General features: G+C 55.3%; 60 protein-coding genes (2 of these 60 cut by a window edge). 44 read left to right on the top strand and 16 right to left on the bottom strand.

Annotation, left to right across the window (positions count from 1 at the left end; translation table 11 throughout):
* From serA to C7459_RS07295, 4 genes are all read right to left on the bottom strand, one after another.
* On the bottom strand, positions 1-232 hold the beginning of the coding sequence (gene serA / locus C7459_RS07310) for a phosphoglycerate dehydrogenase (RefSeq protein ID WP_109687898.1). Its footprint begins 1,355 nt before the window's first position; the window shows 232 of its 1,587 coding nt (coding positions 1-232); it begins with the start codon at positions 230-232; its stop codon lies off the left edge, out of view.
* Positions 225-1,391, bottom strand: coding sequence for a pyridoxal-phosphate-dependent aminotransferase family protein (locus C7459_RS07305; RefSeq protein WP_109687895.1), 1,167 nt, complete (start codon positions 1,389-1,391; stop codon positions 225-227). The genes serA and C7459_RS07305 overlap by 8 nt, the downstream gene beginning before the upstream one ends.
* 455 nt (positions 1,392-1,846) lie before the next feature.
* Positions 1,847-2,041, bottom strand: coding sequence for a capping complex subunit for YIEGIA (locus tag C7459_RS07300; protein ID WP_109687893.1), 195 nt, complete (start codon positions 2,039-2,041; stop codon positions 1,847-1,849).
* Positions 2,042-2,048: 7 nt separating this feature from the next.
* Positions 2,049-2,966, bottom strand: a complete 918-nt coding sequence (locus tag C7459_RS07295) for a YIEGIA domain-containing protein (RefSeq protein WP_109687890.1) — start codon at positions 2,964-2,966, stop codon at positions 2,049-2,051.
* Positions 2,967-3,055: 89 nt separating this feature from the next.
* Between C7459_RS07295 and C7459_RS07290 the strand changes: the two genes are divergently transcribed.
* A complete protein-coding gene (locus tag C7459_RS07290) occupies positions 3,056-3,694 on the top strand; it encodes an SIR2 family NAD-dependent protein deacylase (protein ID WP_170119334.1) in 639 nt (212 codons plus the stop codon).
* 55 nt (positions 3,695-3,749) lie between these two features.
* On the opposite strand, the gene C7459_RS23965 is transcribed toward C7459_RS07290, so the two are convergent.
* Positions 3,750-3,884, bottom strand: a complete 135-nt coding sequence (locus C7459_RS23965) for a hypothetical protein (RefSeq protein WP_281272753.1) — start codon at positions 3,882-3,884, stop codon at positions 3,750-3,752.
* Between the two features lie 231 nt (positions 3,885-4,115).
* Here C7459_RS23965 and C7459_RS07285 point away from each other — a divergent pair, with 231 nt between their 5' ends.
* The 12 genes from C7459_RS07285 to C7459_RS07225 all read left to right on the top strand — a co-directional run bounded on the left by C7459_RS07285 (position 4,116) and on the right by C7459_RS07225 (position 17,600).
* Positions 4,116-4,601, top strand: coding sequence for a methyl-accepting chemotaxis protein (locus tag C7459_RS07285; RefSeq protein WP_109687886.1), 486 nt, complete (start codon positions 4,116-4,118; stop codon positions 4,599-4,601).
* 81 nt (positions 4,602-4,682) lie between these two features.
* Positions 4,683-6,203, top strand: a complete 1,521-nt coding sequence (gene glpK, locus C7459_RS07280) for a glycerol kinase GlpK (protein ID WP_109687884.1) — start codon at positions 4,683-4,685, stop codon at positions 6,201-6,203.
* A 95-nt stretch (positions 6,204-6,298) separates the two neighbouring features.
* Positions 6,299-7,711 (top strand): leucyl aminopeptidase family protein, encoded by a 1,413-nt coding sequence (locus C7459_RS07275; protein ID WP_109687882.1) that lies wholly within the window; start codon positions 6,299-6,301, stop codon positions 7,709-7,711.
* Between the two features lie 17 nt (positions 7,712-7,728).
* On the top strand, positions 7,729-8,016 hold the full coding sequence (locus C7459_RS07270; RefSeq protein ID WP_109687880.1) for a hypothetical protein: 288 nt from the start codon (positions 7,729-7,731) through the stop codon (positions 8,014-8,016).
* Between the two features lie 31 nt (positions 8,017-8,047).
* Positions 8,048-8,407, top strand: coding sequence for a hypothetical protein (locus C7459_RS07265; RefSeq protein ID WP_109687878.1), 360 nt, complete (start codon positions 8,048-8,050; stop codon positions 8,405-8,407).
* Positions 8,408-8,505: 98 nt separating this feature from the next.
* A complete protein-coding gene (locus tag C7459_RS07260) occupies positions 8,506-10,188 on the top strand; it encodes a glycerol-3-phosphate dehydrogenase/oxidase (RefSeq protein WP_109687876.1) in 1,683 nt (560 codons plus the stop codon).
* Positions 10,189-10,343: 155 nt separating this feature from the next.
* Entirely contained in the window at positions 10,344-12,068 is a 1,725-nt protein-coding gene (locus C7459_RS07255; protein WP_109687874.1) for a hypothetical protein, read from the top strand.
* Positions 12,069-12,122: 54 nt separating this feature from the next.
* A complete protein-coding gene (locus C7459_RS07250; RefSeq protein WP_109687872.1) occupies positions 12,123-12,458 on the top strand; it encodes a hypothetical protein in 336 nt (111 codons plus the stop codon).
* 15 nt (positions 12,459-12,473) lie between these two features.
* The gene (locus C7459_RS07245) at positions 12,474-14,018 is read left to right on the top strand and encodes a DUF2357 domain-containing protein (protein ID WP_109687870.1); all 1,545 of its coding nucleotides are present in this window, start codon (positions 12,474-12,476) and stop codon (positions 14,016-14,018) included.
* Entirely contained in the window at positions 13,999-14,475 is a 477-nt protein-coding gene (locus tag C7459_RS07240) for a hypothetical protein (RefSeq protein WP_146200964.1), read from the top strand. The genes C7459_RS07245 and C7459_RS07240 overlap by 20 nt, the downstream gene beginning before the upstream one ends.
* 138 nt (positions 14,476-14,613) lie before the next feature.
* Positions 14,614-15,948: a helix-turn-helix transcriptional regulator gene (locus C7459_RS07235; protein ID WP_170119333.1), complete on the top strand. Its 1,335-nt coding sequence runs from the start codon at positions 14,614-14,616 to the stop codon at positions 15,946-15,948.
* 353 nt (positions 15,949-16,301) lie between these two features.
* Complete coding sequence (locus C7459_RS07225) at positions 16,302-17,600, top strand: helix-turn-helix domain-containing protein (RefSeq protein ID WP_170119332.1); 1,299 nt, start codon at positions 16,302-16,304, stop codon at positions 17,598-17,600.
* An 83-nt stretch (positions 17,601-17,683) separates the two neighbouring features.
* On the opposite strand, the gene C7459_RS07220 is transcribed toward C7459_RS07225, so the two are convergent.
* Together C7459_RS07220 and C7459_RS07215 are read right to left on the bottom strand one after the other, a co-directional pair.
* On the bottom strand, positions 17,684-18,937 hold the full coding sequence (locus C7459_RS07220) for an S-layer homology domain-containing protein (RefSeq protein ID WP_170119331.1): 1,254 nt from the start codon (positions 18,935-18,937) through the stop codon (positions 17,684-17,686).
* Between the two features lie 85 nt (positions 18,938-19,022).
* Entirely contained in the window at positions 19,023-19,967 is a 945-nt protein-coding gene (locus tag C7459_RS07215) for a DNA-3-methyladenine glycosylase family protein (protein WP_109687858.1), read from the bottom strand.
* Positions 19,968-20,042: 75 nt separating this feature from the next.
* On the opposite strand from C7459_RS07215, the gene C7459_RS07210 reads away from it, so the two are divergent.
* A complete protein-coding gene (locus C7459_RS07210; protein ID WP_109687857.1) occupies positions 20,043-20,984 on the top strand; it encodes a GNAT family N-acetyltransferase in 942 nt (313 codons plus the stop codon).
* A gap of 96 nt (positions 20,985-21,080) precedes the next feature.
* Positions 21,081-21,902 carry a DUF2797 domain-containing protein gene (locus C7459_RS07205; protein ID WP_109687855.1) on the top strand — a complete coding sequence of 274 codons (822 nt, stop codon included), beginning with the start codon at positions 21,081-21,083 and terminating at the stop codon, positions 21,900-21,902.
* Positions 21,903-21,942: 40 nt separating this feature from the next.
* On the opposite strand, the gene C7459_RS07200 is transcribed toward C7459_RS07205, so the two are convergent.
* On the bottom strand, positions 21,943-22,194 hold the full coding sequence (locus C7459_RS07200) for a YuzB family protein (RefSeq protein WP_109687852.1): 252 nt from the start codon (positions 22,192-22,194) through the stop codon (positions 21,943-21,945).
* A gap of 83 nt (positions 22,195-22,277) precedes the next feature.
* Between C7459_RS07200 and C7459_RS23240 the strand changes: the two genes are divergently transcribed.
* Positions 22,278-22,595, top strand: a complete 318-nt coding sequence (locus tag C7459_RS23240) for a hypothetical protein (protein WP_170119330.1) — start codon at positions 22,278-22,280, stop codon at positions 22,593-22,595.
* Positions 22,596-22,597: 2 nt separating this feature from the next.
* Positions 22,598-23,911, top strand: a complete 1,314-nt coding sequence (locus C7459_RS07195) for a helix-turn-helix domain-containing protein (protein WP_170119329.1) — start codon at positions 22,598-22,600, stop codon at positions 23,909-23,911.
* A 7-nt stretch (positions 23,912-23,918) separates the two neighbouring features.
* Here C7459_RS07195 and lepB read toward each other — a convergent pair whose 3' ends face one another.
* On the bottom strand, positions 23,919-24,452 hold the full coding sequence (gene lepB, locus C7459_RS07190) for a signal peptidase I (RefSeq protein ID WP_109687848.1): 534 nt from the start codon (positions 24,450-24,452) through the stop codon (positions 23,919-23,921).
* An 89-nt stretch (positions 24,453-24,541) separates the two neighbouring features.
* A complete protein-coding gene (locus tag C7459_RS23235; RefSeq protein WP_170119328.1) occupies positions 24,542-24,709 on the bottom strand; it encodes a hypothetical protein in 168 nt (55 codons plus the stop codon).
* A 105-nt stretch (positions 24,710-24,814) separates the two neighbouring features.
* On the opposite strand from C7459_RS23235, the gene C7459_RS07185 reads away from it, so the two are divergent.
* The 7 genes from C7459_RS07185 (at position 24,815) to C7459_RS07155 (ending at position 28,695) form a co-directional block, all read left to right on the top strand.
* The gene (locus C7459_RS07185; RefSeq protein WP_109687846.1) at positions 24,815-25,345 is read left to right on the top strand and encodes an NADPH-dependent FMN reductase; all 531 of its coding nucleotides are present in this window, start codon (positions 24,815-24,817) and stop codon (positions 25,343-25,345) included.
* A gap of 2 nt (positions 25,346-25,347) precedes the next feature.
* Positions 25,348-25,719, top strand: a complete 372-nt coding sequence (locus C7459_RS07180) for a sirohydrochlorin chelatase (protein WP_109687843.1) — start codon at positions 25,348-25,350, stop codon at positions 25,717-25,719.
* 56 nt (positions 25,720-25,775) lie between these two features.
* The gene (locus C7459_RS07175; protein WP_109687841.1) at positions 25,776-26,018 is read left to right on the top strand and encodes a hypothetical protein; all 243 of its coding nucleotides are present in this window, start codon (positions 25,776-25,778) and stop codon (positions 26,016-26,018) included.
* A gap of 16 nt (positions 26,019-26,034) precedes the next feature.
* Positions 26,035-26,229 carry a Fe-S cluster assembly protein IscX gene (iscX, locus tag C7459_RS07170; RefSeq protein WP_109687839.1) on the top strand — a complete coding sequence of 65 codons (195 nt, stop codon included), beginning with the start codon at positions 26,035-26,037 and terminating at the stop codon, positions 26,227-26,229.
* A gap of 97 nt (positions 26,230-26,326) precedes the next feature.
* Positions 26,327-26,560: a hypothetical protein gene (locus C7459_RS07165; RefSeq protein ID WP_109687836.1), complete on the top strand. Its 234-nt coding sequence runs from the start codon at positions 26,327-26,329 to the stop codon at positions 26,558-26,560.
* A 91-nt stretch (positions 26,561-26,651) separates the two neighbouring features.
* The gene (locus C7459_RS23620; protein WP_211320357.1) at positions 26,652-27,083 is read left to right on the top strand and encodes a YuzB family protein; all 432 of its coding nucleotides are present in this window, start codon (positions 26,652-26,654) and stop codon (positions 27,081-27,083) included.
* Between the two features lie 109 nt (positions 27,084-27,192).
* Complete coding sequence (locus C7459_RS07155; RefSeq protein WP_109687834.1) at positions 27,193-28,695, top strand: leucyl aminopeptidase; 1,503 nt, start codon at positions 27,193-27,195, stop codon at positions 28,693-28,695.
* A gap of 51 nt (positions 28,696-28,746) precedes the next feature.
* Here the strand turns inward: C7459_RS07155 and C7459_RS07150 are convergent, their stop codons facing one another.
* Positions 28,747-29,565: a HoxN/HupN/NixA family nickel/cobalt transporter gene (locus C7459_RS07150; RefSeq protein WP_109687832.1), complete on the bottom strand. Its 819-nt coding sequence runs from the start codon at positions 29,563-29,565 to the stop codon at positions 28,747-28,749.
* A 139-nt stretch (positions 29,566-29,704) separates the two neighbouring features.
* Here C7459_RS07150 and C7459_RS07145 point away from each other — a divergent pair, with 139 nt between their 5' ends.
* On the top strand, positions 29,705-30,472 hold the full coding sequence (locus tag C7459_RS07145) for a S1C family serine protease (protein ID WP_245884436.1): 768 nt from the start codon (positions 29,705-29,707) through the stop codon (positions 30,470-30,472).
* A 95-nt stretch (positions 30,473-30,567) separates the two neighbouring features.
* Here C7459_RS07145 and C7459_RS07140 read toward each other — a convergent pair whose 3' ends face one another.
* Entirely contained in the window at positions 30,568-31,290 is a 723-nt protein-coding gene (locus C7459_RS07140; protein ID WP_109687830.1) for an aspartate/glutamate racemase family protein, read from the bottom strand.
* A 212-nt stretch (positions 31,291-31,502) separates the two neighbouring features.
* Here C7459_RS07140 and C7459_RS07135 point away from each other — a divergent pair, with 212 nt between their 5' ends.
* The 4 genes from C7459_RS07135 (at position 31,503) to C7459_RS07120 (ending at position 36,347) form a co-directional block, all read left to right on the top strand.
* Entirely contained in the window at positions 31,503-32,909 is a 1,407-nt protein-coding gene (locus C7459_RS07135) for an aminotransferase-like domain-containing protein (protein WP_109687828.1), read from the top strand.
* A gap of 65 nt (positions 32,910-32,974) precedes the next feature.
* Positions 32,975-33,481 carry a 2'-5' RNA ligase family protein gene (locus C7459_RS07130; protein WP_170119327.1) on the top strand — a complete coding sequence of 169 codons (507 nt, stop codon included), beginning with the start codon at positions 32,975-32,977 and terminating at the stop codon, positions 33,479-33,481.
* Between the two features lie 118 nt (positions 33,482-33,599).
* A complete protein-coding gene (locus tag C7459_RS07125; protein ID WP_109687824.1) occupies positions 33,600-34,979 on the top strand; it encodes a TldD/PmbA family protein in 1,380 nt (459 codons plus the stop codon).
* A 12-nt stretch (positions 34,980-34,991) separates the two neighbouring features.
* On the top strand, positions 34,992-36,347 hold the full coding sequence (locus C7459_RS07120; RefSeq protein WP_109687822.1) for a TldD/PmbA family protein: 1,356 nt from the start codon (positions 34,992-34,994) through the stop codon (positions 36,345-36,347).
* Between the two features lie 44 nt (positions 36,348-36,391).
* Here C7459_RS07120 and C7459_RS07115 read toward each other — a convergent pair whose 3' ends face one another.
* Positions 36,392-37,612, bottom strand: a complete 1,221-nt coding sequence (locus tag C7459_RS07115; RefSeq protein ID WP_170119326.1) for an MFS transporter — start codon at positions 37,610-37,612, stop codon at positions 36,392-36,394.
* Positions 37,613-37,718: 106 nt separating this feature from the next.
* Between C7459_RS07115 and C7459_RS07110 the strand changes: the two genes are divergently transcribed.
* The 5 genes from C7459_RS07110 (at position 37,719) to nth (ending at position 45,646) form a co-directional block, all read left to right on the top strand.
* Positions 37,719-38,168 carry a DUF441 domain-containing protein gene (locus C7459_RS07110; RefSeq protein ID WP_109687818.1) on the top strand — a complete coding sequence of 150 codons (450 nt, stop codon included), beginning with the start codon at positions 37,719-37,721 and terminating at the stop codon, positions 38,166-38,168.
* A gap of 13 nt (positions 38,169-38,181) precedes the next feature.
* Entirely contained in the window at positions 38,182-38,988 is an 807-nt protein-coding gene (locus tag C7459_RS07105; protein ID WP_170119325.1) for an MmgE/PrpD family protein, read from the top strand.
* 293 nt (positions 38,989-39,281) lie between these two features.
* On the top strand, positions 39,282-43,862 hold the full coding sequence (locus C7459_RS07095) for a glutamate synthase-related protein (protein ID WP_109687812.1): 4,581 nt from the start codon (positions 39,282-39,284) through the stop codon (positions 43,860-43,862).
* A 216-nt stretch (positions 43,863-44,078) separates the two neighbouring features.
* Complete coding sequence (locus C7459_RS07090) at positions 44,079-44,981, top strand: DMT family transporter (RefSeq protein ID WP_109687810.1); 903 nt, start codon at positions 44,079-44,081, stop codon at positions 44,979-44,981.
* Positions 44,978-45,646 carry an endonuclease III gene (gene nth / locus C7459_RS07085; protein WP_109687808.1) on the top strand — a complete coding sequence of 223 codons (669 nt, stop codon included), beginning with the start codon at positions 44,978-44,980 and terminating at the stop codon, positions 45,644-45,646. The genes C7459_RS07090 and nth overlap by 4 nt, the downstream gene beginning before the upstream one ends.
* Here the strand turns inward: nth and C7459_RS07080 are convergent.
* Positions 45,643-46,401: a TRM11 family SAM-dependent methyltransferase gene (locus C7459_RS07080; protein ID WP_170119324.1), complete on the bottom strand. Its 759-nt coding sequence runs from the start codon at positions 46,399-46,401 to the stop codon at positions 45,643-45,645. The genes nth and C7459_RS07080 overlap by 4 nt on opposite strands.
* Positions 46,402-46,546: 145 nt before the next feature.
* On the opposite strand from C7459_RS07080, the gene C7459_RS07075 reads away from it, so the two are divergent.
* From C7459_RS07075 to C7459_RS07055, 5 genes are all read left to right on the top strand, one after another.
* Complete coding sequence (locus tag C7459_RS07075) at positions 46,547-46,903, top strand: Lin0512 family protein (protein ID WP_109687804.1); 357 nt, start codon at positions 46,547-46,549, stop codon at positions 46,901-46,903.
* Between the two features lie 143 nt (positions 46,904-47,046).
* On the top strand, positions 47,047-47,658 hold the full coding sequence (locus C7459_RS07070) for a C40 family peptidase (RefSeq protein WP_211320356.1): 612 nt from the start codon (positions 47,047-47,049) through the stop codon (positions 47,656-47,658).
* 64 nt (positions 47,659-47,722) lie between these two features.
* Positions 47,723-48,670 carry a cysteine synthase A gene (cysK, locus tag C7459_RS07065; RefSeq protein WP_281272752.1) on the top strand — a complete coding sequence of 316 codons (948 nt, stop codon included), beginning with the start codon at positions 47,723-47,725 and terminating at the stop codon, positions 48,668-48,670.
* A 4-nt stretch (positions 48,671-48,674) separates the two neighbouring features.
* Positions 48,675-49,013, top strand: coding sequence for a rhodanese-like domain-containing protein (locus tag C7459_RS07060; protein WP_109687799.1), 339 nt, complete (start codon positions 48,675-48,677; stop codon positions 49,011-49,013).
* Positions 49,013-49,789 carry an SDR family NAD(P)-dependent oxidoreductase gene (locus C7459_RS07055; protein WP_109687797.1) on the top strand — a complete coding sequence of 259 codons (777 nt, stop codon included), beginning with the start codon at positions 49,013-49,015 and terminating at the stop codon, positions 49,787-49,789. The genes C7459_RS07060 and C7459_RS07055 overlap by 1 nt, the downstream gene beginning before the upstream one ends.
* Before the next feature lie 132 nt (positions 49,790-49,921).
* Here C7459_RS07055 and C7459_RS07050 read toward each other — a convergent pair whose 3' ends face one another.
* On the bottom strand, positions 49,922-50,302 hold the full coding sequence (locus C7459_RS07050) for a hypothetical protein (protein WP_109687795.1): 381 nt from the start codon (positions 50,300-50,302) through the stop codon (positions 49,922-49,924).
* Between the two features lie 133 nt (positions 50,303-50,435).
* Here C7459_RS07050 and C7459_RS07045 point away from each other — a divergent pair, with 133 nt between their 5' ends.
* The 5 genes from C7459_RS07045 to C7459_RS07025 all read left to right on the top strand — a co-directional run bounded on the left by C7459_RS07045 (position 50,436) and on the right by C7459_RS07025 (position 55,868).
* A complete protein-coding gene (locus C7459_RS07045; RefSeq protein WP_109687794.1) occupies positions 50,436-50,633 on the top strand; it encodes a cold shock domain-containing protein in 198 nt (65 codons plus the stop codon).
* 137 nt (positions 50,634-50,770) lie between these two features.
* A complete protein-coding gene (locus C7459_RS07040; RefSeq protein WP_109687792.1) occupies positions 50,771-51,334 on the top strand; it encodes a YkoP family protein in 564 nt (187 codons plus the stop codon).
* Positions 51,335-51,542: 208 nt separating this feature from the next.
* Positions 51,543-54,050: a transglycosylase domain-containing protein gene (locus tag C7459_RS07035; protein WP_109687790.1), complete on the top strand. Its 2,508-nt coding sequence runs from the start codon at positions 51,543-51,545 to the stop codon at positions 54,048-54,050.
* 206 nt (positions 54,051-54,256) lie between these two features.
* The gene (gene folE / locus C7459_RS07030) at positions 54,257-54,823 is read left to right on the top strand and encodes a GTP cyclohydrolase I FolE (RefSeq protein WP_109688113.1); all 567 of its coding nucleotides are present in this window, start codon (positions 54,257-54,259) and stop codon (positions 54,821-54,823) included.
* 91 nt (positions 54,824-54,914) lie between these two features.
* Positions 54,915-55,868 (top strand): NAD(P)H-dependent flavin oxidoreductase, encoded by a 954-nt coding sequence (locus C7459_RS07025; RefSeq protein ID WP_109687788.1) that lies wholly within the window; start codon positions 54,915-54,917, stop codon positions 55,866-55,868.
* Between the two features lie 26 nt (positions 55,869-55,894).
* Here C7459_RS07025 and C7459_RS07020 read toward each other — a convergent pair whose 3' ends face one another.
* On the bottom strand, positions 55,895-56,029 hold the final stretch of the coding sequence (locus tag C7459_RS07020) for a metallophosphoesterase (RefSeq protein ID WP_109688111.1). The gene runs 558 nt beyond the window's last position; only the last 135 of its 693 coding nucleotides appear in the window; its start codon lies beyond the right edge, outside the window; its stop codon occupies positions 55,895-55,897.

The following is a 56,029-nucleotide window of genomic DNA, read 5'->3' as shown; positions in this document are numbered from 1 at the left end:
CGCCAACTCCAGCGCGGCCGATGGCGCGGAGTTTTTTCGCAGCTTGCAGAATTTCGGCGGTCACTTTGGTCTGGCTGCGCACGAGCAGGGCATCATAGTCGCCGATGATCGCGATCAGTTCTTGTGGCGAGAGGTCGGTCTTGATGTCAACCTCTACGTCCGGCGAATCGAGAAGCGCTTGCAAGCCTTGTTCCGAGATCGGGTCGCTGACGAGTACGCGGTATTTAGGCATGAGTGGTCACCTCTTGGGTTTGCAGGTATGCGATCTGGGCGGCGCGGACGCCGTTGCCGAGTTGTACGTTCGCACCCGATTTGATCAGCGCGATCTCCAGCGCGCTCAACACTTGCAGCATGTCGATCGGGGTTGCAAAGCCCATGTGGCCGATGCGGAAGATCTCGCCCTTCAGGTGACCTTGACCACCGGCGACGGCGATGTTGAAGTCTTTTTTCAAGAATTTGCGCACCGCTTCGACATCAAATCCATTGCTGCCGATCGACGTGACGGTCGGTGAGGAGATGCTATCCTCCGTGAACAGCGGCAGTCCCAGCGCTTTGATCGCGGCACGGGTCATCGCTTGCATCTGCAAGTGGCGGGCAAAAATGCTCGGCAAGCCTTCGCTCTCGATCAAGTTGAGCACTTCCGCGAGTCCGAAGACCAGCGACACGCTCGCGGTGTATGGCGTGGTGTTGGCGGCGAGTTGCTTGCGGTAGGAGCGGAGGTCGAAGTAGAAGCGCGGAGCTTCGTTTTTCTCAATGATGTTCCAAGCCTTTGGGGAGACGCCCACGAAGCAGAGGCCCGGCGGGAGCATCAGCGCTTTTTGCGAACCGGTCACGACGATGTCAAGACCCCATGCGTCCATCGGCAGTTCGGCGGCCCCTAGCGAGGAGACGGCGTCGACGACGAGCAGTGCATCGGTTTTGTTGACTTGCGCGGCGATTCCTTGGATGTCGTGCAGGACGCCGGTCGACGTCTCACAGTGTGTGGCAAACACAACTTTGATCTCTGGGTGGTCTGCCAGAGCGATCGCCACTTGCAGCGGATCGATCGCTTCGCCCCACGGAGCGTCGACGGTCAGGACATTGGCCCCGTAGCTTTTGCAGATCTTGGTGAAGCGGTCGCCAAAGTTGCCAGCGGTACAGACGAGCACGGTATCGCCCGTTTGGACGGTGTTGGCGACGGCTGCTTCCAGCCCGCCTGTGCCCGAACCTGCGAGGATGTAGACATCATGCTCGGTTTGGAACACATACTTCAAGCGCTGTGCCGCTTGTGCAAACAACGCGGAGAATTCACCACCTCGGTGGCCGATCATCGGACGCGCCATCGCGCGCTCTACTTGCGGGGGAACCGGGGTCGGGCCGGGAATACGGAGGATCGTCTGCTCTTGGAACATTTCTCAACACTCCTTTTTGGGTAAATAAAAAATCCTCTCGTCCCTTTCCGCACAGACAGGTTCTGTGACGGAAAGGGACGAGAGGATCTGCTCCTTCGTGGTACCACCCTTGTTCACATCCATGTACGTACTCGAGGGAGATCGTTCATGGATGTCTCAATGTAACCGATAACGAGGTCAGCCGACTTCCTCTACTGCCCGCCGTTCAGCGGGGTTCGAACAAGACGCTCGGGATGGCTATGTCCAACAAGAGGCGTACCGGTTTGCAGCGACCACCGGCTCTCTGGAACGCCTGAACGGAGGACAGGTTCCTTCATCGCGTTTTACTAGTTTGGAAATGTCATTTGCCGCTTGAATTATCTGTATCTTAGCATGCCCTTTCAACGGGAGTCAAGGAGGCGTTAGTTATAATTTCATCAGTATTTATGATGAAAAGGCTTTCATTTTACCTTGTGTTAAAGATCGAGAATCAAGTACACACCGTTGGAAAGTGAGGCCACCTCGCCTTGGAGGGCGCGTGCAAGTTCCAGCGTCAATTTGTGACAATCCTCAGGCGTTTCTGCGAGAAATGCTTGTGCCTTACCGCCCGCGAGGTGTTTTTTGTCGGTGGTCACGACGGCGATGATGTCACGGGAGCGCTTGGTGGACATCGGGAATTTAGTCTCCTTTCGATGGCGGTAGGCCTTCGGAGTTGCGCAAGCGTTCGCTTTTGCGCGTGGATTCCAGCAGCGGAACTTCGGCGACCAGTTCCAGCAGTGCGCCTTCATCGCGGCGGATCGGCACGATCGCGAAGCAGAAGCGCCCCTGGCGGAAGTCGCGGCGCATGTAGAGGTAGCGCTTCAAGCCAAACGTCCGGGCCGCCTCATGGATCACCGTCTGGCGCTGGCCGTAGTTGGCGAGTGCGACTTGTCCACCGACCGTGCGCGGGGAGATCATCACGCCGATGCCTTCCTGTAGCAAAAGTTCCTGGGCTTCAGGCAGTCCGACGTTGGTGACGGGAATGTCGTCCACATAGAGCATCGAGCCTTCGAACCTGATCACGGCGAGCTTCACGTCCGTAAAGTCGCCGATCTTTTTGCCCTTGGTACAGCGGCGGAGCAGGTAGAGGGCGATGAACGGGATGACCACGCCGAGCGGAACTTCGAGCAACCAGTGATCGCCGGGGACCAGCAACATCACGGTGACGCTGAGCAGGGAGCAGATCAGGGCGAGATAGTTGCGGGACTCGAACGTTTTGGCGATGCCGTCGATGTAGGCAGACCCGCGCGGGGTGAATTCGGTTTTCTCTAAGTCGTTGAGCGATTCGCGCTCTGTCTTGCGCACGTCGCGGAACTGTTGCACGGCGAGCATCAGGAACGAGACGCCGACGAAGTTTTTAGTGAGCAAGGTGATCGGGAATACAGCGCCGATCGTCGCAGCGATCAACCCGGTGACGACGTTGATGAACACCCCGTTCGGATAGGACGGGTATTGGCGCGTATCTTCCTTGATCGTCGAGATGCGTGCGCCGGTTCCGACGATGATGCCCGTGGCGATCATCGTCATGTATTCCGCAGAGAGCAGATCTTGCGCCATTGGACACCTCCCCTGTTTTCCGGCTGGATAGGTGTAGTATGTGATGCTTGGGGGTTTTGCCATACTGTGAAAAGAGAGGAGGGATGTGCGTGGATGCACAATGGAGGCGCTGGGCCGAGTCCGCACAGCAACCCGTGGCGATCACAGGAGCGGGGATCAGCGTGCCAAGCGGCTTGCCGACGATCAACCGAAGTTGGCGCGGGGTGCCGTTGCGGGAGATTTTTGCAGCGCAGATGTTCGCGGGCGACCCGGCGCGTTTTTTTGCATGCTATCGGGAGTTGATGCTCGAATGGCGCGAGGCGGTGCCCAATCCTGCACATCGCGCACTCGTTCGAGCTGGCGTGCGGATCATCACGCAGAACCTCGACGGCTTGCACCAAGTAGCAGGTTCAGGTGACGTGTTGGAAGTTCACGGCAACCTGCGCGAGTTGGTCTGCCAGCATTGCCAAGGCGTGTATCCCGCCCATGTCGCAGAGACCAACCCCTTGCCACACTGTCCGACCTGTGCGCACTTGCTCAAACCCAACATCGTGCTCGTCGGCGAAGAGGTGCGCCACATCGCCACAGCGGCTGATTGGGTCGGGCAGTGCGATCTCTTGCTGGTGATCGGCACCAAGCTCGAGATGGCTCCTGTGCGCGATCTGCCGCAGATCGCACGCGAGCGCGGGGTTCCGATCCTCGCTTGCAACCGGCGGGCCGAGGAGATGCTGCCCGCGCTTTTCGCATGAAAAAATCCCTGTGCCGACAAGCGGTCACAGGGATTTTTCAACTACTATGTGTGGACTACCAGCGGGATTCCGGGCCCGAAGTGATGAACGCGATGGCCATGAATGCACCTGCAAAACCAAAGATGATGGTCGCATAAGCTGCCGCATGCTCAGACAGCAGGACGCCAAACGCAGCGAACACTACGCACATGATTGCAATTCCCATATAATAACGATACACGGGTATCCCCCCTCACGATCTGAAGTACATACTCTGTCATCAGTCATGATACCACTATATTTCGAAGCTATGCAACAGATTTCACATACTCGCCATATTTTTAAAAGCGATATTTTTTTTAAGAAGTAGTAGGAGAAACACGGGGGTCTTGTCGAAGTAAGAAAGCAACCACCTATATTCCGAGGGAAACGAGGCTGAATCATGAACATTGCAGCAAACCAAAAAGATCTGGTGATCGATTTGAAACGCGGAATCCAAGCGATTGACTCTGCGGTCACTGAAATTCAACGTACCGAGGAAACCTCGCTGCGCACCAAGGAATTGGCGGAATATCTCAGCGAGAAGATCAAGGAGATCGATGCGATTACTGTCTCGATCAACCGGATCGCGTCGATGACGAAGATGCTGGCGCTCAACGCCGGGATCGAAGCGGCGCGCGCGGGCGAACATGGCCGTGGGTTCTCTGTCGTCGCCAACGAAGTCCGCAAACTGTCGGAACAATCTGCAGAAGCGACCACTTCTATTAAAAACGTCATCCAAGCCGTGCAAGGCATTACCGATGATCTGTTCCATTCGGTCGATGAGGAAACCAAATCCGTACAATCCTCCGTCAGTGCGATGCATGAAGCGAAGTCTTCGTTCCACAGCATCGTGGACAATCTCATCGTTGACGATTCCAACAAGTAAGCACCACGAACGTACTAGTGACGACTGTCGCAGCCGGATGCGGTTTGCGACAGTTTTTTTCGATTCCGAGTTGAGAGGGGAATGGGAGTGACCACTTTGGAGAAACGCTACATCTTGGCACTCGACCAAGGGACTACCAGTTCGCGGGCGATCCTGTTCGACGAGTCGGCACAAGCGGTCGGCCTCGCCCAACTGCCGTTCCACCAGCACTACCCGCAACCAGGCCACGTCGAGCATGATGCGCTGGAGATCTGGCAGACACAACGACAAGCGATGCAGGACTGTCTGAAAAACGCCGGCATCCGACCTGAACAGGTCGCTGCCATCGGGATCACCAACCAACGCGAGACGACGGTGATCTGGGATCGGGCCACCGGAGAACCGATCGGCCCGGCCATCGTCTGGCAATGTCGCCGGACGGCAGAGCGCTGTGACGAACTCGTGCGCCAAGGCCATGCCGAGCAGATTCAGCGCAAGACCGGACTCGTCGTCGACGCCTATTTCTCCGCGACCAAGGCGGAGTGGATGCTGAACCAGAGCCCAGAATTGCGCGAGCGTGCGAGCCGCGGTGAACTGCTGCTCGGCACCATCGATTCGTGGCTGTTGTTCCAATTGAGCGGTAAGCGCTTACACCTGACAGACGTGACCAACGCCTCGCGCACGATGTTATTTAACATCCACACGCTGGATTGGGACGATGAACTGTTGGAGCTGTTCGGCATCCCGCGTGCGATGCTGCCAGAGGTACAACCGTCGAGCCATCTCTATGGTGTGACCGATTCGGATGTATTTGGCGCCGAAGTCCCGCTGGCAGGGATCGCAGGTGACCAGCAGGCGGCGCTGTTCGGGCAAGGTTGTTTCCAACCGGGCATGGCCAAAAACACATATGGAACGGGCTGTTTCCTGTTGATGAACACGGGGGAACTCCCGATCGCATCGACGCATGGGCTGTTGACCACCATCGGTTGGCAGATCGGGTCTGACGTCACCTATGCGCTGGAAGGTTCTGTTTTCATCGGAGGAGCCGGGGTGCAGTGGTTGCGCGACGAACTCGGGCTGATTCAGGATGCGGCAGAGACCGAAGCGCTGGCGTACTCCGTTCCCGATGCGAACGGAGTGTATCTGGTGCCAGCCTTCACCGGGCTGGGGGCACCCTATTGGGACCCGTATGCGCGTGGCACGATCTGGGGGCTGACGCGCGGGGCGAACCGGGCGCACCTCGCACGGGCGTGCTTGGAGGCGATCGCCTACCAGACCCGCGATGTGTTGGAGGCGATGGAGATCGACTCGGGTATGCAGGTTCGGCGCTTGCTCGTCGACGGCGGCGCTGTGCAGAATCGTTTCCTCATGGAGTTCCAAGCGGACTTGCTAGGGCTGACGGTCGTGCGCCCCGAGCATTATGAGAGCACGGCGCGGGGCGCGGCGTTTTTGGCAGGTCTGGCGGTTGGGTACTGGTCGGGGCTGGAAGCGTTGACCGAACTGATCGGGACAAAGGCCACGCTGTTCCCCCACGAGATGGACGAGGAGCGTCGAGAGGCGCTCTATGGCGGCTGGAAGCACGCGGCAAATCTATCGCGGGGCTGGCTGATCAAGAAAAACTGATTGGTTTTTCCCGCAGTAAAGCGATATAATGTGATAGTAGGTAAAAATATACGTTGAGTATGTTTAGATACTCAGATACATAAGGAGGAGACATCATGAAATTCCAACTCGGGTCTTTCACCGCTGGGCGAACCACGATCGTGCCGGTGTTTGCTGGACAAACTGTAGATCAACTGGGTTTGAACCTGACCGGTTACCACGGCAAGAAAAAGGACCACGTGGTGTGGTTTGATCAGAACGGCACCCGTTTTGTCGTCGTAGGTATGGGGGAGGAGAAAAAATTCCACCTCAATAAACTTCGTGACGCGATGGCATTTGGCGCGCGTGCAGCGGTGAAGGAAGGTCTGACCGAAGTGACTGCTCTGGTTCCGACCGTCGCAGGCTTCAGCACCGAAGAACTGGTGCACACCGCAGTAGAAGGCTACAAACTCGGTGAATACCGTTTTGATAAATACAAGAAAAGCAAAGAAGATCTGACTGTAGAAACCGTCACCCTCGCAGGTTTCGATGGCGCCCTGAGCGGCCTCGAAGGCGCGATCAAGAGCGGCGAAGTCTACGCAGAAGGCACGATCATCGCGCGCAACCTGAAAAACGAACCGTCGAACAAGATGCGTCCGTATGACCTCGTCGAGTATGTGACAGACCTGTTCAAGGATTCCGCGAACACGACGATCGAGATCTCCAAAGGCGACGACCTCGTCAACAAAAAATATGACGGGCTGCTCGCGGTCGGCAAAGGCTCCACCAACCCGCCGGCGATGATCAAAGTAACCTACCAAGCGGACGCTTCCAAGCCGCTGACCGCATTGGTCGGCAAAGGTCTGACCTTTGACACCGGTGGCATCTCGCTGAAAGTCGGCGTGCGCGACCTCTCGAACATGCGGATGGACATGGGCGGTGCAGCAGCGGTGATCGGTGCGCTGTACATCTTGACCCGTCTCGAAGCTCCGGTTAACGTCGTCATGCTGGTGGCGACTGCTGAAAACATGCCGGATGGCAACGCGCTGTTGCCGGGCGATGTGATCGAGTACCGCAATGGTGTCTCCGTCCACGTCGGCAATACCGATGCAGAAGGTCGCCTCGTGCTGGCTGATGCGCTGATCCTCTCCGATGAACTCGGCGCTGAGCGCGTCGTGGACATCGCAACCTTGACGGGCGCATGTGCAGCCGCACTGGGCTCCAAGCTGGCAGGTCTGTTCGGTGAAGAGTCGGTCGTAGAAGGCATCAAGAACGCGGCAAAAGTGACGGGCGAAAACGTCTGGGAACTGCCGCTGTTCGACGACTACGAAGAACTGCTGTACTCGCCGATTGCGGACATCCGCAACATCACCGAAGGTCCGGGCGCGATCACGGCCGCTCTGTTCCTGCGTCGTTTTGTCGGTGAATCGCAAAAGTGGGCACACCTCGACATCGCAGGCCCGATGGACATTGCACGCACCCACACCTACAGCAACGAAGGCGCGACCGGTTTCGGCGCTCGCCTGTTGGCTGACTGGGTTCGTCGCTAAGTCGGAGTCGCATTCACATGTCCAACAATCGCCTATCCTCGTATTATCGCTTTTGGTGGCGGACTTGTGTCGTGTTCTGCCCGTTAACGTTCCTCATCCTCTATGGAAGTGGCGTTCTCTGGTGGAAAGCGTTGCTCTCCGCTCTCGGGGTGGGGATCGGCGGGCTCCTGCTCGTCCTGCCTTTCATTCTCTCATTTGGCACCGTGGATCGCAGTTTGTGGTCACCTGAGGAGCAGATCAAGCGTCAGATCCGCTACCAGGAGAAATTGCGCAAGTGGGAGAACCAAGAGGAAGATGACGAATAGAGGAACAAAACCCTTGACGGGAGAGTAGAGTATGAATTACGCGTACATTTTGGAGTCGAGTCGCAAGGCAAAAGCGGCCCGCAGCCTCTATGAGTACCTCAAGACCCACACCAAGCAACCGTTTTTGGAGGCTGCTGTGGTGGCCGATTTCCCGATCGCCGATGGCATTCAGGTCCAGAATCAGGACAAGCACCGCGTGATCAACCTCCGCCTGCACGACGAACACCTCAGCCCGTATATGCGCTCCGACATGAGTTTGTTCCACTTGCTCATGATGGATGAGAAGGCGGACATGCGCATGTATCGAGCAGAGGCTGGCTGGATGCTGGTCTTTGAGGGCATACAAGTCGTCCCGAAACCATTCGGGCAAAGCGGGTACGATATGCGTTGACATCTGAGAACCTCTTCAAGTACTCTGCAAATGTACTGAAGAGGTTCTTTTTTCATATCCTACTGTCGAAAAATTGTGAAGAAAGGGGTCGCTTGCTCATGAAAGTTGGCTTTTCCAAACAGACGAGAGCGCAAGACCTGCAGGAGATGGCAAGCCACGGCGTCGATCTGCTCGTGATCGGCGGTGGAATCACCGGCGCTGGCATCGCTTGGGATGCGGCGCAACGCGGGTTGCGCGTCGGGGTCTTGGAGCAGCGGGACTGGGCGTGCGGCACCTCCAGCCGCTCGACCAAACTCATCCACGGGGGGCTGCGCTATCTGGCACAGGGGGAGATCGCCCTCGTGCGCGAGGTCGGTCGCGAGCGTGCCATCCTGCACCGTCTCGCCCCGCATACCGTGTATCCTATGAAACTTCTCCTGCCGATTTATCGCGGTGGCGAATATAGCAAGATCGGGGCATCGGTCGGTCTCTGGTTGTACGACCGTCTCGCGGGGGTCAAGCGAGCTGAGCGCCGTCGGATGCTCTCCAAAACGCGCACGCGCCAACTAGAACCGGGGTTGAACGAGGCTGGGCTGCGCGGGGGCGGGCTCTATGTGGAGTACCGTACCGACGACAGCCGCTTGACGATGGAAGTGTTGAAAACGGCCAGCCAATCGGGAGCAAGACTCGCCAACTATGCCAAAGTGACAGAATTGCGTTACGACGAGAGCGGACGCGTCAATGGGGTACACGTACAGGATCTGGTGGGCAAGCGCACGCTGGAGATCTCCGCGAAGGTGGTCGTCAATGCGGCGGGTCCGTGGGTGGATGAAGTGCGCCGCTTTGATGGTGCCTTGACGGGCAAGCGGCTCCACTTGACCAAGGGCGTGCATCTCACCGTCGACCAAGCCGATTTGCCGCTGCAACACGCTGTGTATACCGGCACGGATGATGGGCGGATGATTTTCTTGGTGCCGCGTGGAAAGCGGGTGTACATCGGCACAACCGACACCAATTACACGGGAGACATTGCCAAACCGATTTGCACGCGCGAGGACGCCGAATATATCCTGCGCGCGGTCAATCAGAACTTCCCGCATGTCAATCTGCGCATGGAACATGTAAAAAGTTCATGGGCGGGCCTGCGTCCGCTGCTGCACGAGGACGGCAAGTCGCCGTCCGAACTGTCGCGCAAGGAAGAGATCTTCAAAAACGAGTCAGGGCTCTACTCGATGGCGGGCGGCAAGTTGACCGGATTCCGCAAGATGGCGGAAAAGATCGTGGACCGTGTTACGCAAGACCTCATTCAAGCGGAAGGACGTACATTTAAATCATGCTCGACCGACCTGACACCGTTGTCTGGCGGGTCCACCGGCGGGCAAGGGTTTGAGCCCTTCTACGAAGCGATGCAGATTATCGGGCAGGAGGAGTACTGCTTGCAGGTGGATGTGATCGATGCGCTGCTGTTGCGTTATGGTTCCAATATCCGCACGATCCTGCGTTACATCGAGGAGCAAGGGCGGATGGCGGAACGTGTCGGCGGACGCTTGCCGATTCTCCGAGCAGAGGTGCGGTATTCGGTGGAGCATGAGATGACGCTCTCACTGGTCGATTTCTTGGTGCGCCGCACGGGTGATCTGCTGTTCGCTGCCGAGGAAGCCTTGGAAGCGGCACCGGCGTTGCTGGATGCGTTGGTTGAGTTCCACGGCTGGGATGAGTCGGAGCGCAAGCGCCAATGGCAAGCGTGGGAAGAAGCGATCGAGGAAGCACGAGGATTTTTGCATACAGAGGTACGGGTGTGAAAAAGCTCTCGTCTGCGTTGGCAGACGGGAGCTTTTTTTGTTTGAAATAAGAAATAAATGATTTGAAAATGTTTTTGGAAAAAAGTTATACGAGAAGGAATAAAATCGCTTATACTAAATAATAGTTTTTGAGAAGAACGAAGGGGAGTTTAGTGATGAGAGTTTGGAAAATTGCACCAGGTAAATATGCTTCGAACTGGGAGGAAGCTCTCGAAAAAGGGCAAATTTTCATCGGGTGGCCTCAGATGGGAGACCTTTCACAATATAAGAGCCAAGAAGATTTGGTGGACTATTATCAGGAAGAATATGAAGTGTTACATAACCCGATCAACAACAGCTTCACCCTCTGGGGTTTTACTCATCTCATCCAGCCTGGGGATGTTGTCATCGCGAACAAAGGTGGCAAATCGATTGTTGGAATCGGGAAGGTAACAGGGGAATACGAGTACATGCCGGAGGGAAATCCCGAATTCCCGAATGTCCGCAAGGTCGATTGGGTGATTACGCAAGAAATTCCGTTGACGAAAAAACAGTTTCCAAATAAAACTTTGGCTGAGGTTTCGGTAGATCGATTGGAGTCAATACGGACAAACGCATTTAAAAAAGTACCGAACATCGGCCCCATATGGAAAGAGTTGTTTGAAACTACGACCGGTCCGAATGATGGTCATCCAGAATCTAAAACCTCCACAGACTTTTTTAGCGAGTTTTGGGAATTTACAAAAAGCCGCGGATTCTCGTTTGATCGAGAATTGATCGTTCGATTTGCGACATCGCTGATGAGCAAGCCATTCCTGATCCTGTCCGGGATCTCCGGTACAGGAAAAACCAAGATTGCACAGTTGTTTGCGGAGTTCATGACTCAGCAAACACCCAAAAGACCAAACGAAGTTAGTAGTGGTATCTTGAATTTTGAGTATGAACTTAAACCTTATAACTTTTCGTATACACGCCTTATGATTCCAACAGCAATTGTCAAGCAACTGGAGCAATTGGAACTCGATTTTTCTGAAGGAGAGACCGTGACGATCCGCTATGGGAACGCAACGGAGGAAGCGCTTATTAAGAGACAAGGTGGAACTGTGAGGCTAGGGTTCCGTAAAGGTTTAGCAAGTTGGGTGTCCAACCATTTCAAAATAGATGATGTTGTCTATATTCAGATTCAAAATGATGGCACTGATTGGGAGTTTAGCGTACAACCATACACGGGCCAAGCATCCGTCCCACAGCAGTATGCTTTTCTCTCCGTTCGTCCTGATTGGTTAGATCATCGTGGTTTATTAGGCGGATATAACCCGTTGACAGAGACGTATCAAGTGTCCGAGATGCTCAAGATTCTCTTGCGTGCTCAGCGAGCTCTAGAGCACCCGTTCTTTGTCATCTTGGATGAGATGAACTTGGCAAAGGTAGAGTACTATTTCTCCGATTTCCTCTCCTGCCTCGAGAGCCGTCTTTTCAAAGACGGTACTTTACAGCAAGAAGCAATTCAACTTCATCAAGCTGACGCGGAAGTAGAACAAGGGCTGTCTTTTGTTGATGAAGATGGAAGTGTTTACCAAATTCCAAAGTCGATCAAAATTCCGCATAACCTCTACTTCATCGGTACTGTCAATGTGGATGAAACCACCTATATGTTTAGTCCAAAGGTGTTAGACCGCGCACACGTTATCGAGTGCAATACCATTGACTTTGCCTCGTATCGCCAAGAGGTGGCTAGTTCGATCCAGCGTCGTTATGAACCGCGACTCTCTTATACGGAGAAGGTCGAATTTTTCACAATGCTTGGGGAGTTCCATAAAGCTCTCTATGCCAAAACGTTTTTACGTGGGAATACTGTAGATCGGTTGCAATCGGCCTTTGTTTCTGCAGATTCGCTTTAGGATCTGTTGACTGCTGAGGGGTATTCGTTCGGATACCGGGTATTTGATGAAGGCATGACGTTCATTGGAAACCTGTTGGAGCATGAAAACTATGCCAATCGCCAAGAGTTAGCTTTCGACCTGATGATCTTGCAAAAAGTTCTTCCGAAACTGCATGGAAACCGCTCGCAAATGGAGGAGGTATTGAACAAGTTGTTCCAATTCTGCGTGATTGAAGTTGAGTCAGAGCAAGAGGATGAGGGCGATGAAAAACGCCGTGGCTTGGTCGGGGCGATCCACGAAGATTTTAAGGGCGATTATACTGGTTTCCGCTATCCGAAGTCAGCGGAGAAAATACATGCTATGAACAGGCAATTGGAACGAACCGGCTACTGTAGCTTTATCCAATAGAGCGAGTTGACGGACATGGAAATTCCTTTTGCGCTCAAAATAAATGGTAAGTTGCTGGCTTGCGATGAACTACGTGAACACGTTGATTATGAAGTGGTGTTTCTACGAGAGCTAAATCGTCACGAAAAGGAAGAATTGATACACAACTATGGTTCCGTACTTTCATTGGTGTACAAGACGTATGTTTTAAATTTTCGGAACTATGTAGGCAAGGTTCAGTTTCTTGGACGAACCTTGACTGTTATCTCGCGCAAGTGGTCCTCAGAACAGGTAAAGCGCATGTGGTTGGAGGTGAGTGAGCAAGCGGTTGCTTTGTTGTACTCGCATTTTTCTGTGGTGAAACAGGCTGCGCAGCGTTCGCACAAGGAGCGCGAGGTGATGAAGTTTCAGCAATGGGTTTTCTTGCGGGACCAACTCTTGTATCGGGATGAACTAATTTCTACATGGGAGTTGATTTCAAGAGAGCCCCACACGTGGGTGAGGCAAGATCGTGTGCGGAGCGAATCGTGGACCGCTCGTGATGTTGAAGTTCCTGCTTGGAATCGTGCGTTTGAAACGGAGAATGTCGAAATGCTTCGGGTAGGTCATCCGCTTGCCAAGACAGCAGCCGCACAATTTGGACGACCAGCACTTCCAACCCACGTGGAAGAGGTTCGGAAACGGAAAACCTTTGATACCAAGGAAAATCGGTTTCTTAAATACATGCTTGAAGAAATGATGCAACTTGTAGAGTGGAAAGAAAAGTTTGTTTTGCGTGAGAAGAAGAAAAAAGTCTTTGGCATCGCCCTGTTGCTACAGGAGAACCGGGAGATGAAGCGCAAATTGCAAGAGTTGTTGTCTGTACCATGGTTTGCGGAGGTAGGCAGGTTTGTCGGGGACTATGGGAATAGCACGGTGTTGCAACGACGAGAAGGGTATCGCCAATGGTTTTCGATATACCAGGAGTGGTTGCAAGGAATTCGATTCCCTTTTGATCAAGAAGACTTGCACGTGTTGGTTGAGACGCGGGACATTGCGAGAATTTACGAATATTGGTGTTTCTTCAAGATTTTGCAGGCTGTAGAAAAGGTCACGGGTTGTTCACGACAGCAGGTGGAATTACGACGTAATGGTGAGTATGGAACACACTTGGGTAATAAAACGGAAGTGATCTATCCAATTGGTGTTCAGCGGCTCTCAGTGTTTTATAACAAGACTTTCTCGCGAAAGAATGGGGGGTCGTCCTCACTTACAGTCCGACCTGATATCAGTTTGCACTGGGGCGGGGAGTGGTACCACTTCGACGCGAAATTCAAGGATGGATACGTGCGTCGAGATTTTACCTTGCGGGAGGATGTGGAACGTATGCATTTGTACAAGGACGCAATCCACAACTCTCGTGCGTCTATCGCTCTCTACCCAGCAAGGAAACGTGCACGGGACCGCTTTTACCAATCTGGTGAAAACCGCGGTGGTGTTGGAGTGATTGGGCTGCAACTTGAGAAGGACAACAAACGATTAGAACGCTTTATAGAGCAAATCTTGAAGGGAGACGATTTTTGTGCCGATACGTCTACGTGAGATGGAAGTTCCTGACCCGTTCAAAATGAACAAGAATCAAGTGAGCGAGTACATCGCCAAATTCCTTGAAACATGTAGATTTGATAATGTGGTGACATCCACATCTCGTGGAGATTGGGATGTGACAGCAAAGGTTAATGATTGGCGGATATATGTAGATGCAAAAGGCTCTAGGGCTGTAAAGCATAAAGAGGATGTAGTGTTTGCCGATACGCAACTAGTAAAGCATTTAGCTGATCAAGTAAGCGAATTAATGCGTTATTATCAAACAATGGACGAATCAGGCTTGCTTTTTATGGGAAATCCAGACCTCCCACGAATTCGTGAAATTGCTGAAGAGATTGACAGGTCACTTGATCATTTGGGAATTATCCGATTGTGGGTACAGCAGGACGGAACCGTTCAGGTCGAGGCCCCGAGCGGAATGGCAGAAATAATGAAACAAATCGGACTCTAAAAACTGCCGCCACCCTTCAAGGTGGCTTTTTCATTGGATGGAATTATCCAAAAGGAGAAAATATGATGTACAATTGAAAAACTTCCTGTTATGATAGATCTAGAGTTCCAAATCTCATTTAAGGAGGTGGATGATAAATTGACGAATCAATCGTTTACCATTGGGCAGCGCTTGAAGCGGTATCGAACACAGCGGGGGATGTCGCAGGTGGAGTTGGCTGACGGGATCTGTTCGCACCAGACCGTGAGTTTGGTGGAAAAGGACAAACACACCCCATCGGCGGAGATCTTGCGCAAACTGGCGGAGAAATTGGAGATTCCGTTCTATGAGATCATGCAGGATCGGGAGAGTGAGCTGGAGGCGAAGTTGCAGCTGGAGATTCTGAAGATCTACACCGAACAAAAGGAGTACTCCCGTGCTCTTGATCTCGTCGAAGAACTAGAGGCTCGTCCAGACCTGACGGAGAATCATCGAACGCAGTTGTCGTTGCTACGCGCCGAGTGCTGGATGCGAACAGATCGACCGAATGAGGCAGTCAGATTGCTTACACAGTTGAAGAACAAGCTGGAAGCTGACCGGAGCATGGACGATGCTTTCATGGCCGAATTCTACAATAAACTGGGTAATTCTCACAACTTATCATCGAACATGATTTATGCGCACATGCATTATTTGCGAGCGCTGGAGTTATGTGAAAAGATACCGGAATCGAGACTTTTGATTGCAGAGATAAGTTTTAATCTAGGAGTTGTGTGTGGTGTATTAGGTTTTTACACAGATGCCAAATCGTATCTGGATGACGCCCTGAAAGTGTTTAACGAGTTATCGGATATGAAACGTCTCGCGTCCACGTATTTCTCGTTGGGAGTCTTGCAGAAAAAACTCAATCAGTTTGACGAAGCCGAATCCTATATGCAACAGGCGTTGGCCTTGTATCGCTGTCATAACGTAGTTGAGTTGGCATTTGTTGTACGACAACAATTTGCGGCCTCCATCATGGCAGAAAAAGACCCAGCCGGCGCAATAACTGAACTGTTGGATTGTGTAGTCGAATTTGATAAAAACGGTGATGACAAGCTAGTGATCCATACCTACGCACGAATCGCCTCCATATATATAGCTGAAAAGCAGATGGACAAAGCAGATCGCTTCATTAAATTAGGTCATGAGCGAATTGCTTGTACAAAGTTCCAGCATGATCCAAGGTATGTCTATCTGTATCAAGTGCACGCGAAGTATTGTTTACATACTCAAGATTTTGAGCGCGCTGTAGAGTACTCTCTGCTAGCTGCTGAGTACTTTGAAGGCTTAGGGTTGCAGAGAGATTCGGCAGACTGCTTGCAAATTTGTGTGGAGGCGTATCGGAAAAAAGGTCGTAACGAGGAAGCCTTTTTCACATTGGAAAAAGTAGCCGAAACTCTTCGTCGTGCTCAAGAAACAACATATATCGTGAATGGGGGAGTTTTTCAATGAAAAAAGTAGTTCTGTCTCTCGTAGGTGCAGCGTTGCTAGCAATCGGTTTTGTAAGTGTCAAGGGAGCTCATAGTTCCACGGTTGCGGTTGATGACTATCCAAACCCGCTCGGCGTCTCTAAGGTTGCGTTCGACATTTGGCCTGATCCACTTATTGTTACGAAAAGCACAAACGTATAAACAAGAAACCCCTCACTTACTGTGAGGGGTTTCTTGTTTAAAATGATACCTAACACTTCTAAGAGGTATTGCTATCTACCTTGGAAAACCTTTATCCCATATAATCTCACTTGTAAACAGATAACCTGTACAAGTGAGATTTTTGTTATGTATATAAAGGGAGGGCGTGTAGACATGACGGAGATGCCAGTGTTGGGAGAACGGATAAAATTGATGCGGCAACGTCGCAATATGACGCAGGGAGATCTCGCGAGTGGGCTATGCACCGCGAGCATGATCTCCCAGATTGAGACGGGCAAGGCGCGCCCGTCCTATCACATCTTGCTACAGATCGCTCAACGGTTGGAGGTTCCCGTGGAATTCCTCATCGAAAGCAGCGAGGCAAACCTCGAGTACGTCTGCACATATCGCGCTGCTCAGATGCTGATTGCTGGCCGGGACTATACGGAGGGCATGTTGTTGCTCAAACAACTGCTCAACACCCCACGCGGTCAACAAGACGGTGTTCAGTTGATGTGCGAACTGATTCCGTGCTACCTACAGGTCGGGCAAGTCGCCAATGCCATACGCTTGGTCGAACAATTGGCACGGGAGGCCGAGTCCAGCGAAGAGCATGGGCTGATGGCGTTGGTCTGCCAACACAGAGGCACGATCCAGTTCATGGCGCTGCGCTATGACAACGCCATCTACCAGTGGGAGCGGGGGTTGGAATTTCTGCGCCGCGTCGAGGGTGTTGATCGCTACTTCTACGCGGGGTTGCTGTTTCGCATCGCACAGGCACACGCGAAACTGGGACAGATGCAAAAGTCGCTCGCGTATTGCGCACGGACAGCTCCGTACTTCGAACACGCCCGCACGCTAACCGATCAAGCGCGGATGTGCCTAAGCCTCAGCAAGTCGTTTCGCCAGTCCTCCGACCACCGCCAATCGATCACGTTCGGGCAACGTGCAGGCCATCTGCATAACGTGTTGCAACACCGTGCTCGACACGAGCGCAATCGGGTGCAACAGGCGTTGCTGATCGAATCGACCGGCCGCGGGCAGGAGACTCGTCAGACGCTGGCAACGGCGGTCCAGCAGTTGCAGGGGATGGGGTTTCTAGAAGCCGCAGGGTTGGCTGCGCTGGAACTTGCCAAACTGCACCTGCAGGCCTCCGACGTCGAGGCTGCTGAGCACGCCTGTGTGCAGGCGCAACGCTGGATTCCAACACCTCACACCGTTCGCGCCAAGTTGCAGACGCTGCTCGGGCGAGTCGAGGTCAAGCGCCATCGACACAGTGAAGGAAAGCGGCGCATCCAGCAGGTCGTGGACACGCACTACGCACAACAGCGCGTGTTCGAGTGGGAGGAGGCGCTCTCCGAACTAGCGTGGGTCTACGCGGACGAGGAAGACTTCCGCCACGCCTGCCAACTGCTGCTCTCCGCACGGACGTACAGCCGCAATCTGATCTCCGAGCGCGGGATGTGCCTCTAACCACCTCAGGCTCATGCAAAAAGCCCCCAGACCACGCGAGCGTGGTTGAGGGCTCTTTTTCCAAAGTGCGTCCAAAGTACGTCCTACTTCACCGGGGTTTCCGGGGACAGTTTGTCGTCGTACTTCGATCCCGACTTCATAACGTTGATCTGGATGACGGTGTTGTCGATCACGATCAGACGCACGTTGTCGTCAGCCTTGAATGTGGTGGTCTTGCCGAGTTCACCGTTGAGCAGGATTTTAACATCCTTCGCCACCGGCAGGGTCAGGACGCGGTTGGACTTTTTCTCACGGTCTTTGTCCTTCACGATCGCGATGGAACCTGCAGCATTGGGAGTCGGTGCGGTGTACGCGATGACTTTGCCGCTCGCGTAGGACTCGATTTCCACTGGGTCCGGGGTGACAGCCTTCGCTTGGGCGAATACAATCTCCCCGGTTTGGTTCAGCAGTACACGAACCCACATGTTCGGTTTCAGGTCGCTCCATTGCGAGATCTGGTTGCCAAGGAACACGTAGGATTGGCTGGCGATCTTGTAGGTGACTTCCTGCTTGGTCGAGGTCGTGAAGGTCAGTTCTGTCGCGGACACGGTCTTCAGCGAGCCTTGCAGTTGGCCTTGGGTCTGGTGCTGGCGGTCGGTGTCGTACTCAAACAGATGCTCCGCGTTGCAGAGGATGACCGCCAACTCGTTGCGTTTGACCGGCTTGTGCGGTTGGAAGGTGTGGTCGGTGTAGCCAGAGATGATTTTTTTGTCGGCGGCCACCGCTATGTACCCCACTGCATCCGCATCGATTTCCTTCGCATCGTTGAAGTTCAGGGTATCCTGCATGTGGGCTTTTGCTTCTTCATTGAGTCCCATCGCACGGACGACCAACTCGGTGGTCCATTCACGGTCTGCAGACGCTTGCGGGCTCAGTGCAGTCTTGGCATCGAGGAATCCTTTTTCAATCGCAATGGAGATGTACGGTTTCGCCCAATCGGAGACGGTGGCTGCGTCGGTCAGGTCGAGCGTGATGTCCTTGGCGAGCGCGTTGGCTTCGTCGGCCAGCCCCATCGCACGAACGGTCATGACGATCGCTTCTTCATGCGAAACGTTGTTGCTCGGTTGGAATTTGCCATCGCCGTAGCCGTTGATGACGCCTTTGGAATTCATCTCGGTGATGAAACGGAGCGCCCAGTCGTCTTTGGAAACGTCGTTGAATTTCACTGCGAATTTATAGTTGCCCTTGACTTGGAAGTCTGGGCGGTCGTTTTTGTCGGGCATCGTGGCGAATGCCGAAGTAGCTCCCAAGGAAGAGACCAACGTAAGTGCAAGCAGTGCTGTCATTTTGTTTTTCATAAATCTACCAGCTCCTTTTTGTGGTTGTCTGCCATAAGGTACGGCTGGTCGATTCTTCCTGTGGGGGTAGCCATCAACAAATTTTTTAATTGCCTGTCGATTTCTGCTTTTTCGCCTGCGCTTTTGCCAGCCCCAGCGCTGTCCAGAGGTAGTAGGTGACATAGGATTCATAGCCTGCCCACGCCGTTGCCCGCTCCCGTACTTCCGGCTCTGTCGGCTGGTGATCGAGGCCATAAAAATGTTGGATCGCGTTGCGCAACCCGATGTCGGCCGCCGGAAGCAGGTCAGGGCGACCGAGGCCGAACAGCAGGACACACTCGGCTGTCCAGCGCCCGATGCCACGCAGTTTGACCAGCGTGGCGATCGCTTCGTCATTGTCCATCTGCTCCAGTGCGGCGAGGTCGATCTCCCCGTTCACCACGCCGCGTGCAAAGTCGATGATGTACTCGGCCTTGCGTTGCGAATACTTGAGCGGGCGCAGGTCTTCATACTGGAGGCGGGCGATCTGCTCTGGTGTCGGAAACGCGTAGACCGAACGTCCGTTCAGCTCAATGCGAGTGCCGCACAACTCGACCAGCGCTCGCTTCAAGTTCTCGGCGAACGTCAGGTTGACTTGTTGGCCGATGATCGACAGGATCATCGATTCAAACGGATCGGCTTCCAACAGGAGATTCAGTCCCGACAGTTGGTCGATGATCCCGCAGAGCACAGGGTCGCCGGACATTTTTGCATAGAATGGGTAGAGCGGGCGGTCGAGGGAGAGCATATGTCGCCAGAGGCGCATCGCTTTTTCGGCAACCGCTTCATCAGGAGCCCCCTCGACGTGCAGGTGGAACTCCGGGGCATCCGAGCCTTGGTTAGGGCAAGAGACGCGTACAAATACGTGGTGCCCGTCGATCAGATGGGCGCGGCCGAGATGCTGATCCCCAATGTCATACAGATAGCTGTTGCTGGAGGTGACGATGCGCTCTCGAAAAAAATCGAAGCGATAGGGAGCTTGTGGAGTTATCGTATAGGTAGAAATGTTCATGTGAGGTAGGCTCCTTTCATTTCGGCGACACTAAGGTATAGTAAAGGCAGTAGGAAGTCAAATGGAGGGTGCAACATGGAGATCTACATACGGCCAGTGCGGCCTGGTGATGTATTCGCCATCACGCGTACTGTATTGGCAGCACGCGGGTTTCGCGGTGCAGAATTGGAGCGACAACTGGAGCGTGACCTGCAACGGTTTCGCGAGCAGAACATCATCGAACTGATCGAGTCGGACACATGGGTCGCCGTCGACGGCAGCCGCATGGTTGGCGTGATGCGCTACGGCGAGTTCGAGGGCGACGTTCATCTGACGAAGCCGGACATCGACCCGGCGTTTGACGAAGCGACCGTGACGGGCGCTTTTTTGCAGAGATTCTGGCAGCTGGTCTCCCCTGAGACTCGCAAGGCGGTGTACCTCGACTATGCCGACGCAGCGGGGCACACGCTGGGTGACGTTTTCATGCAGAATGGCTTCCACAAGCTGATCGACCGCTTCGACATGCGATTGAAGCTGACGAAGGAGATCAAACCTGTAACGCAACTGCTGACTTACTCCGCGTATTCCCCCAAAACGCACGATCGCTTCTACGAAGCGTTTCGAGCGTCTTTTGCCGGATCGCTCGACCCGATGATGGAATGGGATGCCGCGCACCCGGAACAGAGTTTCGAGATGTTCCGCGATCGTTTCGGGGAGTTCGACCCCAACTTGTGGGTGCTGGCGACCGATGCTGCGGGTCGCGACGTCGGGTTTGCCCTGTTCCAGACCTTCCGAGGTGGGCGTTATGACGGGACGACGATGCTGTTGTACATGGCGGTGCTCCAAGGTGCTCGCGGGCAGGGCTACGGTGAGGAGATCACGCGAGAAGGGTTGCGTCGGGTGCGCAAACGCGACGGTTCCAACGCGGTGGTCGCCCTCACGGTGACGCGTGGCAACAAACCGGCCGAACGCATCTATGAACGCCTCGGATTCCAGCCGATTGAGCAATTCACCGTCTACAACATGTTACGAGCGTAGAGCGATTCTAAACAAATCTGGATCAGGTGCAGAGTACACTTACTTTTTGGTACAATCAGTCTAGCATACTGAGGCGTACTAGAAAGGGTGTTCAGCATGACCACATACCAAGGATTTTTGAGCGAATTGCGCCACCAACCGGAATCTCCGGTCGCGTACTTTCTGAAAGTCGGCGAGCAGACGGTTGCGCTCAACGAACTGATCGGCACGAAATTGACCTTGACGTTTCTTGAGGAAAAAGCCTGCTGCTCGTGCGGGCGCAAGGTGAAGGGCAAACTGTATGGCGGGGGCTATTGCTACCCGTGCGTGACGACGCTGGCGGAGTGCGACTTGTGCATCATGAAGCCGCATGAGTGCCACTTCGACAAAGGCACGTGTCGCGACGAAGCGTTTGCCCAGACGCATTGCATGATCCCACACTACGTCTACCTCGCGCTCTCTTCGAACGTGAAGGTCGGACTGACCCGCAAGCATCGCGAATTGACGCGTTGGGTTGACCAAGGCGCGATCCGCGCGATTCCGATTGCCGAGTTGCCAACCCGCAAGATGGCGGGCGAGTTGGAGATGATCATCGCCGAGCATATCGCCGACAAAACGGACTGGCGTAAAATGCTCAAAGGCGTTTTCGAGGAAGCAGATCTGTTCGATGTGCGCGCCCAGATGAAAGCGATCGTGCCGGAAGAGTTCCAGCAGTATCTGTTCGATGTCGACCAATTGTTCGAGTTTACGTATCCGATTCTGGAGACGCTGGAGAAGGTCAAGTCGATCGGCTTTGACAAGGAACCGACGATTGAAGGCAAGTTGATCGGGATCAAGGGGCAATACCTGATCTTCGACATCGGCGTGCTGAACATCAAAAAGCACAGCGGCTACAAAGTCGAAGTCACCACCAACGCAGCTGTCGAACAAACCGCATAGGCAAAAAAAGCCCGGGCCGCTCTCACGGCCGGGCTTTGTCTTAGAATTCCGACTCCCACGCGCTCAGTTCCTGTTGAATCAGCTCGCGGATCTGGGTGAGCAGGACTTCGCGGTCTGCGTTGGCGAGCAGTTCGCCGTTGACGTAGACATAGGGTGTCGAGGCGCACATCGTGCAGTTGCTCAAGCATGGCGTGCGGATGGCGCTGACGCCGGGGAAGTCCTCCTCGAGCTGTTCGAGGTCGAGCGCGGAGGCCGGGTTGATGTCACAGACTTCGACGATCACGATCCCCATCGGGGAGCCCCCTTACATGTTTGGGATGAGTTGTCCCTTAGTGTACCAAGAATAAGAACAACGAAGCAAGGGAGTTGTCGCAGATGAACGTTGATAAAAAATCTCTCGGCTATGTAGAACTGACTCATTTTTCCTTCCAAGATGAACAAGGTACGGTGGAGTTCGCGGTGTTGCCGCTTCCGCCGCAATACCTGCTCGGCATGGCGATGGGTTCTAAGCTCGTCGTGCTTTCCACTCCATACGAGGGCACCGCGTTGTTCCAGCAAGGCGTGACGGCAGAAGAGGTGCAGGAGAAGTTCGGCCTGCAAAACCGCGAGGAAGCGGTTCGCCTGTCGGTGATGCTGATGACCGCGTTCATGGAGATGCCGGGTGCCGGTCACACGCCGCACATCATCCTCTAATCGTGACGCTGGGAGCCAGACTGCGTGCGCTGCGGCAACAGGCCGGCCTCTCGCAACGCGAATTGGCGGACGGCCTGGTGAACAAGAGCATGATCAGCCAAATTGAGTCCGACCGCGTCCAGCCGTCCAGAGAGCTGTTGCTACAGCTTGCCAGACGATTGGGCGCGGACTCGGACCTATTGCTCCCTGCAAAGCTGGACGACCAAGAACGTCTGGCCCGTTACAAGCGGGCACAGGCGTTTTTCACACTTCACCACTACGCACAAGCGCTCCCCATCCTAGAAGACTGCCTGCCGATCTCACACCCCGCGTGGACTCCATACGATCTACATTTCCAAATTGCCGTCTGTTATCAACGTTTGGAACAACCTGTATTGGCGTTGCCTCATTACGAGGCGGCGCTGGAGATTGCGATCCGACAAGATCGCGCGGACGACGTCTACGACTTGTACAAGCGTCTAGGTGAAGCGGCCGTCCTGTGCGAACGATGGGCGTTGGCCTTGCATTGGTTGATGCATGCCTACCAAATCTCCGAACCAGACCTGCAACGGCTCACGTTGTGTGTTGGGTTGGCGCGCGCGCACCAGGCGCTAGGACAGGAGGAACAGGCGGAACGCTTCTGGGTGGAGGCTGCGAGATGGAATGACGAACGACCGCATCGTCTGGGCAGCACCCGTACCCGAGCGGAGATCGCTGCAGGGCTGGGCGGTCGTTTTTTAGCACAGGGCAAGTTGCAGGAGGCCGAGGAGCAGTTGCAGGTGGCACAAGCGCTCTACGAGCAATGCGGCTTGCCAGAAATGGCGTTGCAGGTCCGGGTGCAACGCGGTGTCCTCCTGTGCCAGCAAGGGCAGCACCACGCGGGATTCCTCTGGCTGGAAGCGTGTCGAGCACACGCTGCCCAGTCAGGAGATCCATCGCTACAAGCCGAGATCTTGCGCGAGATGGCGGTGATCCGACGTGGAGAAGGGCAGCTGCTCGAGGTGATATCCTTGCTGGAGGAAGCCTTGCAAACGGTTGCTGGAATTTCTGGGGAGCTCTCCACGCGCTTGCTCGCCCGCCTCAACTACGAGTACGCTGATGCACTCGCCGCCGCAGAACTGTGGATGAAGGCTCGCGAACAGGCAGAGCAGGCGGTAGGGCTGTTGCAGGAGCACCGCCTGCAGCGCGAATTGCTGGCGGCGTACCGACTGCTCTCCACGATTGCCAAGCAACTTGGCGATTACAAGCAAGCCAGCGAATACCTGACCCAGTCGCAAGCGTTGTTCACACAGCAGATTGGCTGGTGGACATCAAAAAGCCTACGGACGATCCCGTAGGCTTTGTTTAGCGTGTGACGGAATGAGGGGCAGGGTAGAGGATGTAATCGACGCGGCCTTTGAGTGTCGCGATCTCGATCAGACCCACTCGCTGGTCGCGGCTGTCCATCGAGGCCAGCGGATGTCGATTGTCCCCCATCACGAAAACACAGCCAGGGGCGACAGTTACCGGAGGAAAGTCTTCGGTGACCGTGTCGATATACGTTTCGTCCTGGGGGGTGCGGTTGACGAAGAGATGACCGTCGCGCATCTCCACCACATCACCGGGCAGGCCGATGATTCGCTTGATAAAATCACGGGTGTCATGCGGGGCAGGAAACACCACCACATCTCCGTGCTTGGGGTTCTCAAAGGTGTAGGCGAGCCGGTTGAGGTACACGCGGGTATCGTCGTGGAGCGTAGGCATCATCGAGGTTCCTTCGATCCGGGTCAACGCGAAGACATGGTCGCGGATGACCAAGTTCAGCAGGAACGCGATGAGCACCACAGATGTCCAATTGAACAGTTCACGCAACCATCTCTGTCTGATTTTTGTGAACATCTAGGAAGGGAACCCCCTTTGCGATCAAGTACGAATTTATAGTTGTTTTATTCGCGCTGGTGCAAGAGGATTCCTTTTCCAAAAGGGGATCATTTTCCGCCGCCAGATCCGCTGGTGGTGCCTCCGCCACCTGTGGCTCCACCGCCAGACCCGGTGTTTTGCGGATTGCGTTGCGGGTCTTGGTTGCTGGAACAGGCCGTGAGCAGCACACCGACTGTCAGCAGGAGGCAGAGGACTCGCGTTGCTGGTTTTTGCATTGAACTCACCTCCCTCGTCGGTAGTATGTCCATTTTGTGGTTGACGACTATCTATACATTATCGTATTGTAAGTGGTAGAAATTTCATTAGGAGGTTTTATTTACATGAAACTTGTTGCTCTCGTTGGTTCTCTGCAAAAGGAATCGAAGTCTACCAAAGGTCTGCGCGTCGCAGCCGAAGCTGCACGTCAAGCCGGCGCAGAAGTGATTGAATGGTCTCTGCGTGAGCAGCCGCTCCCGATCTATGATCCGGAATCGGAGAAGTCGGGCGAGAACGTTGAAGCGTTCATCAAGGCGATGAGCGAAGCGGACGGCTTTTTGATCGCTTCCCCGGAATACCACAACGGTCCGTCTGGCGTGCTGAAAAACGCGCTCGACTTCGTCGGCTACAATCAATTCGCAGGCAAGCCGGTCGGTCTCGTGGCAGCTGCTGGCGGTCCGATTGCAACCAATACACTGGGGCAATTGGCGACGATTCTGCGCTCCTTGCACGGCTATGTGATCCCGCAGCAAGGATCGATCGGCTATGGGGATGCGTTCAACGAAGACGGTAGCTTCCAGAACCCGAAGATGCAAGAGCGCTTCGAGAAGATCGGCACCGACGTGGTCGCGCTGGTCAAAGGTCTGCGCGGCTAAGAATGCGCGACGCCGTCCTTCTGATCGCGCATGGGAGCCCAGTACCTGCCGCCAACGCGGATGTGCATGCGATGGTGGAGCAGGTGCGGGCCCGGCGCGGCGACGTGGTCGTCGAGCCGGCTTTTTTGGAAGGGACGAGCCCGAGCATTCCAGAGGGGATCGCGACCTGTGTGCGCCAAGGCGTACAGCGGGTCGTGGTGATCCCCTTTTTTCTGTTGCCGGGCAGTCACGTGTCGGAGGACTTGCCAGCGTTCGTGGAAGCGGCGCGGGTGGAGCATCCGGGCGTGGAGTTTGTGCTCGGGCAGCCGCTTGGGGCAGATCGCTTGCTCCGCGAGGTGGTCTGGGCGCGAATCTGTGAGCTGGATCATGAATGAGCTCAGGAGTTTCTGGTAGAATGAGGGGTAGATGAAGTCGAGAGGAGTCCTGCGTCATGGAGGAAGCGTTGCTGACGTTTGATTGTCCATCCTGCGGCCACGTGATCACTCCTTCCCCCTTGGAGGGACTGCGTGGGAACCAGATCGCCGTGTGCCCTTCCTGTCAGGCATCGTTCACTCGGACGTTTGCGTTTTATGCGGACGAGTGGGTGTTCGGGATGTGGAGAAGCAGTGAGACGGGGAAAGTAGCCTGTACCTATTACAAGACTGCGTTTGGCGCGTCCGACGTGGATTGCTAGATCGGAGGTTGACGAGATGAACTGGGAAGATGCACAAGACATCGCTGAAGCGCTGAACGAAGCGCATCCGGGCACGGATGTGCTGTCGATGAAGTTTGCCACCCTGCGCAAGTGGGTGTTGGCTCTGGAAGGCTTTGAAGGCGCTGCTGAGGATACCAACGAGAAGGTTCTGGAGGAGATCCAGATGGCGTGGTACGACTTGGTGTCCTAACTCCGAATGAACGTCTGCCGTTTTTATCGGCAGGCGTTTTTTCCTACTCTGGCAGGGCATTCTAGTGGGTAGAATGTCATGTCGAGGAGGAGTGCGCATGGAGTTGGTGTGTCCGCTGTGCAACGGATTGAAGGATGTGCGGGCCATGTGCCGGGCGTGTGGGGTGCGATTGGAGGACGGCGGGATGATCACGGACTATGTGGGGCCTTACTCGCCGTATGAATTGACGCCGCAGATGAAGCAGGAGCATGGCGGGTTGTGTACGCATCTGCTGTATTGTTCGACCTGTGGAGAGCAGACCTATCTGATTGCGCAGAGCGAGTATATTTGACGATCTGGAATTTTTGTACTAGAAGATGTAGAATAGGTGGTGTGCGTAAATTCGATGTAGCGATTGACTATTATAAAGGAGTTGTCCGTGCGTGCCTTCGTCCATAAAGTGGGTATTCTGCAAGAAAAACCTGGAGTTACATACGCAAAAAGTATACGACGCGATGGTGTCGAAATATCCGGATGAGAAGTTTGATATCAAAGACTGCCCGTCCAAAGATCTGTGCTCGCTTTGCAATGATGTACCGTTCGTGTTGCGCAACGGGGCGATCGTCAATGCGAAGGATGCGAAAGACCTGTATTTCAAGCTGGACAATGGCATGCAATTCCTCACCGACAAGCAGTTGGTAGACATCCCGCCAGCGCCGCCTGCACCGCCGAAGGAACCGGCAGCCGCGAAACCGGCAGCACCGAAAGCTGAAGCTGCTCCGAAGGCTGAAGCGGCACCGAAGGCTGAAGCTGCTCCGAAGGCTGAAGCTGCTGAACCAGCGACGAAAGCGGATGAAACGCCGAAATTGGACTAATTCAGTATGTCATGATCTCACCGACCCTTCCGGGGGTCGGTCTTTTCGTAAGATGGCTCGATATAACATGGTAAAGTTCCCCTAAACACATGAGGAGGTCCACCAACGCATGAACTTGAACCTGACCATCCAACTCAAACCGATTGTCGACGTCGCGACTGATGTGCTGATCGTGAACTTGTTCGAAGGTATGACCACCCTGTCTGGTGACACGGGCGCTGTCAACGAAGCCCTTGGCGGTCAGATCGCCGCCCTGCTAGAAACTGGCGACTTCAAAGGACGTCACAAGGAACTAAAAGTCCTCTACCCGTTCGGCAAAATCCAAGCCAAGCGCATCTTCCTCGTCGGACTCGGTGAAGCAGAGGAATTTACCGCCACCCGTGCCCGCCAAGTCGCAGCTGTCGCGGCCAAATCCGCGCGCGACCACAAGGCCAACACTGTGACGAGCGTCGTTCACGGTGCAGGCACGAGCCACCTCGACACCGCGCTCGCCGCTCAAGCGCTGGTTGAAGGTACGCTGATGGGCCTCTACCAAGTCAAGTCGCTCAAGCAAAAACAAACCGAGTCGACCCTGGCCGAGTTCATCATCTGCGAACAGGACGCCAACAACTACCAAGCGATCCACGATGGTCTCGAACGCGGTCGCATCCTCGCCGATGCGACCAACTTCGCACGCGATTTGATCAATTGTCCGGCCAACTTGCTCACACCTGTCCAACTGGCACAGGAAGCGACCGACATCGCGACCCGTCATGGTCTCGGCATTCAAGTGCTCGATGAGCAGGCGTTGCAAGGCCTTGGCATGAATGCACTCCTCGCCATCGGTCAAGGCTCGGTGGAAGAGTCCCGTTTGATCGTCATCAACTACCACGGCAATCCGGATTCCGAAGAAACGCTCGCGCTCGTCGGCAAAGGCATCACCTTCGACACCGGCGGCTACACGCTGAAACCGGCGACGGGCATGGAGAACATGAAGACCGACATGGGCGGAGCAGGTGCAGTGCTCGGCGCGATGGCGGCGATCGGCCAACTGAAACCGAAAGTCAACATCATGGCGGTCATCCCGGCTGCTGAGAATATGGTCTCCGGCAACGCGATCAAACCGGGCGACGTCATCGTCACCATGAATGGCAAGTCGATGGAGATCGTCAACACAGACGCGGAAGGTCGCGTGGTATTGGCCGATGCGATCACTTACGCTCTGCGTCATGGTGCAACCAAACTCGTCGACATCGCGACGCTGACTGGCGCGATCTCCGTCGCTCTCGGTCGCCAAGTGGCAGGGTTGTTCTCCAACGACACCGACTTCTCTGCCATCGTGAAGGAAGCGTTCCACCGCTCCGGCGAGCGGGCGTGGGAGTTGCCCATCATCGAAGACTACAGCAGTGCCTACCAATCGAACGTCGCGGACATGAAAAACGCGGGCAGCCGCGATGCGGGTTCCATCGTCGCGGCGATGATCCTTCGCGAGTTTGTCGAGAACACCCCGTGGGTCCACCTCGACATCGCCGGTGTCGCTCGTGACATCGACGGCTCACAGGACCTCAACCCGCGCGGTGCCACCGGCTTCGGCGTGCGCACCCTCGTCGAGTTGGCCTACCTGCAGGAGTAGCGATTTATCAAAAAAGCCTCGAACACGCACGCGTGTTCGAGGCTTTTTTTCTCAATCCTGAAACAAGCCGAGCTTGAACAGAGACTCGTAGGTGACGAGAATGCCGAGCATCAAAACCACAATCGACGATACCTGTGCCATCAAGTTGCTGAGCCCACGACGTTCGAACAGGCGGGCTTTGCTTTCGGCTTTGAGCAACAGCAAGCCGAGCAGCGAGAGTGATAACGCCCCGCCAAATGAGAACGCCAGCACCATCCCGACGCCAAGCGATACCTGTCCGGCTCCTACCGCTGTCAAGAGCATCACCAGCGACGTTGGGCAAGGGATGAGTCCCGTCAGGACGCCGATCGTGAACAGGCTCTTCGTAGAGCGATTCGCGCGGGCGGTGGCGGCGGTCACACCTGAGCCGTCGAGAACGTGCAACTCGTCTTCAAACGTGTGCGAGTGCGCGTGGGCGTGGCCATGATGGTGGTCATGCCCAGCCTCGTCTATGACGTGAACATGTCCATGTGAGCAGACGTAGGTTTTTTCCCGTTCGTTGATCCGACCGAGCGACACGATGGGGGGGAAGAGCATCTGGAGCACCATGCGCCCACCGATCAACGTGATCACGGCACCGGAGATCAGGCTTAACCAAGCTTCAATCTGCTGGGGCAGGAGGTATTGCAAGGCAGTCGTCGCGACGATCGCGAGAAACAGGATCGAGACCGTATGGGCGACTGCGTTCGTGAAACCGAGCAACACCGCATCGCGTGGACGGGCGCGTGAGGAGACGAGGTAGGCGGTCATCACGCCTTTGCCATGTCCGGGCTCTAGGAAATGCAAAGCACCGAGGCCGAGGGCTGCCGGGATGCTGACGAATGGGTCCAAGGGGTTCACCTCCGAAAAGTGACAATGCTTGTCATGACATGTCTATGCAGGACGATCGCCCTTTTTGCCTGTGGAAATCGACAATAGGCTACCGGATGGGGGAGTGGACACATACGATGGTGGTACGAGGTGAGGGGCCGTGAAGAAAAAAGCCAAACCGCAAGCTCGCGTAACCAAAAACGTCAAATTTACGACGGTCAAAATGCGTCGTACACCCGATCTCGCCGCTGGCAACATCGCGGATATTTTTGAGCGTTACCGGGATGCCGTTGTGAACATTGAAGTGGTCAAGCGCGAAAAGGAAACCCCGCGCCGTCGCGATCCGTGGGGCCCGTATCGGGAACCTGAACGCGAGAGCAGCAAGAACACGATGAACATCGGCACAGGTTTTATCTTTGATGCACGGGGCTACATCTTCACCAACGAGCATGTCATCCACGAGGCTGAGCAGATCTTGGTACGGTTCTACGATTCGGAGGATGGAGTTCCGGCCACTGTGGTCGGGAGCAATTATGAGATGGACTTGGCGGTATTGAAGGTCAAACCGCCGAAAAACTGTCGTGTGTTGCCATTTGCAACTTCCAACAATGTGCGCGTCGGCGAATGGGTGGTGGCGATCGGCTGCCCGCTGGGGTTGGATCACTCGGTGACAGTCGGGATCGTTTCCGCGACAGAGCGTCCGGTGATCATCGGGGAGCGCCAGTACCCGCAGTTGATTCAGACGGACGCTGCGATCAATCGCGGGAACTCCGGCGGCCCGCTGATCAACATGCGCGGGCAGGTCATCGGGATGAACACGGCGGTCAGTGCGAGTTCGCAAGGGATTGGGTTCGCGATTCCAGCGGATGTGTTGAAGGAGCAGTTAGGAGCACTACTAGGTACGGAGAGGAAGCGAAGGAAGAGTTGAGGATGGGGAGGACATGAAAAAAACCTGCCGGGTTCGGATGGCAGGTTTTTTTGTGATGTGGATGTCGCGCCAAGCCGCGGTCGCTTTGCTGGTTTTCAACAGGTCAATGTAGCTCCCACTTGCTTGTCAGCCTGTATCGCCAACGCCACCGCCCGCTGCACATGCAACATCGTCGAGTCGAACAAAGGCACCGGCGAATGTTCTTGGGACAGCAACAACATGATCTCTGTACATCCGAGCACGATGCCTTCCGCACCACGCTCGATGAGCGCTTGTACGACGCCTTGGTATTGATGGCGTGAACACTCTTGTACGACGCCTTGACACAGTTCGTCAAAAATGACACCGTTGACCACTGCCTGTTGCTCGTCACAGGGAACGATCACTTCAATCCCATGCAACAACATGCGCTCCCGGTAGAAATCCATCGCCATCGTATACTTGGTTCCTAGCAATCCGACTTTGCGCATCCCTTTGGCGCGGATCGCATCGGCGGTGACGTCGACGATATGCACGAGCGGGATCGACACCGCCGCTTGGACATCGGCTGCCACTTGGTGCATGGTGTTGGTGCAAATCAACAACAGATTGGCACCTGCTCGCTCCAAGTTTTGGCCCGCCTCTGCCAGCAGGTCGGAGGCTTTTTTCCAATCCCCTGCTTGTTGGAGCGCAACAATCTCTGCAAAGTCGAAGCTGTGCATCAAAATCTTCGCTGAATGCAGGCCGCCTCCGTGTTCACGGACGAGCTCATTTAGTTGACGATAGTAGACCGCAGTTGACTCCCAGCTCATTCCGCCAAGCAACCCGATTGTCTTCATGTGTGTTTGAACCTCCATTGTGTGTTGTCTTGCACCAAGCCTACGTGATACGAGTGTGTTCGAAAAGAGCCAATTATACGGAAACTCTCATCCACTTCCGCAGAAACAATTGGTTGGCATTTCGTTGTGAATTGGCTCTTTTAACTTATAGAGGGGCATGACTATGATGGTATGTACGCAACTTGATGGATCGTGAGGAGCGAGGAGACTGTATGACACGCAAGACACTCTACCACACCGTATACCAACGACTTCGATACCTCATCCTCAGCGGGGAATGGTCGATCGGTTCCGCATTGCCATCCGAACGCACGCTGGCGGCCGACTGGGAGGTTTCGCGCAACACGATGGTGCGCGCGCTTACCGAATTAGAGGACGAAGGTCTCATTTATAGCAAGGTCGGCAGTGGTCGCTATGTGCAACCGTTGCCGCCTGTGGAGATGATCTCTCCATTTGATTGGAAAGACCGCTTGCTACAAGAAACGCCACCTGTCTCTAATTTTACGGAATTGCTGCGGTTGAGCGGCTCCGATTCGAAAATCAACTTTGCATTTGGCGAGGGGGGACGCCATACGTTGCTGACTTCTGACTTCGGAGAGCACGTCAACGTCCAACGCATCCTCAAGCATGCCGATGCACATTACTTGACACCGATCAACGGACACCCGGAACTGCGCGAGTGGATCGTGGACATGATGAATCTGGTGCAGATCACCTCGCCGGAGCAAGTGGTGGTCACCAGCGGCTCTCAAGAAGCACTCTGCTTGACCACCAACATTCTCGCGGAGGCTGGTGATGCTGTCGCGGTCGAGATGCCTGCGTTTTTTGGCGCGTTGCATCTGTTTCAGGCGATGGGTCTGCGGATCATCCCGATCCCGATGGATGGGGAGGGGATGCGCGTCGATGTGCTCGAAGGGGTCTTGGCTCGCTTCCGCCCACGTTTCATCTACACGATCCCGACGTTCCACAATCCGACCGGATACACGCTTTCGATGGAGCGCCGGTTGAAACTGCTCGAGCTCAGCGAACGCTACAACATCCCGATCGTTGAGGATGATGCCTACCGCCACCTGCATTTCGAGGAAGCCGCACCTCCTTCCCTGAAATCGCTGGACCAGCACGGCAATGTGATCTACATCAACACGTTTTCCAAAACGCTGTCACCGGGCCTTCGGTTAGGTTGGGTGACTGCGAGCCGGCCGTTCCTGCAGCAGATCGCCAGACGCAAGGAATTGATGGTCACCACGAACACGCTGGCCCAACAGATGCTGCTCTCCTTCATCAAAGAGGGGGATTGGAACGCGCACTTGGAAAAAGCTCGTCAGCAGTACCGTTGCCAAGCGGAGATGATGGGAGAGTACCTGCGACAACTGCGCCCGACCGGCATCTCGTACACGCCTCCGCGCGGTGGGTTCTATTACTGGGTCGCGCTCCCGGAGCACAAGAAACCGGGGGAGATCCTGCGCGAAGCCATCGCCAACGGCGTCCTGCTCGCCACCGGAGACATGTTCCTGTCTCGGGAGGCGGACCAACCGTTCATCCGCCTCTGCTTCAGCCATGAACCAGTCGAGCAGATCGCGACAGGCATGCGCGTTCTCTCCGCAATCTTGAAAGAATAGCGAGTGCTGGAATTGGTGTAGACTAGGTCTGTTCGGTCAGGTTGTGTTCAGGAGGAGATGAGGGAGTGAAAAAACGCGCGATCCATATCTTTCCGCGCTTTACGAACGCTGAGGAGATCGACCTGTTGCGCCAGAAATTTGACCCGCTCGCCGGGTTGATACCCTTCCATCTGACCTTGGTGTACCCTTTTGAAAGCACGATGACGGCGGAGGAACTACAGGCGCACTGCATGGAAGCCCTGCGTGGCTGTCAGCCTTTTCCCCTGACGCTCCAAGGGATTACCGGAACACCGGAGTGGTATCTGTTTTTGAACGTCAAGCAAGGGAACGATGGAATCATCGACCTGCATGATCGCTTGTACAGCGGTCCGCTACGCCGCTTCCTGTACCGGAAAGTGACGTATATCCCCCATCTGACCGTCGGTCGTCTCCACAATGCAGAGGCGTTCGAAGCAGCACTCGACGCGACGCAAGCGTTCGAGCACACGTTTACGTGCCAAGTTGAAGAAATCACGGTGGAAGTCATCGAAGCGGATGAGTCGTCCACGGTGGAGGGAACCGTCCGCCTCTGACAAGAAGGCGGACGTTTTTTTTTGGTAGCCTGAGATGACCTTCTGATCGGCGGAGAAGGTCTTTTTTGTTCGGAACGAGAAGATAGAGGAATACAATATTGGTAAAGGGGGTTAAGGGATGCTGAGTCAAGCAGTGGTAGAGGATGTTTTGCTGGCTGCCTTAGAGACTGGCGGGGACTTCGCAGAGGTTTTCGTAGAAGATAAAACGAGCTCGACGATTCAAATGCTCGGCGGTACCGTGGATACAGCGGTGTCCGGGAGAGATTTTGGCGTAGGGATTCGCGTCCTGAACGGCGTGTTCGCCGTCTATGCGTATACAAATGATTTTTCGCGTGAAAATTTAGTCAAGGTGGCGCGCAACGCCGCACAAGCGATTCGCGGTCAACAGTTCGACCATTCGATCGACCTGCGCAAATCGCTGATTACGCCGCACCATGAGATAAAACTGTTGCCCAATGACGTGAGCAAGCATCGCAAAATCGACTGGATGCGCCGTGCTCATCACGCGGCGAGCAACTATGATCCGGTGATCTCGCAGACGCGCATCACGTTTCTCGACGAAGAGCAGAACGTGTTGATCGCCAACTCGGATGGACTGTTTGTCGAGGACCGCCGCGTGCGCGGACGGATGGTGATCGAGTCGTTCGCCTCGCGCGGAACGGAGAAACAATCGGGACAGTACGGGCCAGGGGCACACCAAGGTTTGGAGTTTTTCGATGAACTGGACATCGAGCGGTACGCACGGGAGACAGCGCGCACGGCGAAGGCGATGATCGACGCGGAGTTTGCACCGAGTGGCAAGATGCCTGTCATCATCGACAACGAGTTCGGCGGTGTTATCTTCCACGAAGCTTGCGGGCACGGTTTGGAAGCGACGTCGGTCGCCAAAAACGCTTCGGTGTTCGCTGGCAAATTGGGCGAAATGGTCGCGTCTCCGCTGGTGACGGCCATCGACGACGGGACGATTCAAAATGGTTGGGGCTCGCTGAACATCGACGATGAAGGGTCTCCGACTCAGCGCAATGTGTTGATTGAAAATGGCGTGCTCAAAGGCTATCTGATCGACAAGCTCGGTGCGCGCAAAATGGGCATGGCTTCGACGGGTTCTGCGCGTCGCCAAAGCTACCAGTACGCACCGACCTCGCGCATGAACAACACGTTCATCGCAGCGGGGAACTCGACGCCTGAGGAGATCATCGCCAACACGGAGTACGCGCTCTATGCGAAATACATGGGCGGCGGTTCGGTCAACACGGCGACAGGTGACTTCAACTTCGCGGTTCGCGAAGGCTATATCGTGCGCAACGGCAAAATTGAAAAGCCGGTGCGTGGCGCGACTTTGATCGGTAAAGGCATCGAGGTGTTGCAAAAGATCGATAAGGTCGGCAACAATCTCGGCTTTGGTCAAGGCATGTGTGGTTCTGTCAGCGGCAGCATCCCGGCCGATGTCGGCCAACCGATGATTCGCGTCTCGGAACTGACCGTTGGCGGTCGCTAGGAGGTGGCAAGCATGGAGATGATTCAATTCAAAGACTTGTTGTTCAAGCGTGGTGCGGCGGTCGGGTTCTCCGACATGGAGATCTACTTCCAAGCGGATCGCGACACGACGGTAAAAGTATTCAAGGGCGAGATCGACGCCTACAACATCTCGGAAAAAGCAGGTCTGTCCTTCCGCGGTGTGTACGATGGCAGGATGGGCAACTCCTTCACGGAGAAAATTGACGAGGACGCGATCGATCTGCTCTTGAAGCAGGCGCGTGAGAATGCGGAGATCTTGGTGCAGGGAGAGAGCGAAGAGATCTTCGCTGGCTCGGAGCACTATGTGGCGATGCGCGATGAGGCAGAAGGGTTGCGTCGAGCGACGCCCGACCTGCTGATCGAGACCGCCAAACAGTTGGAGTCGGTGGCGTTGGCAACCGACCCGCGCATCGACTTGGTCAACTACTGCATGGTCATCAACAGCGAATCCGAACTGACGATCATGAACACGAAAGGCTTGAACTGCCACACCAAAAGCAACATCGCCATCGCGTACATCTCCGCAGTGGCCAAGGAGGACGGTGACGTCACGTCGTCTGTAAAATCGGCGTTCGCTCTGAAGGATCTGGGCGAGATCGAGGCAGAGGAGTTGGCGAAGGGCACAGCAGGAGAAGCGGTGGGCAAACTCGGTGCGCAGACGATCGAGTCGGGACTTTACCCGGTCATTCTGCGTCATGATACGGCCGCTTCGCTTCTGAAAGCGTTTGTAACGGTGTTCTCCGGCGAGTCGGCACGCAAGGGACTAACGCTCTTGCAAAACCGCGTGGGTGAGCAGGTAACAGGTGTGAACGTGACGCTGGTCGACGACCCGCACCGCATCGATGCACCAGGGTCGACGCCGTTTGACTCTGAAGGCATGGCGACGAAACGTCATGACGTGATCCGTGACGGTCAACTTGTCACGTTCCTGCACAACCTCAAGACTGCGAAGCACTTTGGCGTTGAGTCGACAGGCAACGCGCACAAGTCATCGTATCGAGGAACGGTCTCCGTACAGCCGAACAATCTCTACATCGAGCAAGGTGACCAGTCGTTGGAAGCGTTGATTGCCGGAACGGAGCGTGGGCTGTTGCTCGTCGAACTGCAAGGGATACACGCGGGCACGAACGCTGTGTCCGGGGACTTCTCGTTGTTCTGTATCGGTCATCTGATCGAGAACGGCCAAGTGGTGCGTCCGGTTAACCAGATCACGGTATCGGGCAACTTCTTGGAACTGCTGAACAACGTGGAAGCGGTAGGTGACGATCTGTACTTTAACGGCTTTGGGCGCGGAGCTTGCGGTTCGCCTTCGCTGAAGATCAAGTCGTTGGCGATTGCAGGAAAGTAGTTGGGGAAAAAAAGAACGGGCAGCTGCGGCTGACCGTTCTTTTTCTATGTGGTGGTGCGGGTTCGGGTGCGCGTATAGACGAGAAAGCATAGAACGGGCACGGTGAGCAAGGCGGTCATCGTGGCCAGCAGCACTTGGAAGCTGGTGTAATCAAAAAGCAGACCGCCGCACAGCGGGCCGAGCATCCGTCCGACAGTGGCACCGCTTCCGATAAAGCCTTGCAGGAAGCCGATGCGCGATGGCGGAGAGAGCTGGGCGACGGCTGCCGGGATCACCGGCCAGAGCAACATCTCGCCAAGCGTTAACAGCACCATCCCGGCAACGAACACCGCATAGCGGTCGTGGTTGGTGAGCAAGAGCACGTAACAGAGGAAAAAGAGGGCGACGCCGAGGAACAGTTGCGAGGAGAGCGACTTGCACCAGCGCGCGATGGCGGCGATCAGTGGCTGCCCGAGGAAGATCACAAGTCCATTCAATGTCCACAAGCGGCTGTACTCCGCCAGCGAGTAGTTTTCTTGCATGGTGACGGCGATGGAGCTCTGCCATTGGACGTAGATGATCCAGAGCACGACACAACCGGTGAATAACGACGCGATCGGCAACCAAGGAATGGCGGGTTCACGTGTGGAGCTATCTGTAGCGTTCACAGTGTCGAGTTCGCTCGTAGCCGCTTGTTCAGCTAAGGCTTGTGGAACTTCTCGCTCGCGTATCGGCTTTGGGTCACGGATGAAGACGAACACGAAGCAGAGGAATACGACCATCGTGCCTGCCGCGGAGAGGAAGGCGAGGTGAAACGAATGCGCGGCGACGATCCCACCGATTGCAGTCCCAGCGGCGACGCCGAGGTTGTTGGCGACATAGAGGAAGTTAAAGGCCCGGCGTCCGCCCTCAGGCCACACCTTGGCAGCCAACGCAAACATCGCAGGTGAGACGAGCGATGCGGTGAAGCCGAACAGGAACATGACCGTCACATAGAGCGGCCAGTTTTCCACGAAACCAGGGATGGCGATCAAGGAAGCAGAGCAGATCAACCCTGTCAGCAGCACAGGGCGTGCGCCGAAGCGGTCGTACAGCATGCCGCCAGTCAGTTGTCCAATCGACGCTCCGGCGGAGTGCAAGAGCAGAACCAGACCCGCGACGGTGAGCGGGCGACCCATGTGTTCGTGGATGTAGATCGAGTTGAGCGGCCACAAAAAGGACAGGCCTCCAATGTTCAAAAAGCACCCAGCTGCTAGCAGCCAGAGAATTTTCGGATACGTGCGCACAAAAGACAACCTCCTAGATATTTCGGTGCCTGAACCATTCTATCATGATTTGCTCTGTTTCGGCGTCTTGACTTATAGTTAACGTAAGGATGAAAGGAAGTTGAGTATGGAAATCACCAACCTGTTGTTATTGGGGTTGCTGGCTGTTGGAATCGTGGGCAACAACAATTCGGTTTCGATTGCTGTGGCTGTGTTGTTGTTAATCCGGCTCCTGCACCTCGACCGTGTGGTGCCCTATCTGGAAAGCTATGGCTTGCAAGTGGGTGTGATCATCCTCACCATCGGGGTGCTGGCTCCGTTGGCGAGTGGGAAGATCGGGTATGAGGATCTGATCAAAACCTTCCTGAACTGGAAGTCGGTCCTCGCGATTGGTATCGGGATCTTCGTCTCCTACCTCGGTGGGCGTGGCATTCCGCTGATGTCAGCCAATCCCTTGATCGTCACAGGGCTGATGATCGGAACGATCATCGGTGTGGCCCTGTTCAAAGGCGTGCCGGTGGGCCCGTTGATCGCGGCTGGGATGACCGCAGTGATCCTCGGTGCGCTGCAAAAGTAAAGGAGTGTGTACGGTGCAACAATGGGTTGAACGAGCGAGAGCCTGCCAGTGGCAGGATTGGGACTACGAAGAGACGATCAAGACGAAACTGCTGTTCCTGCGCTATCTCGGCACTTGCTTTGCCAAAAGCGGGGAGGAGGAAGCGGTGCGCCTCGCTGAACAGCTAGAATCCTACGGCGGCGTCGAGCAAGCGACGGTGTTTGCGTCCGTTCGATCGATGCCCGCCCCTCAGGCGGCTTTTTGCAATGCTGTGTTGAATGCGGAGGCTCCACTTGTGTACCCGGTTGTGCTGGCAGCGATCGAGGCGCAGAACAAAGGCGGCCAAGAACTGATCGCCAGCTTGATCGCAGGCTTGGAGGCGACCTATCGTCTAGGCCAGCATCCACAGGCAGAACTCCTTGGGGCACTGCTTGGCGCGGCACATGCGTATGAGTTGGACGAGGATGGGTGGCAGGTGCTGCTAGGGTTGGTGCTTGCTCGGTACTCCAGCGGTGAACAGGTTCCGCAATCAGGCTTGGCGCGTGGGGCTCTCGCACAGGAGTTGGTTGTGTCAGCTGCGATGGCCTGTGAGGAATGGAGTGCGACGGTAGCCATTCGTATGGAACTGCCAGAGGAGTGGTTGAGCGCGCTCGAGCGAACTTCGGACAAGCCGGGGATGAAACTGTTCCTGCTGGCGCTTGAAGTCAATGCAGACGCTGTGGTCGCGGAGTTTCGCACGCTGGCAACGGGTCGAATCCCGGCACATCATCTGGAATACTACATAGATGCTGTCATGGGGTTGGAGGATGTTTGTTGTCTGCCACAGTTTTTTCGCAAGTAACGAAAGCAGGAGGGAGAGGCCGTGCCGAGAGCGCGGCCTTTTTTTGTGGCAAGGTGAATGAATGATTCATATATGGTGTATTGGAATCCTATACATTTTCGTATGGACTTTTCTTGCGAAGTCCAATCTCATATTATTTATTGCACAATCTAGGCGTGAAAGGGCTTTCATCGAAAATAACTATGAGTATGGCTTCGAAAATATTGTGTCAGAGGCGGACAGACCTTTGTATTTATATCCGAAATTGTTTATAATCTGATATATCGAAACGAATGATGGAGGTGGAGTGACCAATGGCCAACAACAACCTAGGCAAAAAACTCGTGGAGGAACACGATGCTTGTGGGATTGTTGCTGCAGTCGAAACGAGCGGCCAGCCGACCCATGAAAACGTACAGCGCATCCTAGAAGCACTCATTCAAATGAATCATCGAGCTGGATTCATTGATGGTGAAGGGGACGGTACGGGGATTCTGATTGATGTGCCTCGTAAACTGTGGACAAAAAAACTGATGAAAAACGGTCTTCCAGGAGTATGGGCTGACCACGAGCAATTCGGCGTGGCGCATCTATTTGTTCCTAAGACCGATGAACATATCATGCAAGGCTGGATGGAGGACGTCCGCCGCAAGTTTGCGGACAATGGTCTCGCCATCCTGTTGGAGCAAACCGATGCGGTGAACACGCAAGCGCTTGGGCCGAAGGGGCGCCAAGAGGAGCCTTTGTTCTGGCAGCTGGCGTTTCGCGCCGACGAGCAAGCGGAATCACCAGCACCAGTTGGAGCGGCGTATGAGGCGTTGCTGTTCCGTCTGACCTGTGCAATTGAAGCAAGCACGCCGATTCACGTCTGTTCGCTGAGTCCCTACAGCGTGGTCTACAAAGTGCGCGGTTCGGCGGAGTGCTTGCTGAACTATTACCCAGACCTGCAAAATCCGGAGCTGCGTTCGGCAGCGACGGTGGGCCATAACCGCTATTCGACCAATACCTCCACCGTGTTTGAGCGCGTGCAACCGTTCTCGTTGCTCGGTCATAACGGGGAGATCAATACGATCAAGCGACTGCGCGAGGAAGCCGAGATGCTCGGCATTCAACTCGTGGAGGGCGGCTCTGACTCACAGGATATGAACCGCACGATTGAAGGGCTGATCGCAGAGTATGGCTTCTCGCTGTTTGAGGCGATGGAGATGATCTTCCCGCCGATCGTCAACGAGATCAAGAATTTCAATAGCGATCTACAAGACCTCTACATGTTCTACCGTTCCGCATGGGGTCCGTTCGCCCAGGGTCCGGCAGGCATCGTATCTCGCTATGGTCGGGAGTGTCTGTTCGGCGTCGATGCACTTGGTTTGCGCCCATTGTGGCGCATGCAGACAGAGACGTCGACGTGGTTCTCCTCAGAACAAGGCGTGGTGCCGCTGCGTGAGATGATCGCGGAACCGCGTCCACTCGCACCGGGTGAGAAGATCGGGATCAAACTGACCGAGCAAGGCGCGCTGGAATTGCCGTACCACGAACTGCAGGTGGAGATCTTGCAACGTGCCAGCAAGCGTTACTCGTTCGCCAACTTCCGCCGCTCCATCAAGTTTGGTGCACCGCGCGCAGAGTTCATGAACGGCGAATTGACAGTGGAAGTTGCCAAGCAAGAGTCACCAGAGGAACGCGAGCGTTTGTTGGCGGCGTTTGGCTGGGAAGCGGAACATCTCGATCTGGTTGACCATCAGTCCAGCACGGGGATGGAACCGATCCGCTCACTCGGCTACGATGGCCCGCTGGCCATTCTGAGTTCTGAACGTCAGAATTTGGCCGATTATTTCAAAGAGAGCGTTGCCGTCGTCACCAACCCGGCGATCGACCGTGAGCGTGAGATCGAACACTTCTCGACCCGTGTCGTAGTTGGCCCGCGCCCGTCGTTGCTGGGTCACCAAGGCATCGTCTACCGCCGTGTTGAATTGCAGACACCGCTTCTGCTGGGTGGGCACCGTCGTACCGCGCCGCTTTCTCGGGATCTGTACCGCCCGCTGGCACACAAGCTCGGCACCTATCTCTTCGAAGACTTGTTGCGCGAGTTTGAAGATGTGCAACATGCGGTCGCCGTGTTGAACATCAACCGTGAACATGGTGAGAACGTGCCGGAAGCGCTCCAACGACTGACCCAAGAGGCAGTTGAAGCGGTAGTTGGAGGGGCGCATGTACTGGTGCTGGATGACCGCTTCACGTTCCGTCATGGGGCGGGTTACCTCGACCCGCATCTGATCACCTCTGCTGTGCATCTCGCGCTGAAAAACTACCCGGTGGCAAAAAAGGCCGACAACCTCCGCCGCCGCGTCTCGCTCGTGCTCCGTTCGGCGGGTCTGCGCAACTTGCATGACATCGTGATCGCCATCGGTCTTGGCGCAGATTCGGTCAACCCGTATCTGCTGTGGGAACTCGCGTCGCACACCGAACCGCTTGCGATGATCAAAAACCTCTACGATGCTTTGCAAAAAGGTCTGGAGAAGGTGATCTCCACACTCGGTATCCATGAGTTGCGTGGCTATGACCGACTGTTCTCCTCGATTGGGTTCCATCCAGAGTTGGCGGCGCACTTCGGCACACCGAACTTCTATGGTTCCGATCAAGGTGGGCTGTCGTTCACCGATTTGGAGAAGGACGCGGTTGATCGTGAAGCGCTGATCCAATCGCCGGAAAAAGCCCGCGTGGCGCGGGGCTATCATGTGTACCCGCGTCTGTGGAAACTGGTCAGCGACGTTGCCCAAGGCTCCAAACCGTATGAGGAATATACGGAGAAAGTACAAGAGCTGGAGGCGAAAAACCCGATCAGTCTGCGTCATCTGCTCGCACCGAAAGTGGTGGAGGAGAGCCTTCGTCCAGCGCTGGAGAAAGTTGACGTCTCCGTTGGTCAGCACTCGCTACCGTTCCTGATTTCTAGCATGTCGTTCGGGTCACAAAACGAGACGGCCTTCCGAGCCTATGCAGAAGCCGCCTATCGTCTCGACATGATTTCACTCAATGGTGAAGGTGGCGAGATCAAGGACATGATCGGCAAGTACCCGAATCATCGGGGGATGCAGATCGCGTCCGGTCGCTTCGGGGTCAACATCGAGTTGCTGAACTCCGCGAACTTGCTGGAGATCAAGATCGGCCAAGGGGCAAAACCTGGCGAAGGCGGTCATCTGCCGGGCACGAAGGTTTCAACCAAAGTAGCAGCGGCACGGAACGCCCAACCAGGCACCGACCTGATCTCGCCATCGAACAACCACGATATCTATTCCATTGAAGACTTGGCGCAGATGATCGACGAGTTGAAGATTGCCAACCCGAACGCCCGCGTTGCGGTAAAAGTCCCGGTCGTGCCGGGCATCGGCACGATCGCTGTCGGCGTCGCCAAAGCAGGCGCAGATGTGATCACGGTCAGTGGCTATGATGGCGGCACAGGGGCTGCTCGTGCCCATGCGTTGCGCCATGTCGGCTTGCCGACGGAAATTGGTGTGAAGATCGCGCATGAAGAACTGGTTGCCTCCGGTCTCCGACATCTCGTGGAACTCTGGGCGGACGGCGGGATCAAAAATGGTCTCGATGCGATGAAGATGATCCTGCTCGGTGCCAACCGGATCGGCTTCGGGACACTTGCGATGGTTGCCGTCGGCTGTACCGCTTGCCGTGGCTGTCACAAGGACACGTGTCACGTTGGGATCGCGACCCAGATGGATTCGGTGGAGGAAGCGAAGGAAAAAGGGCTCAAAATGTTCGTCCCGCGTGAACTCGACCAGTCGATTGATCGTCTGGAACGGTTCTTCTCCGGAATTGGACACGAATTGAAGCAGTGGACGGCGAAGCTCGGTGCAACTCGCACCCAAGATCTTGTCGGGCGTGCAGACCTGCTGGAGCAAGTCAAGTTGAACACCCGACTCGACCTGAGCGGGTTGTTGAAACCGTGCGTGATCGAGTCAACCGTGCAAGTTCCGGCCGTGCGTCTCTCCAGCGTTGGTGTAAACTCGTTGACAGAGCGCATGTCGATGGAAGCCGTGACGGAGATGGCAGCAGGCGGCGGGATCGTTTCGCGCAACGTCGAAGGCGCGATCACCAGCGACCGTGTGCTGGGCAGTCACCTGTCGGGCAATCTGACCCGCCATCGCTTCAAGGGCGAACAGTTCCAGAAAGCGTCGGTCCGTCTGGACGACGGCACAATCGCTGGCAACGGCTTTGCTGCGTACAACACGACCGGTGTACACTTCCGCGTACAAGGTGGGGCACAGGATGGTCTCGGCAAGACCTCGTATGGCGGGAAAGTGATCGTGTTGAAAGGTTTGAACAAAAACGGCGAGCGTCTCAACGGTTCTGCCGGTAAAGGCCTCGGGTATGGCGCGCAACGCGGTCTGTTCATCGTCCAAGGCGTTGCTGACTCCCGTGCAGGGATTCGCTTGTCAGGGGCGGATATGATCTTCGGCCAGCGCATGACCGAACCGCTCCACGATGAGTACGGGATGTTGGGCGCGCGTTCACAGATCAAAGGCTTCGCGTTCGAGTACATGACCAACGGTCGTGCGCTCGTGATGGGCGATCCAGGTCCGTGGATCTGCTCTGGCATGACAGGTGGTGCAGTCTATCTCCGCTTGCAACCGGAACTTGGTCTGACCCAGCAAGCCTTGCGCCGCCGCATCGCCAAAGGGGCGAAAGTGTCGCTCGTTCCGCTCGACCGAGCGGGCATCCGTGATGTAGAAGAACTGTTGACCATCTACAAGTCCGAACTGCTGCGCTCCGGTCAAACGGAGGAAGCGGCCATTATCGAAGACCTGTTGATCAGTCCGGCACAGAACTTCGTCATGATCAAACCGGGGCATCTGCAAACCGATCAGGATATCGCAACAGAGTAAGAAGCGTAAACATGCACATGACTGTGAACATGAACGAGAAGTTATTTGACGCGAGACTATCTCATTTGTTCGACGAGAGACTTCCTCAGTAAAAGGAAGTCTCTCACTGGAGGAGTTCTCGACGATGGCAGACTTCATCCAACGGATGGGGTCTGCCTTTTTTCGATTCGATGTACTACAATGAAGCTACTCTATAGTCCGAAGGTGGAAACACTCTTGAATCGATCCTCTCTAGGCGTCCTACTGGTCCTCCTCTCCGCCGCTTGTTATGGCGTGATGTCCATCTTCGCCGTCTATGCGTACCAGGACGGAGCGACAGTCCTCGGACTGTTGACGATCCGTTTTGCGCTGGCTGCGGTGCTTTTCTTTCTCTACATCTTGGGCAAGCGTGTGCAGTTGCAGATCACGCTCCGGCAGGTTCTCTCGTTATTCGTCCTCGGGGGTGTGTTCTACACGGTGATGTCGTATACGTTTTTCACTGCGGTGCAATACATCTCGCCATCGCTTGCTGCCCTGATCCTGTACAGCTACCCGGTGTTCGTCGCCCTGCTGTCCGCCTTGATCGACAAGGAACGGCTGACCCGGCGCATCCTGCTCTCGATCGGGTTGGCGCTGCTGGGTCTTGTGCTGGTGTTAGGCACATCGTTTGACAACGTGAGCCCGCTCGGTGTGCTGCTGGCCATTGTTGCCGCGCTGGTCTACTCGTTCTACATCGTGCTGAGCAACCGCGTCGTCAAAAGCGTCCCACTTGTGGTGACGAGCGCATTCATCACGCTGTTTGCTGCGATTTCGTTCGCGGTGATCTCGCTCGGCATGCATCAATTGCAGTTTGATTTTGGCTCAAAGGCGTGGCTTGCGATCGGTGGGATCATCCTGTTCCCGACGATGATTGCGATGAGTACGTTCTTCTACGGGTTGCGCATCATCGGATCAACAAGAGCCTCGATCTTGAGCATGGTCGAGCCGCTGGTGACGATCACCGCATCTGCGCTGTTGTTCGACGACTCGCTTACCGTGGCCCAATGGTTTGGTGGAGGCGCGGTGTTGCTCGGTGCGTTGCTGGTTGTACTCGCTCGTGAACAGAAACAGTTGGAAGGTAGGAGTAAACGAACAGCATGAAAAAAGCAGAGATTCCCGTCTTGATCGAACATTTGCAACACCTGTACCCAGATGCGACCTGCGAACTGATCCATCGCAATCCATTCGAACTCTTGATCGCGGTGGTTCTGTCCGCCCAATGCACGGATAAATTGGTGAATGAAGTGACACCTAGTCTGTTTGAAAAATACCCGACTCCTGAAAGGATGGCGGGGGCAACGCAAGAGGAGATGGAGGACGCGATCCGTCGGATCGGTCTGTTCAGGAACAAAGCGAAGAACATCGTGGAGACAAGCAGGAGATTGGCGGAGGAGAAGGCTGGAGAAGTGCCAAACGACTACGACTACCTCGTCAGTTTACCTGGCGTTGGGCGCAAGACGGCCAATGTGGTGCTGAGCACCGCGTTTGGCGTGCCGGCGATCGCAGTAGATACACACGTTGATCGCTTGTCACACCGCCTCGGCTTGACGAAAGCGACCCATGTGCTGGAGACGGAGAAAGACCTGATGCGCAAACTGCCGCAGGAACACTGGACGTTCACGCACCACGCGTTGATCCTGCACGGTCGGCGCGTTTGCGTGGCGCGCAGTCCGAAGTGTGGACTGTGCCCCCTGCAAGAGATTTGTAGCCAGTACAAAAAAGACGATAAGGTGGCGTCGAAGCCTCGCCAAGCGAAGACCAGTTAGTAGGTCTTCGCAGGGCGCTTCGGCGCTTTTTGTTTCTTCTGAAAAATCATCAGATACTCGCCCGCGTGCAGGGGGGCAGGCAGTTGTGATACGGGTGTACGAGCGTCGTATAGGTTGACGACAGAGAATCCACGGGACAGGAAGCGATGCACGAGTTGGAACCCGAGTGGCATCGTGCGCCCACGATCCTTGATGTCTCCGATGAGGATGACGCAGTATCCATCTGGTTTGAGCACCGTGTAGAGTTCGGCGGCGACCCCTTCAATCGCGGCGAGAAAGTCGCGCGAGGAGAGCAGAGAGAGGTCGGCGGGGAGGTTTTTCGAAAAGGCGTGTGTATGACCGTATGGAGGTTGGGTGACGACGAGATCTACCGATTCGGAACCGAGCAGATCGGTGAGATGGCGGGCGTCCTCGCAATGCAAAGTGTCAGGGGCGTGGCCGAGACGGTCGCGAAGATCCGCGATCAGCGCAGGGTTGCAGTCGACGCCAATCGCGCGACGGCCCATCCAGAGCGCTTCGGCATAGGTGGTGCCAGAACCGAGGAAGCAATCGAGCACCGTATCGCCCGGTCGCGAATAGGATTGAATCAACTTGCGGACGAGCAGAGGAGAGAAGGAAAGGGCGAAGGTTCCCGGCTCCTCACGCTCGAAATGGGGAGTGCTCCATGCTGTTGACAGCAAGTCGAGCTGCGCCGCTTGGGCAAGCGGACGCGCGTTGCGAACTGCAGATTGGGAATGATATGCGGGAGTTGCCATTGAAACCTTCACTCCTTTCAGACTCTGTAGGTCTATTGTACTGCGCAGAGGGAGTTTTGACAAGAACATATGTTCTGTATGTTGCTGAAGAGGTAGATTCGGTATGCTGGTACATGGATAATTCGACTAGAGGAGGGAAATTTTAATGACTGTGATCTTTATCGAACTAGGGATGGGCGTCGACTTGCACGGACAGGATGCGACCGTAGCCGCGGTGCGTGCCTGCCGTGACGCGATTCAGGAAAATTCGATGCCGGGCCTGCGCTCGATCTTGCCGGGCAACGACATCAACAATATGAAAGTGCGCGTCAAACTGGGCGTTCCAGTACCGGCAGAACAGGTGGACGTGGAACTCGTCAAAAAGTCCTTCCCCTACGGTCAAGTCAGCGTGGAGATCGTACCGGGCGGATTGATCTGCTCCAGCGGTGTCGTCCTGCCTGACAAGGGCGACAAAAACGACGAAGTGATCATCGTGAACGCGGCGGTGGAAGTCGGTTTCTAAGTCCTAGCTGTTCTGAGTCGGTGGACAAGCCCCATACAGTAAAGTAGGAAAAGATGAGATCACTCAGTCTGGAGCACCCCTTTGCGCTCCTGTACCAGAGTGATTTCCTTTTTCTATCCAGACGGAAGGGGACTATCAGACTCATGTACCGAAGGCGTTCCGTTTTGACCTTTGCAATCCTGATCTTGATCCTCACGATCTCCCTGTGGGCCACCGACCCTGAAAACCAGCAGATCGTTGCACCAAAAACACTCAGCGTCGAGCCTGTGCGCCACGAGCAGTTGCAGGCTGAACTCTCACTTTCTGTCCGCCATCTGCTCGCCTCGCGCTCGGTCCAGATGTTGCAACAAGCACAGGCGGAACATAAAAAAATCGGCAAGCGCGTTGCCGATTCTGCCGTTCATTATGTGGGCACCCCCTACGTGTGGGGCGGTACCAAACCCAGTGGATTTGACTGTTCGGGTTTCACCCAATACATACTCAAGCAATACGGCGGGATCGCGGTGCCGCGCAATTCCTATGACCAGTTCAACGTCGGACAAACGGTCAGCAGGCAAGAACTGCAACCGGGCGACCTCGTGTTTTTCTCCACCTATGCCCCCGGTCCCTCACATCTGGGCATCTATGTCGGAGCGGGCAAGTTCGTTCACGCCCTCAATCCTGAAAAAGGTGTCACGACCTCAACGCTCGACACCGATTACTACAAAACCCGCTTCGTCGGAGCTCGTCGTGTGATCGGAAGCTCTGCGTTGTAAGGTACTTCATTGACACAGAGGGGAAAACATGCCACGATTGACGGTGAAACTTACCTATTAGGAGATGGTTGTCGTGAAAGTGGTTCACAACATCTCGGAGCTGATCGGCAACACGCCGGTCGTCAAGCTGAACAAGCTGGTCACACCGGAGATGGCGGATGTGTACGTCAAGCTGGAAATGTTTAACCCGAGCCGCAGTGTCAAGGACCGGGCGGCTTCGAATATGATTTTGGAAGCAGAGCGGATGGGGCTGTTGCAGCCGGGTGCAACGATCATCGAGCCGACGAGTGGCAACACGGGCATCGGACTCGCGATGGTCGGTGCAGCCAAGGGCTATCGCGTCATCCTCGTGATGCCGGATACGTGTACCAAGGAACGCATCGCGATCCTCCGCGCTTACGGTGCCCAAGTAGAACTCTCACCCGGATCACAACGCATGACCGGAGCAGTTGCTGTCGCGCAAAAACTCGCCGCAGAAATTCCCGGCTCGTTCGTGCCGATGCAATTTGAGAACCTGCACAATCCTGACGTACATCGGCGTACAACCGCCCTTGAGATCCACCAGCAGATGGAAGGTCGTCTCGATGCATTCGTCGCCACCGCTGGAACTGGCGGTACGATCACGGGGACAGGGGAGAAGCTCCGAGAACTGATTCCCGGTCTGCGGGTCTTTGTCGTGGAGCCGGAGTCGTCGGCCGTCCTCTCAGGAGAACCAGCAGGCTCGCACAAGATCGTAGGGACCAGTCCTGGGTTTGTGCCCGCGATCTTGAACCAAGGCATCTACGAGGAAATCTTCAAGATCACATGCTATGATGCACAGGATATCACTCGACGCCTCGCCCGCGAGGAAGGCCTGCTCGTCGGCACCTCGTCAGGGGCCGCCGTCCACACCGCATTGCAGGTGGCGCGTCGCTTAGGTCCAGGTCATCGTGTGTTGTGCATCGCCCCGGACACAGGAGAGCGCTATCTGTCGTCCGACTTATTTGATTGTGATACAGACAAGGAGTGTTAAACATATGTCCAACAAAATCATCGACGGTGTTCCGCAAATCGACGCCGAAGGTCTGAAGGAAATCATTGAAAGCAAAAAGGAAATCGTCCTCATCGACGTCCGCGAACCGCACGAATACGATGCCGGTCACATCCCTGGCGTTCCGCTCGTGCCGATGAACACGATCCCGAGCAAAATGTCCGAACTTGAAAAGGACAAGGAATACGTCTTCATCTGTCGCAGTGGCAATCGCAGCCATCAAGTGGCACACTACTTAAAAGCAAACGGCTTCTCGAACGTGCACAACTTCTACGGCGGCATGATGTCATGGAAGGAACCGGTCAAGACCGGCATGGAGGAATAATGTCGGGATCCCTTCGCGACAAGATCGTGTTGATCACCGGCAGTTCCAGCGGGATCGGTCGCGTGGCGGCTTTGAAGTTTGCCGCCGCTGGAGCGATTCCGGTGCTGGCGGCACGGTCGGTTGACAAATTGCTCGATGTAGCCGCTGAGATCCGGGAGCGGTACAGCATCGACGCTCCGGTGTTTGAATTGGATGTGCGCTCGAACCAGCAAGTGGATCAGGTGGTCTCTGAGGTGTTCGGTCGCTTCGGACATATCGACATCCTCGTCAACAATGCAGGCTACGGTCTGTTCCGCGACACCGTTGAGATGAGCAACGAAGAGATCGAGGACATGATGGCAGTCAACTATTTCGGCCTCGTGCGCATGACAAAAGCGGTGTTGCCGTCGATGCTCGAACGTCACAGCGGGCACATCATCAACCTCGCGTCGATCGCCAGTTTTTTTGCCACTCCGACGCATGGCGCTTACGCCGCAACGAAATTTGCGGTGCAGGGCTTTTCCGAAGGATTGCGATTCGAATTGCACGGAACGGGTGTACACCTCTCGACAGTCAATCCTGGGCCGGTCGACACGCCGTTTTTTGACCGTGCAGATCGTAGCACGTTGCCCAAGATGACGAACTTCCTGCGTGCAGAGCAGGTGGCGGACGCGGTGTTGCGTGCAACTCGCGAGCGCAAGCCGGTCTACATCCTGCCCCGAATCGGCCGCGTGGGGTTGGCGTTGCGCCATCTGTTCCCAGGTGTTTATCACAGAGCACTCGCCCGGAAAAAGTAAAAAGCGGCAGTTCGCCGCTTTTTACAGGTAGGGTATTCGAAGAACTCCTCGGTTGGAGCACTGGGGTTTCTCTACATAGGCAAGGGATAGGGCGTTTTTCGCGCTATCCCTTTTTTGCTGTGCCAGCCCCTTTTAGGGCACGAACGGCTGATTGTAGTTCTGAGGGTCGAGATGTTTTTCGAGGAAAAACAACTGAAGCGGGCTGCTCTCGTAGACCCGTTTCAAAATTTCGAGCATGTCGTCTACAGTTAATTCAAATTCGGCACGAAAGGTATCGGTCAAGTCGGTAATCCGAACTTCATGATCTCGAAACGCCACGCCTTCCTCTAATTCCTTGTACGGAAATTTGTGCACCGCATTGCGCAAAAAGTTAAAGCGAGAGTCTGCGGAATAGAGGGTGTGGTTGCCCAAGTTGTCGATGAACAGGACACCTTCGGGCTTGTGATAATAATCATCCGGGTCCTCAACGCTGACCAGATAGACGTGGCTGATGTGTGTGCGTTGTCGTTTCATGGAATAGCTCCTGACTGTGATTGTGAATTTTCTTTTAGAATGTGACCTTGAGTTCGTTGACACTGATGGAAGTTTCACGGTAAAATGTGAGACAAAGGTGTCACCTTTTAATGTACCTTTAGGAGGCTTCCCAATGCAAGGTAAAGTAAAATGGTTCAACGCAGAAAAAGGCTACGGTTTCATCGAGCAAGAAGAGGGTGGCGATGTATTCGTACACTTCTCCGCGATCCAATCCGACGGTTTCAAAACCCTCGAAGAAGGCCAAGAAGTTAACTTCGATATCGTCGAAGGCGCACGTGGCCCGCAGGCTGCAAACGTAACGAAGCTGTAAGCTGAGCGTAACACGGCAGTCTCAAGTCCTAGGAACTTATCCTGGGACTTTTTTGTTCTGTACGAAACCTGGTCAGCATACATTGAAGGTCATAGACCCATACTACTCGCGACAACCGACCTTATGGGGGTGGCCAGATGAACCGCGTCTTGCTTGCACTGTGGCAAGTGGGGGATCACTTGTACAGGCGAATCCGGCACTTCGATTACGAAGATCTTGACGGTACCAATATTTTTCGCATTCGCATCCGTCATTATGCTGGACCTGACATCTTCCTTCCGGGCGGTGGTGTTGTGGAGGACGGTGATTGGGTCGGGTTTCTCCATTTTTACAACATGCGTTTGCAAAATGTGCTCAAAGGCATCCAGTCTGACAACCGACGGGGGATCATCGTTGCACGCGAAGTGCGTCGTTCGCTCCCCGAGCTGGCGGAGTTTGTGCGCAACCATCCACGCAGCGCGCGCATCAAAGCGCTGATGGGCGTCACGTTGCTCAATCGCGGCGTGGAACATTTCGGATTCACGGTGATGAATGTGCCAGACACCGCGTGGTATCGATTTAAGAACTGGTACATGCGCTTGATGATGGCCCTCTGCCACCCCAACGGCTCCCAGCGGTTGCAGGTGCGCGAGCAGGCGATGAAGATCAAGCGCGTCGTGCTCCCCGCCGGGGAATTGTTTCGACGTTACGGAGACTCCTGAACATAATCAGAAAATTTCAGCTACTAACAAAACATGAAGCCCTTCCCGCTCTGTCGCGTCTAATACAGTGGGAGGGGCTTTTTGTACCTTGTGGGTCAAAAAAAAGCCTTGGTGTACGAATAGAAGTAAGAAGAGTCCTTATCATGTGCGAACCTCATGTTGTCGTGCGCAAGATGGCAGGGTAGAATGTTCAGAAGAGGTGATAGACTTGGGCAAGAAGATCTTGCGTAGTTTGCTGATCGCCTTTTTTATTACGGCGATCTCTGTGATCTTGATCGGGTGCAGCATTGCGCTCCCCACGTTTGATCCGTCGAAATTAGAGCTTGAGTATAAAACCACACAGATTTTTGACAAAAATGACAACGAGATGATGTCGTTCCAAGCGCAACCTGGCGAACACGCGGGGCTCAATGAAGTTCCGAAGTGGATTTCCGATGGCGTTGTGGCCGTCGAGGACAGTCGTTTCTACGATCACAACGGCATCGACTTCCGGTCGATCGGCCGTGCGATCTGGCGCGACATCCTGACCCGTTCGGCTGCAGAGGGCGGTTCGACCTTGACCCAGCAGTTGGCGAAGAACGTGTACCTGACACAGGACAAAACGCTCTCCCGCAAAGTCAAGGAAGTGTACCTCGCCGCGCAAATCGAGCGCAATTATTCGAAGGAAGACATCTTGGAGATGTACCTCAACCGCGTCTACTTTGGACACGGTGCGACGGGGATCAAGATGGCTGCAGAAGTGTACTTCGACAAAGGCGACCATATGAAGGACCTGACCTTGGGCGAAAGTGCCCTGCTCGCGGGTCTGCCGAATGCGCCGTCTGCGTATGACCCCTATGTCGAACAAAACATCGAAGCCGCGATCAAGCGCCGCAACATCGTGCTCGACGCGATGGTGAAAAATGAAAGCATCACACAAGCCGAAGCAGACAAGGCCAAACAAGAGCCTGTGAAGCTGGTGAAAGGCAAAAACATCAAGGGTTCAACCGATAACATCAAGTACCCGTACTACCTCGATTACATTCTGGAAGAGGCAGAGCAGAAGCTCGACGTACCCGCGGAACAGATTCTGCGTGGCGGCGTGAAGGTCTACACCCACCTCGACCCGAAATTCCAAGAGTCTCTGGAAGCAGCGTATCAAGACCCGAAAAACTTCCCGAACGCAGCAGCAGACGGTCAGCTCGTCCAAGGGGCTTCGGTCGTGCTCGATCCGAAAACCGGTGGAATCGCGGCGATCATCGGGGGGCGCGACAAGTCTGACGAACATGGTCTGCGCGGGTTCAACCGTGCGAGCATGGCAAAAGTCCGTCCGGGCTCGTCGTTCAAGCCGATCGTCGACTATGCGCCGGCGATTGACACCGGGTTCAAAAAGTCGACCTCGCTGTTAAACAACAAGCGGGGGACGAAGTTTGGCACCTACCAGCCGAAAAACTGGAAGGACTACTACACAGACACGGTGCCGATGACAGAAGCGATTCAGATGTCGTGGAACGTGCCGGCCGCCTCGTTGCTCTATGAAATGGGCATCGATGTCGGGTACAAGTATGCCACACAGAACTTTGGCGTCCCGCTCGACAAGGAAGATGCCAACAAACTCTCGATCGCCCTCGGAGACGTGGAAGTGTCACCGCTGGATATCGCAGGGGCGTACACCGCGTTCGTGCCAGACAATGCGGGTCAACGCACCACCCCGTTTGCGATCCGTTCGATCCAGACTGACAATGGCACGGAATTGGCTTCGATCAAGACCCAGCAACACCAAGCGATCAAGCCAGATACAGCCAAAGTGATGACCAAGTTGATGAAGCTTGTCGTCGATTCTGGTACCGGGACTTCTGCGAAGCTCTCCGGACGTGATGTGGCGGGCAAGACCGGCACCACGGAGATGGAAGGCACGGCTGGGAACCGCGATGCTTGGTTCGCAGGGTACACGAGCGAATACGTGATGGTGACGTGGATGGGCTTTGACAAGTCCGACCAACAGCATTACTTGCGTCAAGGCTCCGAACTGCCAGCCTCGCTGTTCGCGAAAGTCATGTCACAAGGTCTGGCGGGCGTGAAGTCCAAATCGTTCGACACGAACGTGCAGGAAAAAGCGCCCGACAGTGACAAGGAGAAGGACAAAGAAAAGGAAAAGAACGCGATCGTCAAAGACCTCGCCGCTTCCTATGACGGCAGCAAGGTCCAGCTCACGTGGTCGCCCGTCGATGTCGAAGGCGTGAAGTACTTCCTCTATCGCGCCGACAAGCAACCGGACGGCACGGCGGTCAATTCGATTCCACTGGGCGAGTACAGCAAGCCTGGGTTTACAGACGCCAGCTTGACGCCGGGCAAGTCCTACTGGTACAGCGTGGTCGTCTGGAAGGACGGTCTGGAGCTGTCCAAGTCGAACTTCGCAGCGGTGACCATTCCGGGCGGCAAGACGGAGAATCCCCAGACGCCGACCCAGCCGGGCAACGGAACGCAACCCGGCGGCACGGGCGGTACGACCCAACCGGGCACCGGGACCCCACAGCAGCCGGGAACTCCGACTCAACCGGGCACCCCAGACACGGGTGGTACCAAGCCGCCAGCTGGCAACACGGGCGGTGGCACCACACAGCCGGGCACTGGGGGTGGCGGCACCACGCAAGGCACTGGTGGAAGCACACAACCGGGCACAGGTGGCCAACCTTCAATTCCGCTCCCGCCTCCTTCACAAGGGCAGACACCATAGTGAGTTCGCAATCCCCTCCGCGATGCGGCAGGGGATTTTTTTCGAGGAAGTTCGATAGGAATTTGTAAGGTTGGACACGCTTTTAGGTGAAAGGTTTGACAAAGGTCGGTCAATACCGCTATAGTAATTCTAGTTTTGTAATTTTTGTAGAACTTTTGTACAACACATATTCCGTAAGGTTTTTCATAGGAGGTTGGATGTAGATGATGAAGGATGTAAATTTCAATCAAATAGAGGAAGCTGTCCGCATGATTCTCGAAGCGGTCGGGGAAGACCCGAACCGTGAAGGGCTGCTCGACACCCCGAAGCGTGTCGCCAAGATGTACGCAGAAGTTTTCTCCGGACTTGGCAAAAACCCGGAGGACGAGCTCTCCGCGCTGTTCAACGAAATGCATGAGGAGGTTGTCATCGTGAAGGACATCCCGTTCTTCTCGATGTGCGAACATCATCTCGTCCCGTTCTACGGCAAGGCACACGTCGCCTACATCCCGCGTGGCGGTCGTGTTACCGGCCTGTCCAAACTGGCGCGCGTTGTGGAAACGGTCGCCCGCCAACCGCAACTGCAAGAGCGGATCACTTCGACGATCGCAGACTCGCTCGTCAACAAGATCGACCCGCATGGCGTCGCTGTCATCGTCGAAGCGGAGCACATGTGCATGACGATGCGCGGCGTTCGCAAGCCCGGTGCTTCGACGATCACCACCTCGGTGCGCGGGATCTATCAAGCAGACCCGCAAGCACGAGCGGAAGTTTTCTCGCTGATGCGCGGCTAATCTGGAGCGCTCGAAAAAGGACGCCACCTCTGTGTGCGTCCTTTTTTTTGTCTAGATATGGTAGGATGGTGGAGAGAGGAGGTCGTATAGAATGAAACAACGATTGTTGGAGTTACTCGGGGTAGAGCACCCGATCCTCGAAGGTGGTTTGGCTTACATAGGAGATGGGCGGCTGGCGGCGGCGGTGTCGAACGCAGGTGGATTTGGCCAAGTCGGGTCAGCGGGGCGCTCGTTGGAGGATTTTGAAAAGCAGATTCAGATCGCCATCGAGTCGACGAACAAACCGTTCGGCGTCAACTTGCCGATCGGGGAGCACAGCGATCCGAGCGAGCGGGTGGAACTGATCCTCAAATACAAGCAACACCTGCGTGCAGTCTCGATCTCGGCCGGCAACCCGCGTCCGTTTATCCCAGTTTTCCAAGCGGCGGGACTGCCGGTGATGGTCGTGATCTCCACGGCGATGCATGCGCAAAAAGCGGAGCAAGCGGGTGCGGATATCCTGATCGCAGAAGGCTATGAAGCAGGTGGGCACAACGGACCGTCGGAAGTGACGACGTTCGCGCTGATCCCACAGGTGGCAAGTTGCGTTTCCGTTCCGGTGATCGCTGCGGGCGGTGTTGCGGACGGTCGGGGTCTGGTCGCAGCGCTGGCCTTGGGTGCCGCTGGGGTACAGTTGGGCACGCGCTTGGTCGCCACGGTGGAGTCGCCTGCACATGAGGACTACAAACAAAAAATCGTCGCCGCACGCGCCGAGGACACCACGATGATCGAGCGCAGTGTCGGCCGCGTAACTCGCGTCTTGAAAGCCCCCTACGTCAATGGCGTGCTGACTTTTGAGCGCACGTTCCCGTCGTCTGACGAGCTCTACCCGCTGGTCAAAGGGGAGAAAAACCGCATCGGCGCGCTTGAGGGCGATCTCGAACACGGGTTTGCCTACAGCGGTCAAGGCTGCGGTCTGATCCATTCGATCCCGACGGTGGCGGACGTGATCTCCACGATGGTCGAGGAAGCGCGGGCCGCTTTGCGCCATCTTCCAACCCTTTAATTCACAAAAAGAAAAAGCCCCGCTACTCACGTGAGTTTTAGCGGGGCAAAATCTAAATAGTCACAAGCGACCAGATGATACTCGATGCCATCGTGTACACCTGCAAATGCGCCTTTGTGACCGTCTGCACCATGCAGATGGCCGTAGACGACTTTTTCCAC

This window comes from Tumebacillus permanentifrigoris (genome assembly GCF_003148565.1).
GTDB classification, from domain to species: domain Bacteria; phylum Bacillota; class Bacilli; order Tumebacillales; family Tumebacillaceae; genus Tumebacillus; species Tumebacillus permanentifrigoris.
This window is presented reverse-complemented; position numbering and strand designations above follow the sequence as displayed.

What these genes read in the sequence shown, in the direction of transcription:
- C7459_RS07285 (WP_109687886.1), top strand. Translation starts at nt 4,116, where the DNA reads ATGAACATTGCAGCAAACCAAAAAGATCTGGTGATCGATTTGAAACGC.
- C7459_RS07250 (WP_109687872.1), top strand. Translation starts at nt 12,123, where the DNA reads ATGACGTTCATTGGAAACCTGTTGGAGCATGAAAACTATGCCAATCGC.
- C7459_RS07265 (WP_109687878.1), top strand. Translation starts at nt 8,048, where the DNA reads ATGAATTACGCGTACATTTTGGAGTCGAGTCGCAAGGCAAAAGCGGCC.
- C7459_RS07245 (WP_109687870.1), top strand. Translation starts at nt 12,474, where the DNA reads ATGGAAATTCCTTTTGCGCTCAAAATAAATGGTAAGTTGCTGGCTTGC.
- C7459_RS07275 (WP_109687882.1), top strand. Translation starts at nt 6,299, where the DNA reads ATGAAATTCCAACTCGGGTCTTTCACCGCTGGGCGAACCACGATCGTG.
- C7459_RS07125 (WP_109687824.1), top strand. Translation starts at nt 33,600, where the DNA reads ATGCTGAGTCAAGCAGTGGTAGAGGATGTTTTGCTGGCTGCCTTAGAG.
- glpK (WP_109687884.1), top strand. Translation starts at nt 4,683, where the DNA reads ATGGGAGTGACCACTTTGGAGAAACGCTACATCTTGGCACTCGACCAA.
- C7459_RS07155 (WP_109687834.1), top strand. Translation starts at nt 27,193, where the DNA reads ATGAACTTGAACCTGACCATCCAACTCAAACCGATTGTCGACGTCGCG.
- C7459_RS07080 (WP_170119324.1), bottom strand. Translation starts at nt 46,401, where the DNA reads ATGGCAACTCCCGCATATCATTCCCAATCTGCAGTTCGCAACGCGCGT.
- C7459_RS07215 (WP_109687858.1), bottom strand. Translation starts at nt 19,967, where the DNA reads ATGAACATTTCTACCTATACGATAACTCCACAAGCTCCCTATCGCTTC.
- iscX (WP_109687839.1), top strand. Translation starts at nt 26,035, where the DNA reads ATGAACTGGGAAGATGCACAAGACATCGCTGAAGCGCTGAACGAAGCG.
- C7459_RS07120 (WP_109687822.1), top strand. Translation starts at nt 34,992, where the DNA reads ATGGAGATGATTCAATTCAAAGACTTGTTGTTCAAGCGTGGTGCGGCG.
- C7459_RS07050 (WP_109687795.1), bottom strand. Translation starts at nt 50,302, where the DNA reads ATGAAACGACAACGCACACACATCAGCCACGTCTATCTGGTCAGCGTT.
- cysK (WP_281272752.1), top strand. Translation starts at nt 47,723, where the DNA reads ATGGTTGTCGTGAAAGTGGTTCACAACATCTCGGAGCTGATCGGCAAC.
- C7459_RS07305 (WP_109687895.1), bottom strand. Translation starts at nt 1,391, where the DNA reads ATGTTCCAAGAGCAGACGATCCTCCGTATTCCCGGCCCGACCCCGGTT.
- C7459_RS07210 (WP_109687857.1), top strand. Translation starts at nt 20,043, where the DNA reads ATGGAGATCTACATACGGCCAGTGCGGCCTGGTGATGTATTCGCCATC.
- C7459_RS07180 (WP_109687843.1), top strand. Translation starts at nt 25,348, where the DNA reads ATGCGCGACGCCGTCCTTCTGATCGCGCATGGGAGCCCAGTACCTGCC.
- C7459_RS23965 (WP_281272753.1), bottom strand. Translation starts at nt 3,884, where the DNA reads ATGTGCGTAGTGTTCGCTGCGTTTGGCGTCCTGCTGTCTGAGCATGCG.
- C7459_RS07135 (WP_109687828.1), top strand. Translation starts at nt 31,503, where the DNA reads ATGACACGCAAGACACTCTACCACACCGTATACCAACGACTTCGATAC.
- C7459_RS07040 (WP_109687792.1), top strand. Translation starts at nt 50,771, where the DNA reads ATGAACCGCGTCTTGCTTGCACTGTGGCAAGTGGGGGATCACTTGTAC.
- C7459_RS07225 (WP_170119332.1), top strand. Translation starts at nt 16,302, where the DNA reads ATGACGGAGATGCCAGTGTTGGGAGAACGGATAAAATTGATGCGGCAA.
- C7459_RS23235 (WP_170119328.1), bottom strand. Translation starts at nt 24,709, where the DNA reads ATGCAAAAACCAGCAACGCGAGTCCTCTGCCTCCTGCTGACAGTCGGT.
- C7459_RS07070 (WP_211320356.1), top strand. Translation starts at nt 47,047, where the DNA reads ATGTACCGAAGGCGTTCCGTTTTGACCTTTGCAATCCTGATCTTGATC.
- C7459_RS07175 (WP_109687841.1), top strand. Translation starts at nt 25,776, where the DNA reads ATGGAGGAAGCGTTGCTGACGTTTGATTGTCCATCCTGCGGCCACGTG.
- C7459_RS07025 (WP_109687788.1), top strand. Translation starts at nt 54,915, where the DNA reads ATGAAACAACGATTGTTGGAGTTACTCGGGGTAGAGCACCCGATCCTC.
- C7459_RS07140 (WP_109687830.1), bottom strand. Translation starts at nt 31,290, where the DNA reads ATGAAGACAATCGGGTTGCTTGGCGGAATGAGCTGGGAGTCAACTGCG.
- C7459_RS07165 (WP_109687836.1), top strand. Translation starts at nt 26,327, where the DNA reads ATGGAGTTGGTGTGTCCGCTGTGCAACGGATTGAAGGATGTGCGGGCC.
- C7459_RS07205 (WP_109687855.1), top strand. Translation starts at nt 21,081, where the DNA reads ATGACCACATACCAAGGATTTTTGAGCGAATTGCGCCACCAACCGGAA.
- C7459_RS07060 (WP_109687799.1), top strand. Translation starts at nt 48,675, where the DNA reads ATGTCCAACAAAATCATCGACGGTGTTCCGCAAATCGACGCCGAAGGT.
- C7459_RS07045 (WP_109687794.1), top strand. Translation starts at nt 50,436, where the DNA reads ATGCAAGGTAAAGTAAAATGGTTCAACGCAGAAAAAGGCTACGGTTTC.
- C7459_RS07295 (WP_109687890.1), bottom strand. Translation starts at nt 2,966, where the DNA reads ATGGCGCAAGATCTGCTCTCTGCGGAATACATGACGATGATCGCCACG.
- C7459_RS07255 (WP_109687874.1), top strand. Translation starts at nt 10,344, where the DNA reads ATGAGAGTTTGGAAAATTGCACCAGGTAAATATGCTTCGAACTGGGAG.
- lepB (WP_109687848.1), bottom strand. Translation starts at nt 24,452, where the DNA reads ATGTTCACAAAAATCAGACAGAGATGGTTGCGTGAACTGTTCAATTGG.
- C7459_RS07075 (WP_109687804.1), top strand. Translation starts at nt 46,547, where the DNA reads ATGACTGTGATCTTTATCGAACTAGGGATGGGCGTCGACTTGCACGGA.
- C7459_RS07110 (WP_109687818.1), top strand. Translation starts at nt 37,719, where the DNA reads ATGGAAATCACCAACCTGTTGTTATTGGGGTTGCTGGCTGTTGGAATC.
- C7459_RS07260 (WP_109687876.1), top strand. Translation starts at nt 8,506, where the DNA reads ATGAAAGTTGGCTTTTCCAAACAGACGAGAGCGCAAGACCTGCAGGAG.
- C7459_RS23240 (WP_170119330.1), top strand. Translation starts at nt 22,278, where the DNA reads ATGAACGTTGATAAAAAATCTCTCGGCTATGTAGAACTGACTCATTTT.
- C7459_RS07185 (WP_109687846.1), top strand. Translation starts at nt 24,815, where the DNA reads ATGAAACTTGTTGCTCTCGTTGGTTCTCTGCAAAAGGAATCGAAGTCT.
- C7459_RS07220 (WP_170119331.1), bottom strand. Translation starts at nt 18,937, where the DNA reads ATGAAAAACAAAATGACAGCACTGCTTGCACTTACGTTGGTCTCTTCC.
- C7459_RS07055 (WP_109687797.1), top strand. Translation starts at nt 49,013, where the DNA reads ATGTCGGGATCCCTTCGCGACAAGATCGTGTTGATCACCGGCAGTTCC.
- nth (WP_109687808.1), top strand. Translation starts at nt 44,978, where the DNA reads ATGAAAAAAGCAGAGATTCCCGTCTTGATCGAACATTTGCAACACCTG.
- folE (WP_109688113.1), top strand. Translation starts at nt 54,257, where the DNA reads ATGAAGGATGTAAATTTCAATCAAATAGAGGAAGCTGTCCGCATGATT.
- C7459_RS07270 (WP_109687880.1), top strand. Translation starts at nt 7,729, where the DNA reads ATGTCCAACAATCGCCTATCCTCGTATTATCGCTTTTGGTGGCGGACT.
- C7459_RS07095 (WP_109687812.1), top strand. Translation starts at nt 39,282, where the DNA reads ATGGCCAACAACAACCTAGGCAAAAAACTCGTGGAGGAACACGATGCT.
- C7459_RS07200 (WP_109687852.1), bottom strand. Translation starts at nt 22,194, where the DNA reads ATGGGGATCGTGATCGTCGAAGTCTGTGACATCAACCCGGCCTCCGCG.
- C7459_RS07300 (WP_109687893.1), bottom strand. Translation starts at nt 2,041, where the DNA reads ATGTCCACCAAGCGCTCCCGTGACATCATCGCCGTCGTGACCACCGAC.